Genomic DNA, 57,671 nt, shown 5'->3' on the forward strand with positions numbered 1-57,671 from the left:
ACCGCGATCGGCGCCGATCTGGCGGCTAAACAGGCTCAACGCAACGAATTCTTTATCGTTGGCGTGGATGGCAGCCCGGACGGTGAAGAAGCCCTGAAGCGCGAAAACTCGCTGTTTGTTGCTACCCCGGCGCAGGATCCGCAGGTGATGGCGGCGAAGGCGGTGGAGATCGGCTATGACATTCTTCAGGGCAAACCTGCGCCGAAAGAGCCTGTGCTGATCCCGGTGACGATGATCGATAAAAAGAACGTCGGCACGTATAAGGGGTGGACGGTTAAGTAAGCCCCTCACCCCCGGCCCTCTCCCCAAAGGAGAGAGGGTGTTCAAGTTCCCTCTCCCCTTTGGGGAGAGGGTTAGGGTAAGGGGGCGGCAAAAACTCAAGGAGTCCCCATGAAACGCTCCGACATAAATGAAATCCTCGGCCACACGCGGCAGTTCTTCTCCATGCACGGCGTGCATCTCCCGCCGTTTGCCAGCTTTCCGCCGACAAAATGGCAGCAGCTTGACCAGGCAGCATGGCAGGAGGTGTTCGACCTCAGGCTCGGCTGGGACGTGACGGCGTTCGGCGGCAACAGCTTTGCCACCCAGGGCCTGACGCTTTTCACCCTGCGCAACGGCTCCCCCAACGGCGTGCCCTATGAAAAGTGCTATGCCGAAAAAATCATGCATGTCCGCGACGGCCAGGTGACGCCGATGCATTTTCACTGGCGCAAGCGGGAGGACATTATTAACCGCGGCGGCGGGAATCTGATTATTGAGTTATGGAATGCGGGCGCGCATGAAGAGACCGAAAACACCGACGTGACCGTAACGATAGACGGCTGTCGGCAGACGCACGCGCCCGGCAGCCAGCTGCGCCTCACGCCTGGGGAGAGCATCTGCCTGACGCCCGGCCTGTACCACAGTTTCTGGGGTGAACGCGGCTTTGGTGACGTGCTGGTGGGCGAAGTGTCGTCGGTCAATGACGATGAACACGACAACCACTTTTTACAGCCCATTGACCGCTACAACACCATTGAAGAAGACGAACCGGCGGTGCTGGTGCTGTGCAACGAGTACACCCTCTTTCGGATATAAGGAGTGAATGATGCCATTGATTTCTCTTGCCGACGGTCTGGCCCACGCCAGGGAACACCGCTACGCCCTGGGCGCGTTCAACGTGCTCGACTCCCATTTCCTGCGCGCGCTGTTTGCCGCCGCGAAGCAGGAACGCTCGCCGTTTATCATCAACATCGCCGAAGTGCATTTTAAGTACGTGTCTCTGGAGTCGCTGGTGGAAGCGGTGAAATTCGAAGCTGCCCGCCACGATATTCCCGTGGTGCTTAACCTCGACCACGGACTGCATTTTGAGGCGGTGGTGCGCGCCCTGCGTTTAGGGTTCAGCTCGGTGATGTTCGACGGCTCCACGCTGAGCTATGAGGAAAATATCCGCCAGACCCGGGAAGTGGTGAAGATGTGCCACGCGGTGGGCGTCTCGGTAGAGGCGGAGCTGGGCGCGGTAGGCGGGGATGAAGGTGGCGCGCTGTACGGTCATGCGGATGAAGCCTTCTTTACCGACCCGCAGCTGGCGCGCGAATTTGTTGATTCAACCGGCATCGATGCGCTGGCGGTTGCCATTGGCAACGCGCACGGCAAATACAAGGGCGAGCCGAAGCTTGATTTTCCGCGTCTGGACGCCATTCGCCAGCAGACGGGCCTGCCGCTGGTTTTACACGGTGGCTCTGGCATAAGCGACACTGATTTCCGCCGCGCCATTGAACTCGGTATTCATAAAATCAATTTCTATACCGGCATGTCGCAGGCAGCACTTGCCGCCGTTGAGCAACGCATGGCGAACCGACAATCGCTTTACGATGAGTTTGCCGAGCTGCTGCTGGGCATTGAAGAGGCCATTACCGATACGGTTGCGGAACAGATGCGCATCTTCGGCAGTGCGGGGCAGGCCTAATGGAACGCAAAGGGATCGTCGCCGCAGGCAATATGCTGGTGGATCACGTCCACCAGATCGTACAGTGGCCGGAGCGCGGCTGGCTGGCAGAAATCACCCACAGCGAACGCTCAACCGGCGGTGCGCCGCTCAACGTTCTGCTGACGCTGGCAAAAATGCACGTCGGCCTGCCGTTACAGGCGGTGGGGCTGATTGGGGAAGACAGCGACGGAGACTATATTCTGGCGATGCTCGACCAGTATCACGTCAATCGCCAGCGCGTGCAGCGCACGACGTTCTCCCCAACGTCGATGTCGCAGGTGATGACCGACCCCAGCGGACAGCGCACCTTTTTCCACTCGCCGGGCGCCAACCGCCTGCTGGATCTTCCCGCCTTCGATCGTTTAGACGGATCGCTGAAGATCTTCCATCTCGGCTATCTGCTGCTGCTCGACAGCCTGGATATGCCGGACGAGGAATTTGGCACCCGCAGCGCGCGGTTACTGGCACAGATGCACGATCAGGGGTATGAAACCTCGCTCGATCTGGTGTCCCGCAAGGGCGACCCGCGCTATCAGCCGCTGGTGCTCCCTGCCCTGCGCCATCTTGATTATCTGGTGATTAACGAGCTGGAAGCCGGTGAGTTTAGCGGGCTTGAGATCCGCGACAGCCATGATGCGCTGAACATGGCCCATATCGCCGACGCTGCCGCACAGCTGCTGGCGGCAGGCGTGCGGCAGCGGGTGGTGATCCACTGTCCGGAAGGGGCATGGGGTGAATCGCCGGGTGAAAAAGGGCAATGGGTTCCGTCGTGGAAGCTGACGCAGGACGAGATTATCGGCAGCGTCGGCGCGGGCGACGCGTTTTGCGCGGGCTTTTTATACGGCTGCCATGAATCCCTGCCGCTGACGGAGAGTATTTATCTGGCGCACGCCTGCGCGCGGGCCAGCCTGCTGGCGGCTAATGCAATTGACGGCGCGAAAACGCTGGCCGAGCTTCAGACGTTTATTCAGGAGAACGGTCAGGCGGCTTTCTCATGATGGGAAACGTCCGTGGCAAAAACATAGCCCAGACCGCGAATGGTTTTGATCAGCAGAGGCTGGTGCGGATTAACCTCAATTTTTCGCCGCAACCGCATGATCAACACGTCGATAGTGCGGTCAAAGACCTCGGCGCTTTCGCTGTGGGTCAGCTCCAGCAGTTGTTCACGGCTCAGTACCCGGCGGGCGTTTTGCGTTAATGCCAGCAGCAGGCCGTATTCACCCTGGGTTAACGGTACGGTATTACGCTGCGGATCGCTCAGCTCGCAGCGGGTGGTGTCCAGCCTCCAGCCGTTAAAAGCAATACCCTCAACGCGCGGCGCGGCAGGCTCCGCGGCCAGCGCGCCGGTACGACGCAGCACCGCCTTAACGCGGGCGACCACCACGCGCGGATTGAACGGTTTTCCGATGTAATCATCAGCGCCCATTTCCAGCCCAACGACCACATCTGATTCACTTCCCAGCCCCGTCAGCATCACCACCGGTAGCGACGGTCGCCGCTTTTGCATCTGCAGCAAAACCTGTAATCCGTTGATATCCGGCAGCATCATGTCCAGCAGAACCAGCGCAATGCCGGAGTCCTGCTGGACACGGTTCACCGCTTCCTGACCGGTGTGACACGTCAGCACGGTAAAGACGTGCTCGCTGAGCACATCCTGTAGCAGTTCGCAGACTGCGACATCATCATCAACCACCAGAATCGCCGGTTTCATCGCATGCTTCCGTCAGGGAATTATGTTAAGTCTGAACCATTCTGCCGCCGGCTCCAGCCGAATTGTTTTTTACGTGACGGAAATTCAATCCATGTCACATCCCCTGCCCTTTCGACACGTCAATTTTGACGATTGGCTGTTTTTCGTCAGGGTTTTGCCCCGCAAAGGGTCGTAAAGTCAGGAAATACCCATAGTAAAAACATGGCATAGAAGCTGCATATTGGGCAGGTAAGAACTGTTTAACTGGAGCAAAGTGATGAAAAAAGTCGTCACGGTTTGCCCTTATTGTGCCTCAGGTTGCAAAATCCACCTGGTGGTCGATAACGGCAAAATCGTCCGGGCGGAAGCGGCGCAGGGTAAAACCAATCAGGGCACGCTGTGCCTGAAAGGGTACTACGGCTGGGATTTTATTAACGATACCCAAATCCTCACCCCGCGCCTGAAAACCCCTATGATCCGCCGCGAGCGCGGCGGCAAGCTGGAAGCCATCTCCTGGAATGAAGCGCTGGATTATGTTGCCACGCGCCTTAGCGCCATCAAGGCCAAGTATGGCCCGGATGCGATTCAGACCACCGGCTCCTCACGCGGAACCGGGAATGAAACCAACTATGTGATGCAAAAATTCGCGCGCGCCGTTATTGGTACCAATAACGTCGACTGCTGCGCTCGCGTCTGACACGGCCCATCGGTTGCAGGTCTGCACCAGTCGGTCGGTAACGGCGCAATGAGTAATGCCATCAATGAGATAGATAACACCGATCTGGTGTTCATCTTCGGCTATAACCCGGCGGATTCTCACCCTATCGTCGCGAATCACGTGATTCGCGCCAAACAGAACGGGGCGAAAATCATCGTCTGCGATCCGCGCAAAATTGAAACCGCGCGCATTGCCGATATGCACATCGCACTGAAAAACGGCTCGAACATCGCGCTGTTAAATGCAATGGGGCACGTCATTATTGAGGAGAACCTCTACGACCAGGCGTTTGTCGCGAGCCGTACGGAAGGGTTTGAAGAGTATCGCAAGATTGTCGAAGGCTATACGCCGGAGTCCGTAGAGGCGATAACCGGCGTCAGCGCACAGGAGATCCGCCAGGCGGCGCGGATGTACGCCGGAGCGAAAACCGCCGCCATTCTGTGGGGTATGGGCGTGACCCAGTTCTACCAGGGCGTGGAAACCGTGCGCTCGCTCACCAGCCTCGCCATGTTGACCGGCAATCTGGGTAAAGCGCATGTGGGCGTGAACCCGGTACGTGGTCAGAATAACGTGCAGGGCGCGTGCGACATGGGCGCGCTGCCGGACACCTATCCGGGCTACCAGTACGTCAAATTCCCGGAAAATCGCGAGAAATTCGCGAAGGCCTGGGGCGTGGAGAGCCTGCCTGAGCACACGGGGTATCGCATCAGCGAGCTGCCGCACCGCGCGGCGCACGGTGAAGTGCGTGCGGCCTACATCATGGGTGAAGATCCGCTCCAGACCGACGCCGAGTTGTCTGCGGTGCGTAAAGGGTTTGAGGATCTGGAGCTGGTGATTGTTCAGGATATCTTTATGACCAAAACCGCGGCGGCGGCGGATGTGATTTTACCGTCGACCTCCTGGGGAGAGCATGAAGGTGTCTATACGGCGGCAGACCGCGGCTTCCAGCGCTTCTTCAAGGCTGTCGAGCCGAAGTGGGATCTGAAAACGGACTGGCAGATCATCAGCGAAATCGCCACCCGCATGGGCTACCCCATGCACTACAACAACACCCAGGAGATCTGGGACGAGTTGCGGCATCTGTGCCCGGACTTTTATGGGGCAACCTATGAAAAAATGGGTGAGCTAGGCTACATCCAGTGGCCGTGCCGGGATGAGTCAGAGGCGGATCAGGGAACGTCGTACCTCTTTAAAGAAAAATTCGACACCCCGAACGGGCTGGCGCAATTCTTCACCTGCGACTGGGTCGCGCCGATCGATAAACTCACCGACGAGTATCCGATGGTGCTCTCCACCGTGCGTGAAGTGGGCCATTACTCCTGCCGTTCCATGACCGGCAACTGCGCCGCGCTGGCGGCGCTGGCGGATGAACCGGGCTACGCGCAGATCAACACCGCCGATGCCGAACGGCTCGGTATTGAAGATGAAGCGCTGGTGTGGGTGAACTCGCGTAAAGGCCGCATCATTACCCGCGCGCAGGTCAGCGACCGTCCGAACAAAGGCGCGGTCTATATGACCTACCAGTGGTGGATTGGCGCCTGTAACGAGCTGGTGACGGAGAACTTAAGCCCGATAACCAAAACGCCGGAGTATAAATACTGCGCCGTAAACGTGGAGCCCATAGCGGATCAGCGCGCAGCGGAACAGTACGTGATCGACGAATATAACAAGCTGAAAGCCCGCCTGCGTGAAAGCGCAATGGGATGAAGCTGTTAATTAATCGCTGACTAAATGGGGTGAGATATTCACCCCATTATTATTTCTGGCATCGCTATTAATAATATCAATATATTTCTCTGAAGACGTCTCGCAGAAAAATGTAATTTGCGCGAAATTTAATTACATCTTTGCATTTTAATTCAGAGGGATAAGATATGCGGCGGGTGCTTAAGACTTTCTGTCTTGAGCATTGTTGAGGGACAGAAAGTGGAAAGCCCCGGGAAATTTGCATTTACCTGTACTGCACCCATTTTGTTGGACGATGAAATGGAATAGTCCCTGATATGTCAAAGCCAAAATACCCCTTCGAAAAGCGCCTTGAAGTCGTGAATCACTACTTCACAACTGATGATGGTTACAGGATCATCTCTGCACGTTTTGGTGTGCCTCGAACCCAGGTCAGGACGTGGGTTGCCCTCTATGAAAAACATGGAGAAAAAGGTTTAATTCCCAAACCTAAAGGCGTTAGTGCTGATCCAGAGTTGCGCATTAAGGTCGTGAAAGCCGTGACCGAGCAGCAGATGTCCCTCAATCAGGCTGCTGCTCACTTTATGCTTGCTGGTAGTGGTTCTGTAGCCAAGTGGCTGAAAGTCTATGAGGAGCACGGAGAAGCTGGTTTACGCGCACTCAAGATCGGCACCAAAAGAAACATTACAATGTCAGTTGATCCAGAAAAAGCGGCGTTAGCATTGGAGCTGTCGAAAGACCGACGTATTGAGGATCTTGAAAGACAAGTTCGATTCCTTGAAATGCGGCTTACGTATCTAAAAAAGCTGAAAGCCTTAGCTCATCCCGCGAAAAAGTGAAAGTACTCAACGAGCTAAGGCAGTTTTACCCTCTTGATGAGCTTCTCAAGGCAGCGGAGATACCGCGCAGTACGTTTTATTACCATCTAAAGGCTCTCAGCAAGCCTGATAAGTATGCGGATGTTAAAAAGCGTATTGGTGAGATTTATCACGAGAATAAAGGTCGTTACGGATACCGTAGGGTAACGTTGTCTCTCCATCGAGACGGGGAACGGATTAACCATAAAGCCGTTCAGCGCCTGATGGGAACCCTCTCGCTTAAGGCAGCGATTAAGGTCAAGCGATACAGCTCCTACAGAGGAGAGGTAGGGCAAACCGCCCCCAATGTTCTCCAAAGGGATTTCAAGGCTACACGGCCAAACGAGAAGTGGGTTACCGACGTTACTGAATTTGCAGTCAATGGGCGAAAGCTGTATTTGTCTCCAGTAATAGATCTCTTCAACAACGAAGTTATTTCTTACAGCCTGTCGGAAAGACCTGTGATGAACATGGTCGAGAATATGCTCGATCAGGCATTCAAAAAGCTTAAGCCTCACGAGCATCCTATTCTGCACTCTGACCAGGGATGGCAGTATCGTATGAGAAGGTATCAAAACATCCTTAAAGAACAAGGCATTACACAGAGCATGTCCAGAAAAGGCAATTGTCTGGATAATGCAGTCGTGGAATGTTTCTTTGGAACCTTAAAGTCGGAGTGTTTTTATCTTGACGAGTTCAGTAATATAAGCGAACTGAAGGATGCTGTTACGGAATATATTGACTACTACAACAGCAGAAGAATTAGCCTGAAATTAAAAGGTCTGAGTCCAATTGAATATCGAACCCAGACCTATGTGCCTCGTGTTTAACTGTCCAACTTTTTGGGGTCAGTACAACCCGAGGCTACCCCTCAACCCCAACAAGTTGAGAGTAGCCTCTTATTCTTTTTTTCACAAGGAGTAAAAGGCATGACGCTATTAAAAACTGCGTTAGGCATCGTTTTTATTATTTGCCTGACGATAGTGATCTTTACCTTTATTACTCGCGGTAAGTTATGTGAGTTTTCAATAAAGAGTGAACATCAGGAGGTGGCGGCGAAATTAGCCTGTAACGCAGGCTAACCTCTTCGGGTGGAACGCGTGTTCCGCCCGGCTTGTGGGATACTGAGGTCTTAACGCACCCGTTTTTTTCTTCTGTCGCCGCGATTATACTGCGCGGCATGTACCCCGATGATAAGAATCCATGAAAGCCATTTTTCTGTTGTTGTTATTTTTAACCGCCTTTGCCCGTGCCGATGAGATAGGCAGCCAGTATCGAAAACAGGCGGAAGCCGGTGATGCGCGCGCCCAGTATTATCTTGCCGATACGTACTTCAGCTCCGGCGACAGCAAGCAGGCCGCGCTGTGGGCCGAGAAAGCGGCGAAAGGCGGCAATATCGACGCCATGGCGCTGCTGTCGCAAATCCTCTTTACGCAGGGCGACTACGCACAGGCCAAAGCTCTGGCCCAACAGGCAAACATTGCGGGCAGCAAACGCGGCGCGATCATGCTGGCGCGGGTGCTGGTGAACACGCAAGCAGGCAAGACCGACTACCCGCAGGCCATTAAACTGCTGCAAACGTCGACCGAAGACATCGATAGCGACTCGGCGGTAGACGCGCAACAGCTGCTGGGGCTGATCTATGCCAACGGCGTTGAAGTCCCTCAGGATGACGTGCAGGCTGCGGCGTGGTTCAAGCGGAGTTCGGCTCTGTCCCGGACGGGCTATGCGGAGTACTGGGCAGGCATGCTGTTCAGGCAGGGTGAGAAAGGCTTTATCACACCGAATAAACAGAAAGCGCTTTACTGGTTAAACCTGAGCTGTACGGAAGGGTTTGATACCGGGTGTGAAGAGTTTGATGCGTTGAGCGGGGAGTAAATTATTGCCCGGTGGCGCTGCTGTATGACCGGATACATAGGTAACAGATCAGACCGGGAACATAGGTAACACTTTTCAGTCTATCCGGAGCACACTCTGGGTTTTTCGGTCGTAGTACGCAAGCGTTATTCCATTAAAGATGATGGCCTCCAGGCCATCATCTTGTTCTTCCAGCATGATGTACTCATCAGTCAGCGCTTCACTCAGGAACACCGTCCCCTTTTTCCCCATATAGAGTGTCCCCCTTGATTTCACCCTGTAGACCGTACCTCCTTCCGGATAAGCATATTCAGGAACCCTGCCATCCCAGTGCCGGCCTGAGGGTTGCCATACCGTTCCGGGCGTTGCACCCGCCAGGGCTTCATGCGGCCTTTCGTAGTTAAACTCTTCCCGGTAGCCACTGAACCACCGCTGTTGTTCTTCCATTGTCATAAATATGTTGCCCTGTTTTACTGCACTTTTCAGCGAACGATGCATTCGCTCATGACGGCCGTTTTCTTCCGGATGCCCCTTTCTGATGCGTTCCGGTCTGATGCCCAGCTTTATCAGCCAGACTGCAAGGCGACTTAACCCGGCGATACCTGTTCCTGCGAAAGGCTGACCATTATCCGTTCTCAGGACTTCCGGCAGACCGTACTCCAGGAACGCATCCGTCAGGCACTGCCTGACGAAGGGCTCGCTCTCCCGGTCTGCTCCCCGGCAGCTCAGAAGATACCGGCTGTGATTGTCGGTGAGGGTGAAGGGATGACAGTATTTCCGGCTCAGCAGCCTGAACTTGCCTTTAAAATCAGCGCTCCAGACCTGATTGTTCTCACTGATGATGGTCAGGGGCTGGCGATTGCCCGGGGTTCTGCGTTTTCGCTTTTTATCCGGAACCAGGCCTTCACGCTTGAGGATATCGCCGATAGTACTGGCAGCGGGGACGGTAAAATCGACGTGATGATTGAGCAGCCACATCCGCAGTTTTTTGGGGCCCCAGTCAGGGTGTTTTTGCCTCAGGGCCGTAAGCTGCCCGGCGATATCATCAGGAACTGTCCGGGAGTGGGAGTGCGGAGCACGCGACCGGTCAGAGAGAGATGACAGGTCAGAGGGGTCAAAACGCTGAAGCCATTTGTAACCGGTTTTTCGACTGATGCCGAAGAGACGGCAGAGGGCAGAAAAAGAATCCGTACCTGCATGGCAGGCACGGATAAAATCAAGGCGTTGCATAGGTCGGGTCTCAGTCCAGGGCATAGCGAGTCTCCTCTTCTATGCCAGTTATAACTGTTACCCATGTATCCGGTCTAAAGTGTTACCCATGTTTCCGGTTCATACCCTGCGCTTACCGGGCCTACGGTTATGTAGGCCGGGTAAGGCGAAGCCGCCACCCGGCATTTTTACATCACTGGTCAGCCGTTTTATCAAAACGACCCAGCACCTCGCGTTCATACGCCAGCGCTTTTTTACGGTCGAACTTGTGTTCCCACTTGGAGATTACCAGCACCGCCAGCGCATTACCCACCACGTTCAGCGCGGTACGCGCCATGTCGAGGATACGGTCCACACCGGCGATAAACGCCAGGCCTTCCAGCGGAATACCGACGCTGCCCAGCGTCGCCAGCAGCACCACGAAGGAGACGCCCGGCACGCCTGCGATACCCTTTGAGGTCACCATCAGGGTCAACACCAGCACGATTTCCTGCCACAGCGACAGGTCAATGCCGTACAGCTGAGCGATAAAGATTGCCGCAATACTCTGATACAGCGTTGAACCATCCAGGTTGAAGGAGTAACCGGTCGGTACAACGAAGCTGGTAATGGACGCCGGTGCACCGTAGGCCTCCATCTTCTCAATGATACGCGGCAGCACGCTCTCGGAGCTTGCCGTGGAGTACGCCAGAATCAGCTCATCTTTCAGAATGCGGATCAGGATCCAGATACTCAGCCCGCACAGGCGCGCCACAATCCCCAGCACCACCAGCGCGAAGAACAGGATCGCGAAGTGCACCAGAATCACCAGCTTCGCCAACGGCCACAGGGAAGCAAAGCCGAAGTTCGCCACGGTTACGGCGATCAGCGCAAAAACACCCACCGGCGCATAGCGCATCACCATGTGGGTAACTTTGAACATGGTTTCAGAGATAGAGCGGAACACCGTTACCAGCGGTTCACGGTGCGTCGCGGGCAGGGAAGAAAGCCCCAGACCAAAGAGCACCGAGAAGAAGATGATCGGCAGCATCTCGCCCTTCGCCATTGACGCGATAATGTTGGTCGGCACCAGTGACAGAATTGTGCCCATCAGACCGTGCGAATGGCTCTGCACGTCGGCGGTGGTGCTTTGATATTTCGAAATATCCACCGTCGCCAGCTGCGACATATCAATCCCGGAACCTGGCTGGAACACGTTCGCCAGGGTGATACCAAGAATGATGGCAACCGTGGTGATCACTTCGAAATAGAGAATGGTTTTAACGCCGATGCGGCCTAACTGTTTCGCATCACCTACCCCGGCAATACCGACCACCAGCGTCGAGATCACAATCGGCACAACAATCATCTTGATCAGATGAATAAAGATATCGCCCGCTGGCGAGAGAAGGTTCGCAATCAGCCACTCGCGGCTGTCGCTATGGTAATGGAGGTAACTGCCCAGCAAGATGCCCAGCACAAGGGCCAGCAGGATCTGCCAGGCCAGGCTGACTTTCAAATTTTTCATAGAAACTGACTTCCTCAATGAAATCTCCGCACCAGCAAAACTGCATGAATATGGAGACATACTGAAAGGGTATGAATTGTGTTGCGTTGGTTTATGGGATTTTTTAACGCGCCGTATGAGTATCATTTGCACGGCATGCTGCGCAAGCCTTAAAGAACAAGGCATTTCACTGCAAAAAGCGTCATTGACGGTAATTAATAGCAATCCACATCAATAACCGATTGTTATGAAAAAACTTTTACAAACAAAAAAGTGAATAATTCTTCAGATGAATTATTTCCCTTCAAAGTTTCATTCGCTCAATTTTCATACTCTTCAGACATTGCGTGATCTGTCGCCCAAATACTAAACAAAGCTTGTAAAGCCCCTACTATTAACGTTTTTGCGACATATTATTAACATCTTACAAGGAGAAAAAAAGCCATGAGCCAAATACACAAACACGACATTCCCGCAAACATTGCGGACCGTTGCCTGATAAGCCCGGAGCAGTACCAGGAGAAATACCAGCAGTCCATTTCCAGCCCTGACGCATTCTGGGGTGAACAGGGCCACATCCTCGACTGGATCAAACCTTATCAGAAGGTAAAGAACACCTCTTTCGCGCCGGGCAACGTCTCCATTAAATGGTATGAAGACGGCACGCTGAACCTGGCGGCGAACTGCCTGGACCGCCATCTTGCCGAACGCGGCAACGAAACGGCCATTATCTGGGAAGGCGACGATGCCTCTCAGAGCAAACACATCTCATATAAAGAGCTTCATCGCGACGTCTGCCGCTTCGCCAACGTGCTGCTGGCCCAGGGCATTAAAAAAGGCGATGTGGTGGCGATCTATATGCCGATGGTGCCGGAAGCCGCGGTGGCTATGCTGGCCTGCGCGCGCATCGGCGCGATCCACTCCGTTATTTTTGGTGGCTTCTCGCCGGAGGCGGTTGCCGGACGTATCGTCGACTCGAACTCAAAGCTGGTGATCACCGCTGACGAGGGCGTGCGTGCCGGGCGCGGCATTCCGCTGAAGAAAAACGTCGATGAAGCGCTGAAAAACCCGAACGTGAAATCCATCCATAACGTCATTGTCTTCAAACGCACGGGCGGCAACATTGACTGGCACGAGGGCCGAGACCTGTGGTGGAGCGATCTGATTGAAAACGCAAGCGACCAGCATCAGCCGGAAGAGATGAACGCGGAAGATCCGCTGTTTATCCTTTATACCTCCGGATCCACTGGTAAGCCGAAAGGCGTGCTGCATACCACCGGCGGCTATCTGGTTTACGCGGCCACCACCTTTAAATACGTTTTCGACTACCATCCGGGCGACATCTACTGGTGTACCGCCGACGTGGGCTGGGTCACCGGTCACAGCTACCTGCTGTACGGCCCGCTGGCCTGCGGCGCAACGACGCTGATGTTTGAAGGCGTACCTAACTGGCCAACGCCGGCACGTATGTGCCAGGTGGTTGATAAGCATCAGGTCAACATTCTCTACACCGCGCCAACGGCGATCCGTGCGCTGATGGCGGAAGGCGATAAAGCCATCGAAGGGACCGACCGCTCTTCCCTGCGCATCCTCGGTTCCGTGGGCGAGCCGATCAACCCGGAAGCCTGGGAGTGGTACTGGAAGAAGATCGGCAACGAGAAGTGCCCGGTGATGGACACCTGGTGGCAGACCGAAACCGGCGGCTTCATGATCACCCCGATGCCGGGCGCCACGCAGTTGAAAGCCGGTTCGGCCACCCGTCCGTTCTTCGGCGTGCAGCCCGCGCTGGTGGACAACGAAGGCAATCCGCAGGAAGGGGCCACCGAAGGCAACCTGGTAATCGTCGATTCCTGGCCTGGCCAGGCGCGTACCCTGTTCGGCGACCATGAGCGCTTCGAACAGACCTACTTCTCAACCTTTAAAAACATGTACTTCAGCGGCGACGGCGCGCGCCGGGACGAAGACGGTTATTACTGGATCACCGGACGCGTGGACGATGTGCTGAATGTTTCCGGCCACCGTCTGGGCACGGCGGAGATTGAGTCTGCGCTGGTGTCGCATCCGAAGATTGCCGAAGCGGCAGTTGTCGGCATTCCTCACAACATCAAAGGCCAGGCGATCTACGCCTACGTCACCCTGAACCACGGCGAGGAGCCGTCGCCAGAGCTGTATACCGAGGTGCGTAACTGGGTGCGTAAAGAGATCGGCCCGCTGGCCACGCCGGACGTGCTGCACTGGACCGACTCACTGCCGAAAACCCGTTCCGGCAAGATTATGCGTCGTATTCTGCGCAAAATCGCAGCAGGCGACACCAGCAACCTCGGTGATACCTCAACGCTTGCCGATCCTGGCGTGGTGGACAAACTGCTCGAAGAGAAGCAGGCCATCGCAATGCCTTCCTAGTGTTTCTCCCTCTCCCCGTGGGAGAGGGCCGGGGTGAGGGCATCAGACCGCACCTTCCTTCCATCACCCTAACCCTCTCCCCATAGGGGAGAGGGGATAAAAACAAACCAACCTTACCTTTGGAGACTCTGTGATGAATAACGATATTTGTCAGCAGATAGAGAATAGTGCGCACTACAGGGAGCTCGTCGAAAAACGGCAACGGTTTGCCTTTATCCTTTCCATCATCATGCTGGTTATTTACGTCGGCTTTATTCTGCTGATCGCCTTTGCGCCGCAGTGGCTCGGTACGCCGCTGCACGCCGGAACCAGCGTTACGCGCGGCATCCCAATTGGCATTGGCGTTATCGTTATTTCGTTTGTGCTGACAGGTGTGTATGTCTGGCGTGCGAACGGTGAATTCGATCGTCTTAACAGAGAAGTTCTGCGCGAGGTAAAAGCATCATGAAGCGAGTCCTGACGGCGCTTGCCGCCACACTTCCCTTTGCTGCCCATGCGGCAGATGCCCTTACCGGCGAGGTCCAGCGCCAGCCAACCAACTGGCAGGCGATTATCATGTTCCTGATTTTCGTGGTGCTAACGCTTTACATCACCTACTGGGCGTCGAAACGCGTGCGCTCCCGTAACGATTACTACACCGCGGGCGGCAACATTACCGGCTTCCAGAACGGGCTGGCGATTGCGGGAGACTTTATGTCTGCCGCCTCGTTCCTCGGGATCTCCGCGCTGGTTTATACCTCGGGGTATGACGGCCTGATCTACTCCCTCGGCTTCCTCGTCGGCTGGCCGATCATTCTGTTCCTGATTGCCGAGCGCCTGCGTAACCTTGGCCGCTACACCTTTGCAGACGTAGCTTCATACCGCCTCAAACAAGGCCCCATCCGCATGCTCTCCGCCTGCGGTTCGCTGGTGGTGGTGGCGCTGTACCTGATTGCCCAGATGGTCGGCGCGGGCAAACTGATCGAGCTGCTGTTCGGTCTGAACTACCACGTCGCGGTGGTGCTGGTAGGCGTGCTGATGGTGATGTACGTCCTGTTCGGCGGCATGCTGGCCACCACCTGGGTACAGATCATCAAAGCGGTACTGCTGCTGTTCGGCGCCAGCTTTATGGCCTTTATGGTAATGAAGCACGTCGGGTTCAGCTTCAATAATCTGTTTACCGAAGCCATGTCAGTGCACCCGAAAGGGGAAGCGATCATGAGCCCGGGCGGGCTGGTGAAAGATCCGATATCCGCGCTCTCGCTCGGTCTCGGCCTGATGTTCGGTACCGCTGGCCTGCCGCATATCCTGATGCGTTTCTTCACGGTGTCTGATGCACGTGAAGCGCGTAAAAGCGTGTTCTACGCCACCGGGTTTATGGGCTACTTCTACATACTGACCTTTATCATCGGCTTTGGCGCGATCATGCTGGTGGGGGCAAACCCGGCGTTTAAAGACGCGGCGGGCGCGCTTATCGGCGGTAACAACATGGCGGCGGTGCATCTGGCCGACGCGGTAGGCGGTAACCTGTTCCTCGGCTTTATCTCTGCCGTGGCCTTCGCCACCATCCTCGCGGTGGTTGCCGGGCTGACGTTGGCTGGTGCGTCTGCGGTATCGCACGATCTCTACGCCAACGTTTTCCGCAAAGGCGCAAGCGAGCGCGATGAGCTGAAAGTCTCCAAAATCACCGTACTGGTGCTGGGCGTCGTCGCCATCCTGCTGGGGATTTTGTTCGAGAAGCAGAACATCGCCTTTATGGTGGGGCTGGCCTTCTCGATTGCGGCAAGCTGTAACTTCCCGATCATTCTGCTCTCCATGTACTGGTCAAAACTGACCACCCGTGGGGCGATGATTGGCGGCTGGCTGGGGCTGCTGACGGCGGTGATTCTGATGATCCTCGGCCCGACCATCTGGGTGCAGATCCTCGGTCACGAAAGCGCTATCTTCCCGTATGAATACCCGGCGCTGTTCTCCATTGCCGTGGCGTTTATCGGGATCTGGTTCTTCTCAGCGACCGACAACTCGCCGGAGGGTAACCTGGAGCGTGAGAAATTCCGCGCCCAGTTTATCCGCTCGCAAACCGGCCTGGGTGTTGAGCAGGGCCGCGCGCACTAAACCTTTTCTCCCCGGTCGCTCTGGCCGGGGAACTTAAAACATCACCCACGCCACCAGCGGCGCGATTAATACCATTGTCACGCCCGAGAGCATCATCACCAGGCTTGCAACAACGCCTTCCTGCTGACCCAGCTCATACGAACGTGCCGTCCCCGCCCCGTGCGACGCCGCGCCAAACCCCGCCCCTTTCGCCATCCCTTCGCGAATGGAAAGGCGCAGAAACAGCACATCCCCCACTGCCATGCCGAACACGCCGGTCACCACCACAAACAGCGCCACCAGATCCGGCTGTCCGCCGAGCGGTTTAGCCGCCGCCAGCGCGAACGGTGTGGTCACCGAGCGTACCGCCAGGCTGCGCTGGATTTCATCAGACAGGGTAAACAGCCGCGCCAGCCAGACCGAGCTGCACACCGCCACTACCGTCGCGGTGACGACACCCGCGCTGAGCGACATCCAGTGGCGTTTAATAATTGCCAGGTTGTCATACACCGGCACCGCAAAGGCGATAGTCGCCGGGCCGAGCAGCCACAGCAGCCAGTGGGATTCACCAATGTAGTTCTGCCAGGAGATATGGCCGAAGACCAGCATCAGCACCAGCAGGATCGGCGTAAAGACCAGCGGCATCAGCGGCAGCGTGCGAAAGCGGCTATACAGGCGCTTGTTGGCAAAGTAAATGACGACTGTCGCAATCAGGCATAGCACGCTTATCTGAAAGTTAGTCATGCTTCTGCCTGCTGATTTCAAAGCGATACACTTTATCCACCACCCAGGCGGTGGCGCCCAGCACCATCAGCGTGCTCAGGGCGATAACCGCAAAGATGCGCCAGCCGTCGACCATCAGCAGTTGCGCATAATTCACCACCGCCACCACGGCCGGAACGAAGAACAGCAGCATCTCCGCCAGCAGCCAGCGCGCACCGGCCCGCACCCAGCTAAGGGGCAACGCGCGACAGAGGATCAGCGTCAGCATCAGCACCATTCCCACCAGGTTGGCGGGTAAAGGCAGGTTCAGCCAGTCGACAAGATATTCAGCAAAAACAAACAGTCCCGCGTAGAGCAGTACCTGAACCGGTACCTGGAGTCGTTGAACAACGGCAGGCGTAACACGGCTTAACGCCACGGCCATGGGGGTTTTCCTCAGAAATGAGACGAGGCGCCAGTATAGTGAGCGTACGGTATCGACTGAAATGAATTAAAATCATCGAAGGTATAGTTTCGAGGAATAATCATGGACATAAGAACGCTGCGCTATTTTGTCGAGGTGGTTCGCCAGCAAAGTTTTACCCGCGCAGCGGAGAAGTTATTCGTAACCCAGCCTACCATCAGTAAGATGCTGAAAAACCTCGAAGATGAGCTGAACTGTACCCTGCTGATCCGCGACGGGCGCAAGCTGCTGCTGACCGATACCGGTCGCGTGGTGTTCGAGCGCGGGCTGGCAATTCTGGCGGAGTTCCGCCAGCTGGAGGCCGAGCTTGGGGACATCAACCACCTGACAAAAGGGCTGCTGCGGCTCGGCATTCCGCCGATGGTCGGCATGATGATGGCCGGGCCGATTAGCCTGTTTCGCCAGCGCTATCCCGGCGTTGAGCTAAAAATTTCTGAATTTGGCGGCCTGACCGTGCAGCAGGCGGTGATGAACGGTGAACTGGACGTGGCCATGACGGCCCTTCCCGTGGAAGAAGAGAGCGGGCTGGCAACGCTGCCGCTGTTCAGCCACCCGCTGTGCGTGCTGGTGCCGCGCTCCGGCGACTGGCTGAAGATTGAATCAGTAAAACCCGAGCTGCTCGGCGAACACCCGCTGCTGATTTACAACGAAGATTTCGCCTTAAGCCGCCAGCTGATGGCGCTGTTTAACCAGCACAACGTAAAGCCGCGCATTACGGTGCGCAGCGGCCAGTGGGATTTTCTGGCAGCGATGGTACAGGCGGGCGTGGGGATAGCCATTCTGCCGCAGCCGATCTGCGAGCGGCTGGATAAAAACACGCTGCGCTGGATCCCGCTGGAGAGCGATCTGCACTGGCAGTTAGGGATGATCTGGCGTGAAGGGGTGTATCTGTCGCACAGCGCACAGGCGTGGTTGCAATGCTGTGAGGGGTTTTGGGTACCCTCACCCTAACCCTCTCCCATAGGGCTGAGGGATCCCCAGTAATTTTTTTATGCAGAAGCAATAAAGTTGCTTTCTAAATGACTGAGGGCTGTCAGCGATGCCCTGGTCCGGCTGTAAATCGCTGAGGCGTTTGCCTTCCGGCCGGGGCGAGGCGCAGGGATGCGCCGAGAGGGCGGCTTTACAGGGACGTTGCCTCCGCCCGTACCCGATAAGCCGGAAGGAATAAGCCGAGGGCACCGCGAAGCGGCGATTTTCCGCCGGGAGCCCGGGTCGCCAGGGGGGTGGCGACTGAGCCACCCTGGCACGTTCACCGGTCATGTCGTTACAGAGTAGCAAGGAACATAAAGTGAACGGAATGACCACCACCGCCGTATGTTCCCCTCACCCTAACCCTCTCCCCGGAGGGGCGAGGGGATTGCTCAGTGCTCGCATTAATTTGTGGGGAACCCTCAGCCCATAGGGAGAGGGAACCGATCGAGCACGTAGGCCCGGTAAGCGCAGCGCCACCGGGCAATTACAGCGCTACTGATTCTCTATCAACAACGCTTCCAGCAGATCCAGATCGTGCAGCAGCTTTTGCAGCGTCTCGTTGCTGATCTGCCGCGTCGCGCGCAGGTGATACAGCTCGGCACGCTCGGAGCGCAGCGCCGCCAGGCGGAAACGGCGCTCGAGGTTCTCTTCCTGCAACGAACTTTCCACGTCGTTACGTCCGTCAGCACGGCGACGCAAATTACCGATCACGCGTGAACTGACTTCCTTCAGCAGCTGGTTATCAATGTTCTCTTCGGCATCGGCGGCCAGACGCTCCTCCATCTTCTCGATGGCGACAATCGCCACTTCCGCCGTCGCCGCACGGGCAATCCGCTCTTCCTTATGCTGCTGCGAGGTGTCACCCGCATCAATATGCTGCAGCAGAATCGGCAGCATAATTACGCCGACAAACAGGGAGAAGAGGATCACGCCCGCCGCCAGGAACACCAGCTCGTAGCGCGCCGGGAAGACGTCGCCCGTCGGCAGAAGCAGAGGAATGGAGAGCACACCAGCAAGGGTAATCGCCCCGCGAACGCCCGCGAAAGAGGCAATCAGCAGCTCGCGCGTGGTCCAGGAGCCGAACTCCATCGGCTTTTTGGTCAGGAAGCGAACGCTGAACTTCTTCATCGTCCACAGCCAGCCGAAACGCACCAGCATTAGCGAAAGGTAGATGAGTACGATATCGGTAAACAGCATCCAGACTTCAACGTTTGGATCCGCTTCGGCCGCGATCAGCGAAGATTCCATAATGCCCGGCAGTTGCAGGCCCAACAGCAGGAACACCATGCCGTTAAAGACAAACTCGAGCATCGCCCAGGTACTGTTCGCGCGCAGACGCATCGCCAGCGGCGCCCGGCGCATCACGCCGGAACGGGTGATGGTCATCCCCGCGGCTACCGCCGCCAGAATGCCCGACACGCCGATATGTTCGGCAATCAGGTAAGAGGCGAACGGCAGCAGGAACAGCAGGACGATCTGCGTCGCCGGTTCATCGCCGCCCCAGCGGCTGAGGAAGCGCAGCGAACGACCGTACAGCCAGCTTACAACAAAGCCTGCGAGGATACCGCCAATCGCCACCTTGAAGAATTCGAGGGTTGCACCGCCGACGGTAAAGACCAGGGTGCCCATGGCTACCGCCACGGCAAACTTCAGGGCGACCAGGCCGGAAGCGTCGTTCATCAGCGCCTCGCCCTGCAAAATGCCCATGATTTTCTTAGGAATGCGCCCTTCGCCCACAATGCCGGACAGCGCCACGGCGTCGGTCGGCGACAGCACGGCAGCCAGCGCAAAGGCGGGTATAAGCGGGATCCCCGGTACGGCCCAGTAGATCAGGAAACCAATCCCGACCACGGTAACGACCACCAGCGCCAGCGCCAGACCGAAGATCTCTCGCCCGTGCTCAAGAAATTCGCGCGTCGGCGTTTTCCAGCCATCGGCAAACAGCAGCGGCGGGATAAACAGCACGAGGAACAGTTCCGGATCGAACTCCACGTGCAGACCGAACGTCGGCCACGCCAGCAGCGCGCCGATAGCTATTTGCATTAAAGGCAGGGGGACCTGGAAGGGCAGTACGCGTGTAACCACCCCGGATAATGAGACCACAAGGGTCATGATGAGTATTGTGAAGAAAATTTCCATGCGTTCCCTGTTTGCTGTGTTTCTTTTTAAGCCAAACCTGAGGCGTCGTGCCTCTTATTCTATCCTCTCCAGAGTAACGTAAAAGACAACGGGATGAGTCCTGAAAATAAAAACGGGCGGCCTGAGCCACCCGTTTTCGCATCAATGGATAACTTAAATTGCCCAGCCGCCCGCGTAGAACGCCACCAGCGCAACGGCGATGACAACGGTACCGATGTTCAGCTTGCGCCACTCACCGGAGACCAGACGCCCAATCACCAGCGAGGCGAAACCGATCATAATGCCGGTCACGATGTTACAGGTCAGCACGATAAATACCGCGGTGATCAGACCGGACATGGCATCAACAAAGTCAGCAAAGTCGATTTTCGCCACGTTGCTCAGCATCAGCAGGCCGACGTACATCAGCGCAGGTGCGGTCGCGTAAGCTGGCACCAGATAAGAGAGCGGAGAGAGGAACAGGATCAGCAGGAACAGTACGCCAACGGTAATAGCCGTCAGGCCGGTTTTGCCGCCTGCCGCCGTACCCGCTGCGGACTCAATGTACACTGCCGCTGGCGCTGCACCCACCAGACCAGAGAAAACGCTGCTCAGGGAGTCGGTGGTCAGCGCTTTGCCGCCGTCAATGATCTGGCCGTCTTTGTCCAGCAGGTTAGCCTGACCGGCCACCGCGCGGATGGTCCCGGTGGCGTCAAACACCGCGGTCATTACCAGCGCCAGCACGCTTGGCAGGATCACCGGATTCAGCGCGCCCACAATATCCAGGCTACCAATCAGGGAGTTACCGTTGTCATCGCTCAGCGACGGCATGGCGAAAATCCCGGAGAAATGAACGGACGGGTCGAAGATCAGACCGACGATGGACACGCCGATAATGGTCAGCAGAATGCCGCCCGGCACTTTCAGTTTTTCCAGGCCAATGATCACCGCCAGACCCACCAGCGACATAATTACCGGGAAGCTCGCGAAGTTACCCAGCGCAACCGGCAGGCCGTCCAGCGGGTTCTTGATGACCAGACCCACGCCGTTGGCGGCAATCAGCAGCAGGAACAGGCCGATGCCGATACCGGTGCCGTGCGCCACGCCCTGCGGCAGGTTGCGCAAAATCCAGCTACGGATGCCGGTAGCAGAGATCACGGTGAACAGAACACCCATCAGGAACACCGCGCCGAGCGCTACGGGGACGCTGATATGCTGGCCCAGCACCAGGCTGAAGGCGGTAAACGCGGTCAGGGAGATGGCGCACCCGATCGCCAGCGGCAGGTTCGCCCACAGGCCCATCACAATCGAACCCACACCCGCAACCAGGCAGGTGGCAACGAAGACCGCCGCTGGCGGGAAACCGGCTTTGCCGAGCATGCCCGGCACCACGATGACGGAGTACACCATCGCCAGAAACGTCGTCAGACCGGCAACAACTTCCTGGCGCACGGTGCTGCCGCGAGCAGAAATTTTAAACATGGCGTCAAGTGAACCGCCGGTACGCGCAGATGGCGTAGACATAGAAAACATCCCCTGAAAATTTTTATTGAAAGTCCGTAAGCGTGGTGGAGACTCCACTGCCAGCGAAACGTCAAATCCTTGTGCTGCGTTTGCGACGAAAGGGGCGTCACAAAAAAAGCAAACGTTTAGCTCCGCGCTTACAAAACGGGTGGTCAAATGTAGGCAAACGATTATCTAGCCTAATACCCGCCCTTTTCAACTGAACTTTCTCGTTTTTCGCTAAAATTGCCTCATGACGATGAAGAATTAAGCAGAGGATGCGCAAACGTTATCGTCCATGCGCAATTTCGTTACATTTCATCCCCCGCCGGGTATCGTCAGCGGGCCGCCTTTCGCAAGTGTTGTCTGCCAGCCCGGACGTGCCTCCACTCTCTGTTTCCACGCCGCTATGTGGTCGAGATTGTCGATGCCACCTCTCGCCAGCAGGGCGAAGAGGGGAAAACTCATCTGGATGTCCGCCATGGTCAGCGTGTCGCCGGCAAACCAGCTGTTTTCGGCAAGATGATCGTTAATAAAGCGCGCATGCGTTTCCAGCTGGCGGTTGAGATACGCTTTTTGCACCCCCTGCCCTAGCGCCTTACCCAGCGTGCGCAGGCCAAACGGGACGGGGGGTTTGCCGAGGCTGTTAAATACCAGCTTCATTAACAGCAGCGGCATCAAAGATCCTTCGGCGTAATGCAGCCAGAAGCGATACTGCACTTTATGGGCGGGATCTAACGGTTTGAATCGTGACGCCGAATCGTACGTTTCCTGAAGATATTCCAGAATCGCGCCTGATTCAGCCAGAACCAGTCCGTTATCTTCCAGTACCGGGGATTTTCCCAGCGGATGCACTTTTTTGAGCGCGTCTGGTGCGAGCATGGTTTTTTCGCGCTGGTAGCGCACAATCTCATATGTCAGACCCAGTTCTTCCAGCGCCCAGAGGACACGATGGGAACGAGACTGGTTAAGGTGGTGGACCGTTAGCATGATGTTCTCCGGTGATTCATACTTTTTAACTATAGAAAACTGAACAACTTCACGAAAAAAATTCGGCTAAAATCTCATCATCTCCGGTGGCAAAAACGGCGGCCGGGCATAGAATTAAAGTGTCAGTACAAACCGGAACCTCCTCCATAAGCTCGACACGAGGAGTACTGATGTCGGGGGAAACCCTCCCGTGAGCCAGCGGGATAGAGAGAAAGACAAAGACCGGAAAAAACTAAAGCGCCCTTAGTGGCGCTTTAGTTCTTTATGCTTGTTGCCGGGTGCTGCGCCTTACCCGGCCTACAAAACCGAGAGCGTAGGCCGGGTAAGCGAAGCACCCGGCAAACACCTTTCAATCCTCCTCCAGCAACCGCGCCCCTGTTCCCTGCTCGCCCAGCCTGTCACCCGGGTTACGCAGCGGACAATCACTACGTGATAAACACCCGCAACCAATACAGCCATCCAGTTCATCGCGCAGGGCCACCAGCGTGTGAATACGACGATCCAGTTCTTCTCGCCACTGGGACGACAGCTGCTTCCACTCTTTCGCGCTCAGCGAGTGTCCTTCCGGCAATACGCCGAACGCGTCGCCGATGGTAGCCAGGGGGATGCCGATACGTTGCGCAATTTTGATAATCGCCACGTAGCGGAGCACATCGCGGGTATAGCGCCGCTGGTTTCCGGCGTTACGGATACTTTTTATTAACCCTTTGCTTTCATAGAAGTGGAGCGCCGACACCGCCACGCCGCTTCGTTTCGCCACTTCACCGGGGGTTAACAGCGCTTTGATGCGCGGTAATCTCTTTTCCATAAAACCTCTTTACCTCAAGTTAACTTGAGGAATTATACTCCCCCGCAGAGAAAACGACGAATCAACCAGGACAGATGTCTCCACAGAGGGGTAACCTTATGTCGCATCAGCAAATTATTCAGACGCTTATTGAATGGATTGATGAACATATCGACCAGCCGTTGAACATTGATGTGGTCGCTAAGAAGTCGGGCTATTCGAAATGGTATTTACAGAGAATGTTCCGCACCGTAATGCATCAAACGCTGGGTGACTACATTCGCCAGCGCAGGCTCCTGCTGGCGGCGCAGGCGTTACGCTCAACGCAGCGGCCCATTTTTGATATCGCAATGGATCTGGGCTATGTGTCGCAGCAGACCTTTTCCCGCGTCTTCCGCCGCGAGTTTGACCGTACGCCGAGCGACTACCGCCATCAGCTCAATTAATGCGTGTTAACGCAAGGGTTGCTGCTGCCAGGCCATAAATGCCTGGGGCGGCATCGCTTTCGCGAAGTGCCATCCCTGACAATACTGCACGCCACGCTTCAGCAGCCAGCTCACCTGCTCCCCCGTCTCGACCCCTTCCGCAATGGTTTTCAGCCGCAGGCTTTGCGCCATCTCAATGATGTGCTCGGCAATCAGGTGGCTGGTGCTGTTGGTGGTTAAGGTATCGATAAAAGATTTGTCGATTTTCAGGATATCGACGTTCAGCGAATAGAGGTTATGCAGGTTAGAGTAGCCGGTTCCGAAATCATCAATCGCCACTTCATACCCCGCCTGGCGAAACGCCTGAATGACCGGCGTGGTTTTCGGCACGTCAATAAACCCCCGCTCCGTCACCTCAATTTTTATTTGCTGCGCGCGAACCGAGTAAAAGCGGGCTTTGTCGGAGATCAGGGCGATAAGACGCGAAGAGTGAAAATCCGACGCCGACAGGTTAATCGAGACATACAGATCGGGGTGAGCGGCAAGAAAATGGCCCAGATCGGTGAACACCTCCTCCACGACGTAATCCGTAATGCGCTCAATCATCCCCTCTTTTTCGGCCAGGGGAATAAATTCCGCCGGGCTCATAACCTGACCGTTGAATCCTGGCCAACGCAACAACGCCTCTGCTCCCACGCACTGGTTATTTTTTATATCAATAATGGGCTGATAATGGACGCACAGCTGGCGTTTATTCAGCGCCCGGTGCAGAAGTCGGCCAGGCGAATTGAATTCACGGTGTGTTCGCGACCACACCAGCAAAATAATAATGCTGCAAATCATCCCCAGCGGTAGCGTCAGAGTAGCCTGATGATAAAGCGTTTTATAAAAACGGGCATTGGAGGTTGAAACGATGGCCGCAATGGGCCTCTGCTCTGATTTTACGATCCTATAAAAACGGTCATCTTTCTGAAAAGTCGTTTCCTGATGTCGGAGCATCGAATGCAATAAAGAAATATTGGCTTTCTGACTCACAGAAAAGAATGCATTGCTGACGGTGTCATACACTCCCCACGACAGGGAACGATCGTCTGACATCACCTCACTGTACGAAAGCGGGTTGACCACTGCGACATAATTTCCGCGCTGCATATATATCATTTTATAACCATTAAAAAATGGCGTATCGCGAAAATAATAGATAGCAACGTCGGGTTTACGTGTGTAATTGGCAGCGGGGATGATGTAAGGATGATCCGGCGTAATAAGGGTCGAGCAGAGAAAGTCCTGGCCTTCAGCATAAATTAAATCGGCAACAAAAAGGCGACCGCGGGAAACGTTCAACATATATTGACGATGCTCCGGCGTACACACTTTACCCTGATATTTTTCCGCGTCTTCCCGGGCCATATCAACCTGTTGAATAACCCGTTCAGTTTTGTTTAAAGCAAGTTCAGCAAACGTGCGCAGCTGAGCGCTGATTTCCGACACGGCTCTAAGCTGGGCAAACCATAGCGCAAGCATCACCGGCAGCATAACTACCATGATAATCCCGACCGCTTTGAGCATTTTGCGCCGCGCGCTACGATTCATTTCCCGCTCTGTATCCCTGCATGTTGTACGCCTGTAGCAATGAAGACCGGCTGCTTTGATAAACAGGTGATTACGTTGCATGAATCATGGGAAGTTAGCAACTGACTTTTGGTATTAAAAATCCTAAAATTCGTGATGCCGATAATATTTTCCCGTAAGCCAAACTAAAAGTATTCATTTCGTTTCTGATAAGGATAATAATTACCCGCGACAGGTGTGGAAAATTTGTTGGCTGAAATAGCCTGCTCTTTGTTCTTATGCTGATTTATAAATAATCAGACGCCAGAACCGTTTTTCCTCTTCCCGTACGCTTGGCGTCATATAATGCCTGATCGGCACGCATCAGTATGGCAGAAGTATCCCGTTGCCCCTGACAGACTTCAACCACCCCGGCGCTGAAAGAGAGTACCAGCGTTTTATCGCCCACACGCAGCGGTTTTGAGATCAGCGCGGCACGCAGCCGGGAAGAGAGCAACGTAGCGGCCATACCATCCGTACGCGCCAGCAGAAGAACAAACTCTTCGCCCCCTACCCGTCCCAGTGCCGACCCGGCCGGGCTCACTTCGCGAATACGGTCGCAAAAGTGAATCAATGCCGCATCGCCAACCTGATGTCCCCACCGATCGTTGATCTGCTTGAAATAATCGAGATCGAACATCAGGAGACAGAAATGGCTACTGACATCCTGCGGCGAACTGGCTGCCAGCGCCATTTTGAGCCGCTGTAAAATTGTCGAGCGATTCATACAGCCCGTCAGATCGTCCGTGGTGGCTTTGACGGTCAGCTGCTGTTCTGCTTTTTTACGTTCGGTGATATCGAGGCCAATATTGAGAATGGAGTTATCCGGTAAAAGGATGTTTGACCAGAGGATGGTTAACGGCGTCCCGTCTTTACGCACCGGGTGCCATTCGTACATATCCTTAAGTGGTGCGAAACGAACCGACTCCTGCACGCGCTGTCGCTCCTCGGGATCCGGGTAAAACAGGGCCAGCGGATCGGGGTGCTCGCCGATTTCAGTCATACTCCAGCCAAAGACTTTTTCGCATTCGGCGTTCCACAATACACACCGGTTATGTCTGTCAAAGGCGTTCATCAATACCGGAGCACGTTCAAATAAAGTTTTATATTGCGTGACGACGCGCTGCATCTCTTGCGCTGTTTTTTCCCGCACGATGATGTCATCAAAATAATCTTTTAGCTTCTCGACCAATACCACCACGATATTTTTCAATATCGGCAACGAGGTCAGTTTTTCATTAAAAGCCAAAAAGAAATAACCACTGCACTGTCTGCCATGCGCTGAGAGTTTACACAGCACGCCGCTTTGCAGCCGCGCATAGCCCGGGTGCTGAGGGGAAAATACCGCCCGGCCAATATGCTCTTTCCAGTAGATAACGCGCCAGGCGCGGTGATGCCGTTGCAACAGGGTGCTGGCAAGAAAATCCGCCACGTTGAAGGCGTGACACGTCACGTCGCCGGCACAAACCACGCGCGGCCCGTCTGCGGATTCGACACTGACCCACGAGAGATTTGCCCCCAGTGCGCTGTTGATGATTTCCAGCATTTCAACCGGCGAACACTGCGCGTTGAGTTGTGGCATCAGCTTCGCCAGGGCGTGCAGAGCCTGCATGCTGTCGTTAATAATCTCGCGTCTTTTTTCTTTCATTATCTTTTCGCAGGTCATTAATCGAGAGAGCAACCGCAATAACTCATATCTGAATAAAAGAATAAGACCACGAAATCAAAGAGTATGCTGAGTGCTGAGAGATCCCCTCATAATTTCCCCAAAGCGTAACCATGTGTGAATAAATTTTGAGCTAGTAGGGTTGCAGCCACGAGTAAGTCTTCCCTTGTTATTGTGTAGCCAGAATGCCGCAAAACTTCCATGCCTAAGCGAACTGTTGAGAGTACGTTTCGATTTCTGACTGTGTTAGCCTGGAAGTGCTTGTCCCAACCTTGTTTCTGAGCATGAACGCCCGCAAGCCAACATGTTAGTTGAAGCATCAGGGCGATTAGCAGCATGATATCAAAACGCTCTGAGCTGCTCGTTCGGCTATGGCGTAGGCCTAGTCCGTAGGCAGGACTTTTCAAGTCTCGGAAGGTTTCTTCAATCTGCATTCGCTTCGAATAGATATTAACAAGTTGTTTGGGTGTTCGAATTTCAACAGGTAAGTTAGTTGCTAGAACCCATGGCTCCTTTGCCGACGCTGAGTAGATTTTAGGTGACGGGTGGTGACAATGAGTCCGTGTCGAGCGCTGATTTTTTCGGCCTTTAGAGCGAGATTTATACAATAGAATTTGGCATGAGATTGGATTGCTTTTAGTCAGCCTCTTATAGCCTAAAGTCTTTGAGTGACTAGATGACATATCATGTAAGTTGCTGATAGGTTTCCAGTTTTCCGCTCCTAGGTCTGCATATTGTACTTTTCCTCTTACTCGACTTAACCAGTACCAACCCAGCTTCTCAACGGATTTATACCATGGCACTTTAAAGCCAGCATCACTGACAATGAGCGGTGTGGTGTTACTCGGTAGAATGCTCGCAAGGTCGGCTAGAAATTGGTCATGAGCTTTCTTTGAACATTGCTCTGAAAGCGGGAACGCTTTCTCATAAAGAGTAACAGAACGACCGTGTAGTGCGACTGAAGCTCGCAATACCATAAGTCGTTTTTGCTCACGAATATCAGACCAGTCAACAAGTACAATGGGCATCGTATTGCCCGAACAGATAAAGCTAGCATGCCAACGGTATACAGCGAGTCGCTCTTTGTGGAGGTGACGATTACCTAACAATCGGTCGATTCGTTTGATGTTATGTTTTGTTCTCGCTTTGGTTGGCAGGTTACGGCCAAGTTCGGTAAGAGTGAGAGTTTTACAGTCAAGTAATGCGTGGCAAGCCAACGTTAAGCTGTTGAGTCGTTTTAAGTGTAATTCGGGGCAGAATTGGTAAAGAGAGTCGTGTAAAATATCGAGTTCGCACATCTTGTTGTCTGATTATTGATTTTTCGCGAAACCATTTGATCATATGACAAGATGTGTATCCACCTTAACTTAATGATTTTTACCAAAATCATTAGGGGATTCATCAGTGCTGAGTGTTAAAAAAGAATAAAAATCCAAATAATTCAATGTGATGAATTATTTTTGCGGGTACATTTATTGTTCCACACAAGCATAATCCATAGACATACTGCTGTAAACGCTATACAGCCGAGGGTGTTTTGCAAAGGTTTTGCTATCTGAATGAATTAAAAATAAAAATTCCGGCTAAGCGCCGATCTGAGCGAGTACGATATATTTTCCCCGGTTATAAACCCACTTTTACCTCATACGATACTGGCGAATAAAGCAGCAAATGTGATATAGTTCACACATCTTATGTAACGAGAAACATTGTTTCATTCCAGTTCGTCTGTTTTGTCGAGGATGGGTTTTATGGCAACCATTACCACCAGCATGGTGCTCCTGCGCTGGCCGTTGTTGAGCGCGGTTTTGATGTTCCTGGCCAGCACGTTAAACATTCAGTTCCGAAAGTCCGACTACGCAGGTCTTGCTGTGATTAGCACCCTGTTAGGGTTGGGTGCCGCATGCTGGTTCGCGACAGGTTTACTCGGCATTACGCTGGTGGATATGGCCGCCGTCTGGGAAAACATTAAAGTGGTGATGGTTGAAGCCATGAGCCACACTCCGCCAGACTGGCCGATGGTGATTACCTGATAGCCTGTTATAAAAAACCCAGACATTGTCTGGGTTTTTTGTGTTTCACGCGTCTGGATATCAGAACGGGATATCGTCGTCGAAGTCCATTGGCGGTTCGTTAGACGGTGCCGGAGCAGACTGCTGCTGAGGACGAGACTGCGCGCCGCCGCTGAACTGATTGCCGCCCTGAGGCTGTTGAGGCTGACCCCAACCGCCCTGCTGCTGGCCGCCACCTGCCGGTGCGCCACCGCCCTGACGACCACCCAGCATCTGCATGGTGCCGCCTACGTTGACCACCACTTCCGTGGTGTATTTTTCCTGACCGGATTGATCGGTCCATTTGCGGGTACGCAGCTGGCCTTCGATATAGACCTGAGAACCCTTACGCAGATACTCACCGGCCACTTCAGCCAGTTTGCCAAACAGCACAACGCGGTGCCATTCGGTCTGCTCTTTCATTTCACCGGTCGCTTTATCACGCCAGGATTCGGAAGTAGCCAGCGTAATGTTGGCAACTGCGCCACCACTCGGCATGTAGCGTACTTCCGGGTCCTGGCCCAGATTACCGACGAGAATCACCTTGTTTACGCCTCTGCTGGCCATGTTCGTGTCTCCTGAATACGTTTCTTAATAGTGTAAACGCGCGAGTGTACCATTTCCATGCGACACTTTGATAGTTGCGTAGCATGTTCCAGAGTTCTCTCGCGGACTCGACATTGTTACACAGTGAATCAGAAAATGCATTCCAATACTGTATATTCAAACAGGTCATTTTGTGTCATAATTAGCCGTTTCTGACAGCCGTTTGTCCTTCAAACAAATCAGGCAATCCGTGTTCCAACCGGGAAAGGTGAATGGATAAGATCGAAGTTCGGGGCGCCCGCACCCACAATCTCAAGAATATCAACCTCATAATCCCTCGCGACAAACTCATCGTCGTGACCGGGCTTTCGGGGTCTGGCAAATCCTCACTGGCTTTCGACACTTTGTATGCCGAAGGACAGCGTCGTTACGTTGAATCGCTCTCGGCGTACGCGCGTCAGTTCCTGTCGCTGATGGAAAAACCGGATGTCGACCACATTGAAGGGTTGTCTCCTGCTATCTCCATTGAGCAGAAATCCACATCGCATAACCCGCGTTCTACGGTCGGTACCATTACCGAAATCCATGACTACCTGCGTCTGCTGTATGCGCGCGTGGGCGAGCCGCGTTGTCCGGATCATGACGTTCCGCTGGCGGCCCAGACCGTCAGCCAGATGGTGGATAACGTGCTGTCTCAGCCGGAAGGCAAACGCCTGATGCTGCTGGCGCCAATCATTAAAGAGCGTAAGGGTGAACACACCAAAACGCTGGAAAACCTGGCAAGCCAGGGCTATATCCGCGCCCGTATCGATGGCGAAGTGTGTGACTTGTCAGATCCACCAAAGCTGGAGCTGCAAAAGAAACACACCATCGAAGTGGTGATTGACCGCTTTAAGGTACGTGAAGATCTGGCGACGCGTCTGGCGGAATCCTTTGAAACGGCGCTGGAACTGTCGGGCGGCACGGCGGTGGTGTCAGACATGGACGATGCGAAAGCGGAAGAGCTGCTCTTCTCCGCCAACTTCGCCTGCCCGATTTGCGGCTACAGCATGCGCGAGCTGGAACCGCGCCTGTTCTCGTTTAACAACCCAGCGGGCGCGTGCCCGACCTGTGACGGCCTCGGCGTTCAGCAATATTTCGACCCGGACCGCGTGATCCAGAACCCGGAGCTGTCGCTGGCGGGTGGCGCCATTCGCGGCTGGGATAAGCGTAATTTTTACTACTTCCAGATGCTGAAATCGCTGGCAGAGCACTATAAGTTCGACGTTGAAGCCCCGTGGGCCAGCCTGAGCGCGAACGTACATAAAGTGATCCTGTTCGGTTCCGGCAAAGAGAACATCGAGTTCAAGTACATGAACGATCGCGGTGACACTTCCGTGCGTCGCCACCCGTTCGAAGGGGTGCTGCACAACATGGAGCGCCGCTACAAAGAGACCGAATCCAGCGCGGTGCGTGAGGAGCTGGCGAAGTTCATCAGCAACCGCTCCTGCGCCACCTGCGAGGGTACACGTCTGCGTCGCGAAGCGCGTCACGTGTTTGTTGAAAACACGGCGCTGCCGACCATCTCAGACATGAGCATCGGCCACGCGATGGACTTCTTCAACAACCTGAAGCTCTCCGGCCAGCGCGCGAAAATCGCCGAAAAAGTGCTGAAAGAGATCGGCGATCGCCTCAAGTTCCTCGTGAACGTCGGCCTGAACTACCTGACGCTTTCCCGATCGGCTGAAACGCTCTCCGGCGGTGAAGCCCAGCGTATCCGCCTGGCGAGCCAGATTGGCGCGGGCTTAGTCGGCGTGATGTACGTGCTGGATGAGCCGTCTATCGGCCTGCACCAGCGCGACAACGAACGCCTGCTCGGCACGCTGGTTCACCTGCGTAACCTTGGCAACACGGTGATTGTGGTTGAGCACGACGAAGACGCCATTCGCGCCGCAGACCACGTGATCGACATCGGCCCGGGCGCTGGCGTGCACGGCGGACAGGTGGTGGCAGAAGGGACGCTGAAAGACATTATGGCGGTGCCCGAGTCGCTGACCGGCCAGTACATGAGCGGCAAGCGCAAAATTGAAGTGCCAAAACAGCGCGTGGCGGCGAACCCGGAAAAAGTGCTGAAGCTAACCGGGGCGCGCGGCAACAACCTGAAAGACGTGACCCTGACGCTGCCTGTCGGGCTGTTTACCTGCATCACCGGCGTGTCCGGTTCCGGTAAATCGACGCTGATCAACGATACGCTGTTCCCGATTGCACAGACGGCGCTGAACGGCGCGACGCTGGCCGAGCCTGCACCGTACCGCGACATTCAGGGGCTGGAGCATTTCGACAAGGTTATCGATATCGATCAGAGCCCGATTGGCCGCACCCCACGTTCCAACCCGGCGACCTATACTGGCGTCTTTACGCCCGTCCGTGAACTCTTCGCGGGTGTACCGGAAGCGCGTTCGCGTGGGTATACACCAGGACGTTTCAGCTTTAACGTGCGCGGCGGCCGCTGTGAAGCGTGCCAGGGCGACGGCGTAATCAAGGTTGAGATGCACTTCCTGCCGGATATCTACGTGCCGTGCGACCAGTGCAAAGGCAAGCGCTATAACCGCGAAACGCTGGAGATTAAGTACAAAGGCAAGACCATCCACGAAGTGCTGGATATGACCATCGAAGAGGCGCGCGAGTTCTTTGACGCCGTCCCTGCGCTGGCGCGTAAGCTGCAAACCCTGATGGATGTGGGTCTGACCTATATTCGTCTGGGGCAGTCAGCGACAACGCTGTCCGGCGGTGAAGCGCAGCGCGTGAAGCTGGCGCGTGAGCTGTCCAAACGCGGTACCGGTCAGACGCTGTACATTCTGGACGAGCCGACCACCGGCCTGCATTTTGCGGATATCCAGCAGCTGCTGGACGTGCTGCACCAGCTGCGCGATCAGGGCAACACCATCGTGGTGATTGAGCACAACCTGGACGTGATTAAAACCGCGGACTGGATTGTCGATCTCGGCCCGGAAGGCGGCAGCGGCGGCGGTGAAATCCTCGTCTCCGGTACGCCAGAGACCGTTGCAGAGTGCGAAGCCTCGCACACCGCGCGCTTCCTTAAACCGTTGCTGTAATCGTTACACGGAGAGCTGCTGTCGGATCGTTTCCGGCAGCAGTTCTACCGCCTGTTGATACGACGCATCTACCAGGTAGTAAATTTGCGAATCTGGCAGCGAGCCGTCGAGAAACACCGTACTCCAGTGTGCTTTATTCAGATGCTTGCTTGGCCTGACATCATCGTGCTGCTGGCGCAGTAAGTCGGCCAGTTCAGGACTGGTTTTCAGCGATGCCGCAGGACGTCCCTCAACCTCTTTTACCATCGCGAACAACACATCACCCACTTTGATCTGCGTGGCTTTCCAGTCGCTGTGAACGCTCTGTTCTGCGCCCGGCTTGCTCATGCAGTACTGAAGTATCTCCGAAATTGTCATCTTTATTCCCCTTGTAGCGTTGCGATAATTTTACGCGAACCACCGTGAATGCGATGTTCTCCCAGCCAGATCCCCTGCCACGTTCCCAGCAGTAGCCGTCCGTTGTGGACCGGCAGCATCAACGAGACCCCCAGCAAAGAGGATTTGATGTGCGAAGGCATATCATCCGCCCCCTCGTAATCATGGTCATACGGGGCGTTATCCGGGACGGTTTTCAGAAAATGCCGCTCCATGTCAGACCGGACGGTGGGATCGCAATTTTCATTGAGCGTGAGAGAAGCAGACGTGTGCTGAAGCAGCAGATGCAGCAAACCCGTTTTGACGCGCGACAGGTCGCGGATTTGCCCGATGACTTCGTCCGTCACCAGGTGAAATCCGCGTGGTTTTGCGCTTAAGGTCAGGGTCTGTTGATACCACATGTGCTGCTCCGTGTTGAAAGATGAATCTTTCTAAGTGTGCAGCAAGAAAGCGAAAGGTAAAACCCGCGCGGAGAGATTTGCTTAAAAAAGCATTCACCCCGCCGTTAATGCATCAGTATTCGGAGTTAACGATCACCTCTTCACCAAATTTACCGGCCATTGGCAGCGGCCGGTAGGTGGAGTTCGAGGCGCGTAACACCCGGATGCCTCTGGCTCCCACATCGTGCGCCGCGGTGATGTCGTTATCTGAATCACCGTAGAACACCTTGATATTTTTCTTTTCCAGCCACTGGGTTTTGGTGTTTTGCCCTTCCTGGTCCCCGGCAAAAATGACCGGATTCATGCTGGCAGCCGGGATCAGAAAATCATCCTGTAGCGTTTTCGAGACGGTTTCGGTTTTGGTCTGGCTACGTCAGGTCACGAAGTAAATGCTGTCGCCGCGCTTTACGTGCATGGCGATCAGCGCGCGGGCAACCTCTTTCGGGATACTGAACTCATCCCAGCCGTTGTTCATCTTTTCCCAGAATTCCGGGTTTTTCAGATAGGCTTCGCTGTCCGGGGAGTACGTTTTTTTGCCGCGCCAGAAACCGGGGCTGGAGAAGAGAACGGTATCGTCAATATCGAAGCCCACGGCCATCGGCGGGCGACCCGTCAGGCTGTTTTCGATTTGTGCCACTGAAACCCAGTGAATGGGGGCCTGTTCGGCAAGAATGGCGGCGGTGGTGCCGGTGTAAAGCGGCGTGGGTGCAGAAGCCCGCGCAACAACGGTACTATTAAGCGAGAACAATAAGCAGGCGGCGCTGAGCGCCAGTGTGATCTTGCGCATGTTTTCCCCTGAATATTCAGTTTGTTATCTTTTTATTTTGAGCGAATGGTCAAAAACTATCCGACCATAACCCCAGCGGGAGGGGAAGAAAAGGAGTTTTTGCTTATGAAGCTGAATAAAAAGAAGACGATCACAAAGCGCAGAAGAAACATGTAGACCCGGTAAGCGAAGCGCCGCCGGACAATGACTGGCACCGGCGCGAACAAAAAAGCCGGGTGGCGGCTGCGCCTTACCCGGCCTACATATAGCATGCAAGTAAGTGAATACTTACATTACGGATGCAAACGCCTGCGCCACGCGCTGGACGTTGCCAGCATTCAGCCCCGCCACGCACATACGGCCGCTGGCGATCAGGTAGACGCCGAACTCTTCCCGCAGGCGATCGACCTGCGCCGCGCTCAGTCCGGTATAGCTGAACATCCCGCGCTGCTTGAGAAGATAATCAAAGTTATGTCCAGGCACGGCCTCTTTCAGAACGTTAACCAGCTCCTGACGCATCGACAGGATGCGCTTACGCATGCCTTCCACTTCCGCAAGCCAGGTGGCTTTCAGCTGATCATCGCCCAGTACGGTCGCGACCACCTGCGCACCAAAATTCGGCGGGCTGGAGTAAATACGGCGGACCGTCGCTTTCAGCTGACCGAGTACGCGTCCCGCGGCTTCGGCGTCTTCACACACCACGGACAGACCGCCGACGCGCTCGCCGTAGAGGGAGAAGATTTTTGAGAAAGAGTTGCTGACCAGCGCAGGCAGACCCGCGCTGGCAATCGCACGAATGGCGTAGGCGTCCTCCTCCATGCCCGCCCCAAAGCCCTGATAGGCGATGTCGAGGAACGGGATCAGGTTACGCGCCTTCAGTACCTCGATCACCGCATCCCACTGGGCATTGGTGAGGTCCGCACCGGTCGGGTTGTGGCAGCACGGATGCAGCAATACGATACTGCGCTCCGGCAGGGTGTTCAGTTTTTCCAGCAGCGCATCAACGCGTACGCCGTTGGTTTCGCTGTCGAACCATGGATAGGTCGCAACCTTAAAGCCCGCGCCTTCAAAGATGGCCACGTGGTTTTCCCACGTCGGGTCGCTGACCCACACGCCGGAATCCGGGAAGTACTTTTTCAGGAAATCTGCGCCTACCTTCAGCGCACCCGAGCCACCCAGCGTCTGGATAGTCGCCACGCGCTTTTGCGCGAGCACCGCGTGATCCGCACCAAACAGCAGCGGCGCAATGGTATTACGGTAGGTATTTAACCCTTCCATCGGCAGATAAAGCGAAGCCCCGTGCGGGGTTGCGTTAAGACGCGCTTCGGCTTCGGCAACGGCTTTCAGTTGAGGAATGATGCCGTCCTCGTTGTAATAAAGACCGATGCTGAGGTTCACTTTGTCGCTGCGAGGATCTTCTTTGAAACGCTCCATCAAGGAGAGGATAGGGTCGCCGGCGTAGGCGTCTACTTTCTGAAACACGCGATGTTCTCCGGATTGTTATGAGGCAGGATTTTCAACAATAAACCGGAAGCAGGAGAAGATCGAGGGGATGTTAACAGAAGCGGGATGCACCGCATCCCGCTCATGTTTAGTCGACGTATTTCATCGCGACCCTTGAGGTAAGGCGCGTGATAAGTTCGTAAGCACTCACTTTTGTTATTTCAGCAATACGCTCTACCGGCAGGCCTTCGCCCCACATCACCGCATCGTCCCCCGCTTTATCCTGCGCGTCGGGTCCCAGATCGACACAAATCATGTCCATCGCCACACGGCCGACAATCTTTACTTCGCGACCATTGACCAGCACCGGCGTGCCCGTTGGCGCGGCGCGTGGATAGCCGTCGCCGTAGCCCATCGCTACCACGCCAAGCCGCGTGTCGCGCTCACTCGTCCAGGTGCCGCCGTAACCTACCGGCTCGCCTGCTTTGTGCTCACGCACGGCAATCAGCTTTGAAACCAGCGACATCACCGGCTTAAAGCCGAAGTCCGGTCCCCAGGGTTTGTTCTCAAGCGGGGAAACGCCATACAGGATAATCCCCGGACGCGCCCAGTCGAAGTGCGACTGCGGCCACAGCAGAAGGCCGCCGGACGCCGCAATGGAGCGCATCCCCGGTTTGCCTTCGCAGAAGGTGGTGAAGATATCAAGCTGCTGTTCCGTTGCGCCGCATTCAGGCTCATCGGCGCGGGCAAAGTGGCTGACGATATTCACCGGTTGACGCACGTTCTGGCACTGGCACAGCCGTTGATAAAACGCTTCGGCATTCTCCGGGCGCACGCCCAGGCGGTGCATGCCCGTGTCGAGCTTCATCCACACGGTGACCGGCTCGCTCAGTTCGGCCGTTTCCAGCGCGGCCAGCTGTTCTTCGTTATGCACCGCCGTGTGCAGGTGCTGATCGGCAATGGTCGGCAGGTCCGAGGCTTCAAAAAAGCCTTCGAGGAGCAGAATCGGTTGCGTAATTCCACCTGCGCGCAGGCGGAGAGCTTCTTCGAGACGGGCGACGCCAAAAGCGTCGGCATCGGGGAGCGTTCGCGCGGTCTCAAGAAGACCGTGTCCGTAAGCGTTCGCTTTCACGACTGCAACGAGCTTACTGGCGGGCGCCAGTTCTCGCAGACGTTGCAGGTTGTGTCGCAGAGCGCGGCGGTTAATCACAACAGTTGCCGCTTGCATTTGAATTCCTTAGAAATTACTCATCATCATATTGAGGACCGGCATAGTTGTCGAAACGCGACCACTGGCCGTTAAAGGTCAGACGTACCGTACCGATGGGGCCGTTACGTTGCTTACCAATAATAATTTCGGCGATCCCTTTCAGATCGCTGTTCTCGTGATAAACCTCATCACGGTAGATGAACATGATTAAGTCGGCATCCTGCTCGATGGAGCCGGATTCACGCAGGTCGGAGTTGACCGGGCGCTTGTCTGCACGTTGTTCCAGAGAACGGTTTAGCTGCGACAGCGCCACCACCGGCACGTGCAGCTCTTTGGCTAACGCTTTGAGTGAGCGGGAAATTTCGGCAATCTCCAGCGTACGGTTGTCGGAAAGCGACGGAACACGCATCAGCTGGAGGTAGTCAATCATGATAAGGCCGATGCCACCGTGTTCACGGGCGATACGGCGCGCGCGGGAGCGCACTTCCGTCGGCGTCAGGCCGGAGGAGTCATCAATATAGATGTTCCGTTTTTCCAGCAAAATCCCCATGGTGCCGGAGATCCGCGCCCAGTCCTCATCGTCGAGCTGACCGGTACGGATGCGGGTCTGATCCACGCGCGACAGGGATGCCAGAGAACGCATCATGATCTGTTCTGAGGGCATCTCAAGACTGAAGATAAGAACCGGTTTATCCTGCAACATCGCTGCGTTTTCGACGAGGTTCATCGCAAATGTCGTTTTACCCATCGACGGACGCGCCGCGACGATAATCAAATCCGATGGCTGAAGACCTGCCGTTTTCTTGTTGAGATCGTCATAACCGGTGTTCACCCCCGTCACGCCATCGTGCGGCTGCTGGAAAAGCTGCTCAATACGCGCAACGGTGGCGTCGAGCACATCGGCGATGTTTTTCGGGCCTTCGTCTTTGTTCGCACGGCTTTCGGCGATTTTAAAGACCCGGGACTCGGCAAGATCAAGTAGATCTTCGCTGGTGCGCCCCTGGGGATCGAAACCGGCCTCGGCGATCTCATTCGCCACCGAGATCATCTCGCGGACAACGGCACGTTCACGGACGATATCAGCGTAAGCGCTGATGTTCGCGGCACTTGGCGTGTTTTTTGACAGTTCTGCCAGATAGGCAAATCCGCCGACGCTGTCGAGCTGTCCCAGACGCTCCAGCGATTCTGCGAGCGTAATCAGGTCGATTGGGCTGCCCGACTCCTGCAAACGCGCCATTTCAGTAAAGATGTGGCGGTGCGGGCGGGTATAGAAGTCTTCCGCAACAACGCGCTCGGCGACGTCGTCCCAACGTTCGTTATCCAGCATTAAACCGCCCAACACCGACTGTTCCGCTTCAATCGAGTGCGGCGGGACTTTTAACCCGGCGACCTGATAATCACGTTCACGGGGTTCAGTCTGTTTGTTGAAGGGTTTGTTTCCTGCCATAGTGAATGGAGTTACCGAGATAAAGAGTGGGTCGAAAGATTACCATAATTTTCTAACGGAGGGAGCATGGCAACACGCATTGAGTTCCAGAAACATGGCGGGCCAGACGTACTGCAAGCCGTGGAGTTTACCCCCACGGCACCTGGCGAGAACGAAATCCAGGTTGAAAACAAAGCGATCGGCATTAACTACATCGATACCTATATTCGCGGCGGTCTCTATCCGCCTCCGTCGATGCCGAGCGGACTGGGCACCGAGGCGGCCGGTATCGTCAGCAAAGTGGGCAGCGCGGTTAAGCACATTAAGGAAGGCGATCGCGTGGTGTACGCGCAGTCGGCGCTGGGCGCTTACAGCTCCATCCATAACGTTCCGGCCGAGAAAGCGGCGCTTCTGCCAAATGCGATCGGCTTCGAGCAGGCTGCCGCCTCATTCCTGAAAGGGCTGACGGTCTATTATCTGCTGCGCAAAACCTACGAAATTAAGCCTGACGAGCAATTCCTGTTTCACGCAGCCGCAGGTGGCGTAGGGCTGATTGCCTGCCAGTGGGCGAAAGCCCTGGGGGCGAAGCTGATCGGCACCACAGGCAGCGCGCAAAAAGCGCAGCGCGCGCTGGACGCGGGCGCATGGCAGGTGATCAACTACCGGGAAGAGAGCATCGTTGAGCGGCTGAAAGAGATCACTGGCGGCAAAAAGGTACGCGTGGTGTATGACTCGGTGGGGAAAGACACCTGGGAATCTTCGCTGGACTGCCTGCAACGTCGCGGGCTGATGGTGAGCTTCGGTAACGCCTCCGGGGCTGTCACCGGCGTGAACCTGGGCATTCTGAATCAGAAAGGGTCGCTGTATGTCACCCGCCCTTCCCTGCAAGGTTACATCACCAACCGGGAAGAACTTGAGGAAGCCAGCAACGAGCTGTTCTCGCTGATCGCCAGCGGGGTGATCAAAGTGGATGTGGCAGAAGCGCAGAAATATCCGCTGACCGATGCGCAACGTGCGCATGAGGTGCTGGAGAGCCGGGCAACCCAGGGCTCAAGTCTGTTAATTCCCTGAGCCATAAAAAGAAATTGGGCTTCCCATGGGAAGCCCTTTCTTTTTTTTAGTTCGGCTGTATGTAGGGTACAGCTCGATGAATTCTTTAGCGGCAGCCATAGTGACAGATTCGATAAGTAAATCCTATTCTGTTCTAAAGATTGCTGCCGGAAAAGTTGCAGGTATGTGACGTACCCCTCAATACCTTAGTAACGGAAGCGGTTATTACGCTGATAAGTCGGCAGTTTTGGTGATTTAATCGCCCGTATGGCCCATACCACCGCAATCGCCAGAAGTAACCACGGCAAGAGTTTAATCGTCAGGGCAAATAATCCGCCGACAAACATCACCACCGTGGCCACAACGAGCGCGGCCAGAATACCGAGCAGCGACACGCCCGTGACCATCAGCATGATAAAGAAGCCAATCACAAAAAGTAGTTCCAGCATGGTGCTCTCCCACGAGTTCCCGAATGATGCTGCGATCATTACAAGAATCATGCCAAAAATAAGTTGTTGTTCTGAAAGCAAAACGCCCCGCAATGTGTTGCAGGGCGTGGCGTATTTGACCATCTTTTAGCGAAATTTAACGTTTATCCGCAACCAGACGCAGCGCGTGTTCCAGTACCTCAATATCCGCACCGGCTTTATGCGCGTTCTCGCTGAGATAACGACGCCACTGGCGCGCACCAGGAATGCCCTGGAACAGGCCAAGCATATGGCGGGTAATGTGGCCCAGATACGTACCATGAATCAGCTCGCGCTCAATGTACGGATACATGGCGCGCACTACGGCCACGGGATCGGTGTCAGCACCCTCAACGCCAAAGATTTCCCGGTCAACCGTCGCCAGAATGCCCGGATTCTGATACGCCTCGCGTCCGACCATCACGCCATCCATATGTTCGAGGTGCGCTTTGGCCTCGTCCAGCGACTTAATACCGCCATTGATCGACATGGTCAGGTGTGGGAAGTCGCGTTTCAGCTGGTACACGCGCGGGTAGTCCAGCGGCGGGATCTCGCGGTTTTCTTTCGGGCTGAGGCCTGAGAGCCAGGCTTTACGGGCGTGGATGATAAACATCTCGCATTCACCCTTCCCTGATACCGTGTTGATGAAATCACACAGAAACTCATAGCTGTCCTGGTCGTCTATGCCGATACGGGTTTTGACCGTGACCGGGATAGAGACGACGTCGCGCATCGCTTTGATGCAGTCCGCCACCAGGTGCGCATTTCCCATCAGACACGCGCCGAACATGCCGTTTTGCACACGGTCGGACGGACAACCGACGTTGAGGTTAATCTCGTCATAGCCGCGTTCTTCGGCCAGCTTCGCGCACTGCGCCAGCGCAGCCGGATCGCTGCCACCGAGTTGCAGCGCAACCGGATGCTCCTCTTCGCTGTACGCCAGATAGTCGCCTTTGCCGTGAATAATTGCGCCGGTAGTGACCATTTCGGTGTATAGCAGCGTATGGCGGGAGAGCTGACGCAGGAAATAGCGGCAATGTCTGTCCGTCCAGTCGAGCATTGGCGCAATGGAAAAACGATGTGCAGGGAAAGCGGTCTGAAATTCTGACGACATGGCGAACTTTTAAGCATCTGGTGGAAAAGGGGCGCTACTATAGCACAAAGAAAAGCCGGAGGCGCAGCGCCTCCGGTGTACTTTAGAACGTCATGCTCAACTGTGCCCCTGCGCCCCAGGTCTCGTCTTCGCCATAAAGCCCCATCAGGTCAACATGGACGGAGTTGAACGGCGCAAAACCGACACCGCCGGTAAAGACGTTGCTGTCGTTCCCTTTCATATCCGCACGATAACCGGCGCGTACTGCCAGCCAGCTCAGCGGCGTGACTTCGGCACCGACGCCAACGTACTGGGAGGTGTCTTCGCTTTTAAAGCCCTTGGTTTCGGTCAGATCGCCATCTGCGGTCAGCGTGACCAGATCGTTGTGCCAGGCGGCCCCGGCAGTGACCAGCGGACGGATCTGATAGGTGTCTTTATAACTCACCACCTCTCCTGTGCGCCCGTTGCGAATGCGGATATCTTTGGTATCGATATCGCGCGACATCAGGTTTTGCCCGCTCACGCCGACCGTCCAGTTTTCACCGAAATCAGCAGCAATACCGGCATCGACGTTGAAGCCAGTGTCGTCGGTACGGTAGCGGCTGTCGTTCCACTTATTACTGTCGTAATCGTAGATTGAGGTAGTGTAGTTATAGAGCCAGGTTTTTTGCAGCTTCGGCGTGACGCCAACGGAAACCGGAACGCCGCCAAGATCGAACTGACGGGCTACCGCAATACCGTAGTCGGACACAATCGCCGCCCGGCCAGACGCCGTAGAGTTAAGGTTTTTGGTGATCTGATCGGAACCGTTTAGCGCGGCATCCAGCGCCACACCGGCAGCCACCGCATCGCTTCGTTGTATGCCGCGCAGATAATCAATGTCCTGCTGATCGATTGAAGAGCTGACGCGGCCATGTGCATAGCCTTTGGCCATAAAGGCCACGGAAAGGACATCGTTAGGGATACTGACGGCAATCCCCGCCCCTGCGGTGGCGTGTGCGGTTTTGCCTTTCAGGTAGTCCAGCTCATCAGCGAGATCTTTCGCTGCGCCCTGGAACTGATTGATCGAACCTAATGGATCCGTGATGATATCAATGGGGGTCAGACTATCAACCACGTCCTTGTAATGATTGATTTTATCGTTAATGGTATCAATCTCGTCCTGAAGATTGTCTTCATCGGTCACCTGCACGCCAACGGACGGCAAAATGACCGTCACATCATCCTCGGGCTTAGATTTTGCCAGTAACGCGGGGTTGATTAACGCCCCGCTGCCATAGCTCCCTGCCGCGACACCCGTTCCGCCCATTGCGTCGCTACGCGCTTCCGTCCAGGTATTGGCTGCTCCCGCCTGATTTGCCATAAAAAAGGAGACAGCAATGCTAACCATCGAAAATTTAAAATGTTTTTTCACAGTGTGCTCGTAAATAGTTTGTTATTAGTTAACCCTGTCTGTTATCACCCAAACAGGAACGAACTATTGCTGTGAATAAGTACAAAAAGACCCGCTATTTCCCTAAGTTAAATTCCATCCCGGCCTGTTCTAATGTGTGACGACCATCAATATTTATAGAAGAGGAAATTATTTTCGCCCAAGTTTTCCATCGTGCGGGCCAAAAAACTGAGGCGGATGGTCTACCCAGTGGTCTTCGCGCGTCACGGCATACACCGGATTGAGGGGATAGTAGATGCGGTTATGTTTTTTATTAGCCTCACCCACCACCAGTAAGCGCACCTCTTCATCGGTGTTGTTGATAAAGGTATGGCACACCCCCGTGCCGGCAGGAAATCCCACGCTGTCTCCGGGTTCAAGCTTCCACAGATAACCATTGATCCAGGCCTCAGGGTAACCCTCCAGAACGTAAACAAACTCCTCTTCGTCGCTTTCCGCATGCGGATAAGAAGTACGGCGTCCGGGCGGCAGCCGTTCATGGTGAATACCAATGCGGCCGAGACCCAGCTTGCGGGCCAGCGGCGCGCCAATAGAAAACCGTTCATTGCTGTCCGGATACGTTGCGTCATCGGCGCCTTCCACGTCCCGCCAGTGCCGAATACAGTCAGGTCTTTTCATCATGCGATCTCCCGATTTGCGATGCGTCAGGTATAGCACAGCCCGGCGGATCTCGGTGTTTTTAGCAGAACATGATAAAGTGAGGGTTTTCACCCCTTACCACATCCGAGGTGCCCGATGGACAAGTCCACAAAAGAGCTGTTAGCGCAAGCTGAAAAGCTCTGTGCGCAACGCAATGTGCGCCTGACCCCGCAGCGCCTTGAGGTACTGCGTCTGATGAGCCTGCAACAGGGTGCCATCAGCGCTTACGATCTGCTCGACCTGCTGCGTGAAAGCGAGCCGCAGGCAAAACCGCCGACCGTCTATCGGGCGCTGGATTTTCTGCTGGAGCAAGGGTTTGTGCATAAAGTGGAATCAACAAACAGCTATGTGCTGTGCCATCTTTTTGACCAGCCTACTCACACGTCCGCCATGTTTATCTGCGATCGCTGTGGCGTGGTGAAGGAAGAGTGTGCGGAAGGTGTGGAAGATATTATGCATACGCTGGCAGCCAGAATGGGCTTTGCGCTGCGTCATAATGTGATCGAAGCCCACGGCTTATGTTCTGCCTGCGTGGAGGTGGAGTCATGCCGTCATCAGGATGCCTGTCAGCACGATCACTCTATCCTGGTGAAGAAAAAGCCGCGTTAAGGCCAAAGAAAAAGGCGGCTCAGAGCCGCCCTTGGGGATAGTGCCGGTTACCAGCGGTAGTCGTTACGGGTTTCCCAGTCTTTGACTTCGTTTTCCGCCTGATCTTTTTCATAACCGTAGCGCTCCTGGATTTTACCTACCAGCTGATCGCGCTTACCTTCAATGACGGTCATATCGTCATCTGTCAGCTTACCCCACTGTTCTTTCGCTTTACCTTTGAATTGCTTCCAGTTGCCGCCGATTTCGTCTTTATTCATAATCGTGTCCTCGTGTTAAGCGTCTATGAGTGTCGTCCGCTTCGTTCTATTCTGCTGGACGTGATTATTATTGTAGTTAAGGATTCGGCATTTATTTTTATATTCGGAATCTTTAACCGTTACGATATATCGTGCGGGGCTGGAAACCAGGTATTGTTTCGCCAGTGACGACGCCAGATAACGGCCAGCGAAAGGCCACGCAGTGAGAGAAACACCGCCAGCGCGAGCCACAGACCATGATTGCCGAGATACGGCAAGGTCAGCAGCGTCAGGCCGAACCCCGCCGCAGCGACGGCCATACTGTTGCGCATCTCCGCCCCTCGCGTCGCACCAATAAACATGCCGTCCAGCAAATAGCACCACACGCCCACCACCGGTAATACTACCTGCCAGAGGATGTAGCGATCGGCCAGCTCACGTAGCGCGGGCAACGAGGTGAGAAGCGCGACAATATGCCCACCAAAACAGGCGTAAACCAGAGCAAAGACCAGCGCCACCAGACCCGCCTGACGACAGGCTGCACGCCAGACTTCGCGTAACTGGCCGCTTTCACGCGCGCCATAAGCCTGCCCTGAATGCGCCTCGACGGCGTAAGCAAAACCATCCAGCGCGTAAGCGGTAAAGGTCAGTAACGTCATGAGCACTGCGTTGACGGCGACGATCTCAGGCCCAAGACGCGCACCAAAAACGGTTAATGCGCCGAAGCAGAGTTGCAGCAGGAGCGAACGGAGCATGATGTCGCGATTAAGCGCCAGCAGCTTACGCATATTGCCGCGCCAGGCCGATTTCAGCAGATCCAGGGTGATACCGCGCATCGCCAGCACGCGCCAGACCATCCCCAAACCGATCAGCAGCGTCCCGTACTCGGCAATTGCCGTAGCCAGCGCCGCGCCCCGGACGTTCATGTGCAGTCCCATCACCAGCCAGAGATCGAGCACAATGTTAAGCAGGTTGCCCACCACCAGCAGGATCACTGGCGCGCGGGCGTACTGCACGCCCAGCAGCCAGCCCAGAAGGACCAGGTTTGCTAGTGAAGCGGGCGCGCTGAGCCAGCGAATTTCGAGGAACCGCCGGGCTTGTTCCAGTACGGCATCGCTGCCGCCTACAATATGGAGCGCAAGATCAATCAGCGGCGTACGCAACAGAACGATTAACGCGCCAGCACCGAACGCCAGAATGAGCGGCTGAACCAGCGCACGCGCCAGACGCAGGGGATCTTTTGCACCATACGCCTGGGCCGTAAGGCCTGTCGTACTCATGCGCAGAAAAAGTAGCAGCATAAAGAGGAAGCTGGTCGCCGTTGCGCCAATCGCGACGCCGCCCAGGTAAATCGGCGAATCCAGATGCCCGATTACCGCCGTATCCACCAGCCCCAGCAGAGGAACGGTAATATTGGAAAAAATCATCGGTAGCGCAAGACGCCACAACGCCTTATCGGCAGAAGTTAGCAATGCCATGGAAATTACCGGAATCAGAAAACAGGCCAGGCTGTAGAGGAACTACAGCCTGTCAGGAAGAGATTACAGCCATTCACCGTTGCGGATAACGCCGACCGCCAGCCCTTCAATAGAGAAGCTCTGCTCGCGGAGATCCACCACAATCGGGGAGAATTCATTGTTTTCAGGCAGAAGCTGCACGGTATTGCCTTGTTTTTTCAGGCGCTTAACCGTCACTTCATCATCAATGCGCGCCACGACCACTTGTCCGTTACGCACGTCCTGGGTTTTGTGTACCGCCAGCAGATCGCCATCCAGAATACCGATATCTTTCATGGACATTCCGCTAACGCGCAGCAGGAAATCGGCGCTCGGCTTGAACATGCCTGGGTCAACCTGATAGTGCCCTTCGATGTGCTGCTGCGCCAGCAGAGGTTCACCTGCGGCTACGCGACCCACCAGCGGAATACCGCTCTCTTCTTCCACCAGCAGACGGATGCCGCGTGAGGCGCCGGAAACAATCTCAATCACGCCCTTACGCGCAAGCGCCTTAAGGTGCTCTTCGGCAGCATTAGGAGAACGGAAGCCCAGACGCTGCGCAATTTCTGCACGCGTGGGTGGCATACCCGTCTGGCCGATATGATCCCGAATGAGATCAAACACCTCTTGCTGCCTGGTCGTTAACGCTTTCATACCGCCCCCTGGGTGTATATACAGTTATGCTGTGAGTATATACAGTCAAAGGCGATTTTGGAACCAAAAACTGCACAAAAAACCAGGGACTTAATTATTCCTCGAGGCTCATCGGAAATGCGACCAAAGTAGCGTGACCCAGGTGATCGCCGCCGTGATAATCGACAGCAGTACGGCAGCGGAACCCATGTCTTTCGCCCGGCCAGACAGTTCATGGAATTCCGACCCGATTCGGTCAACAACGGCCTCAATAGCGCTATTCAGAATTTCCACTATCATCACCAGAAGGACAGATCCGATGAGCAGTACGCGGGTGATAGCATCAACATCAAGGAAGCAGGCGATGACAACGGCAACGATTGCGGCAACCGCTTCCTGGCGGAAAGCGGCTTCATTAACCCATGCGGCGCGGAAACCTTTCCATGAATAACCGGCAGCTTTAATGATTCGAGTTAACCCAGTGGTATTATTGGCCATTAAAAGAACCTTTTATGATAAATAGCGTCAGTAACTAAAGCCGCAGCGCGTTTTGCTGCGACCTGAAGTATGACGGGTAACAACAGAAATTTTGCGCGCTTTCTGTTATCCTTGCGCCGCAATTGCATTATTAACCAGAGGCTTTACATCGTTTATGTCCGGCTGGCCACGAATTTACTACAAATTACTTAATTTACCATTAAGCGTACTGGTAAAAAGTAAGTCTATCCCAGCAGAACCTGCGCTGGAATTAGGGCTCGATACGTCGCGCCCTATTATGTACGTTTTGCCTTATAACTCGAAGGCAGACCTGCTAACGCTTCGCGCTCAATGTCTGGCGCACGATTTACCTGACCCGCTTGAACCGCTGGAAGTCGACGGTACGCTGCTGCCGCGCTACGTGTTCATCCATGGCGGACCGCGCGTGTTCACCTATTACACGCCGAAAGAAGAGTCCATTAAGCTGTTCCATGATTACCTCGATCTGCACCGCAGCAACCCCGATCTGGACGTGCAGATGGTGCCGGTGTCGGTGATGTTTGGCCGTCGTCCGGGGCGTGAAAAAGGGGAAGAGAACCCGCCGCTGCGTATGCTCAACGGCATTCAGAAATTCTTCGCCGTCTCATGGCTGGGACGCGACAGCTTTGTTCGCTTCTCGCCTTCCGTTTCACTGCGCCGCATGGCGGATGAACACGGTACTGACAAAATCATTGCGCAAAAGCTGGCGCGCGTTGCGCGTATGCACTTTGCACGTCAGCGTCTGGCGGCCGTTGGGCCACGTCTCCCGGCGCGTCAGGATCTGTTCAACAAGCTGCTGGCTTCCAAAGCGATTGCCCGTGCCGTAGAAGACGAAGCGCGCAGCAAGAAGATTTCGCACGAGAAAGCGCAGCAGAACGCAATCGCGCTGATGGAAGAGATCGCCGCGAACTTCTCCTACGAGATGATTCGTCTCTCCGACCGTATTCTCGGTTTCACGTGGAACCGCCTCTATCAGGGGATTAACGTCCACAACGCCGAGCGCGTGCGTCAGTTAGCACACGACGGCCACGAGATTGTCTATGTGCCCTGCCACCGCAGCCACATGGACTACCTGCTGCTCTCTTACGTGCTCTATCACCAGGGCCTGGTGCCGCCGCATATTGCTGCCGGTATCAACCTGAACTTCTGGCCAGCAGGTCCGATTTTCCGCCGTCTGGGTGCGTTCTTCATTCGTCGTACCTTCAAGGGTAACAAGCTCTACTCCACCGTCTTCAGGGAGTATCTGGGCGAGCTGTTCAGCCGCGGTTATTCCGTGGAGTACTTTGTTGAAGGCGGTCGCTCCCGTACCGGTCGTCTGCTCGATCCGAAGACCGGCACGCTGTCGATGACCATTCAGGCCATGCTGCGTGGCGGTACGCGTCCTATCACGCTGGTGCCTATTTACATCGGTTATGAACACGTGATGGAAGTGGGCACCTACGCGAAAGAGCTGCGCGGTGCGACCAAAGAGAAAGAGAGTCTGCCGCAGATGCTGCGTGGTCTGAGTAAATTGCGCAACCTCGGTCAGGGCTACGTGAACTTTGGCGAGCCCCTGCCCCTGATGACATATCTGAACCATCATGTTCCGGAGTGGCGCGAGTCTATTGATCCTATCGAAGCGGTACGTCCGGCCTGGCTGACGCCAACGGTCAACGGCATTGCATCCGAGCTGATGGTACGCATCAACAATGCTGGTGCGGCAAACGCCATGAACCTGTGTTGTACCGCGCTTCTGGCCTCTCGCCAGCGTTCACTGACTCGCGAGCAGTTGACCGAGCAGATTGATTGCTATCTGGATATCATGCGCAACGTGCCGTATTCCGTGGATTCGACCGTGCCGTCTGCCACCGCCAGCGAACTGATCGATCACGCGTTGCAGATGAACAAGTTCGAAGTCGAGAAAGATACGATTGGTGACATCATCATTCTGCCGCGCGAGCAGGCCGTGCTGATGACCTACTACCGTAATAACATCACGCACATGCTGATGCTGCCGTCACTGATGGCAGCCATTATTACCCAGCACCGCCGTATTTCGAGTCAGGAGCTGCTGCGCCATATTCAGGCCATCTATCCGATGCTGAAAGCGGAGCTGTTCCTGCGCTGGAGTAACGATGAGCTGGCGGCAGAGCTCGATAAAATGTCCGCAGAGATGCGTCGTCAGGGGCTGATTACCATCAGTGATGACGAACTGCATATCAATCCGTCACGTTCCCGAACCTTGCAGCTCCTGGCTTCCGGTGCGCGTGAGACGTTGCAGCGCTACGCCATTACCTTCTGGTTATTGAGTGCTAACCCGTCAATCAACCGCGGTACGCTGGAAAAAGAGAGTCGGACGCTGGCCCAGCGCCTGTCCGTTCTGCATGGCATTAACGCCCCGGAATTCTTCGACAAAGCGGTATTCAGCTCCCTGGTGCTGACGCTGCGCGACGAAGGTTACATTAGCGATACGGGCGATGCTGAGCCGGAAGAGACGATGAAGGTTTACCAGATGCTGGCAGAGCTGATTACCGCGGATGTGCGTTTAACGATTGAGAGTTCGACGCAGGGCGAGTGATGTTAAAGCCGGGTGGCGCTAACGCTTACCCGGCCTACATGTTCTGCTAAATCGTAGGCCGGGTAAGGCGAAGCCGCCACCCGGTTTTTTTATGACCAGTAACTCATCGCCAGCCCCATAAACAGCACCAGCCCGACGTAGTTATTATTCAGAAACGCTTTAAAGCAGGCTTCACGCTCGCGCTTCGCGATCAGCTTCTGCTGATACGCAAACAGCAGACCCGCCACCAGCACGGACCAGTAAAACTCCCAGTTCAGCCCGTTCAGGCGACCAATCGCCACCATCAACGCCAGCACCGCCACCTGCAATATGCCGATGATCAGTTTGTCGTGACGGCCAAACAGGATCGCCGTCGATTTGATGCCAATCTTGAGATCGTCATCGCGATCGACCATCGCGTATTGGGTATCGTACGCAACGGCCCAGAGAATATTCGCCAGGAACATCAGCCAGCAGCTGAGCGGAACGGACTCGCTGACCGCGGCAAACGCCATGGGAATCGACCAGCCAAATGCCGCACCCAATACCACCTGCGGCAGATGGGTGTATCGCTTCATAAATGGGTAGACCCAGGCCAGCGCCAGAGCAGCGACGGACAGCAGAATGGTCATGGTGTTAAGGGTTAACACCAGCATGAAAGAGAGAAGCACCAGCACCACAAACAGGATGCGCGCCTCTTTCCCGGTCACCTGACCGCTCGGCAAAGGACGATTCGCGGTGCGCTTAACATGTCCATCAAATTTCCGGTCAGCATAGTCGTTGACCACACAGCCCGCAGCGCGCATCAGCCAGACACCCGCCACAAACACCGCCAGGATCCACAGCGGCGGTACGCCCGGCGTGGCAACCCACAGCGCCCATAAGGTCGGCCACAGCAGCAGCAGCGCGCCAATGGGTTTATCAGTACGCATCAGGCGGTGATAGGCTAGCAGCTTATTCTGCGTCAGACTCCACTCCATTTTTTCTCCCTCTTAATACAACGGCGATGCAGGCAAAAAGAGTTCCGTCAGTATTAACGGCTTGCCACTCAAACGAAGGCGGGAACGGCGCCCCCACAAATCGGCATCGCAACCAATTTCAATAAAATCACGGGTCAGTTCAGACGAGGTGAACAGATATCGCCCCAGCGGCGTTTTGCCGAGGCGTTGCAGTGCCAGCTCCGGCCCGGAAAGTGTAGACTCAGGAACCACCGTTCGCCCGGCAAGCCACGGCTCGCCATCCGCACAGAGTAAAATTTCACGCAGCCAGTAGCGTTCTTCCTGCGGCAGCAGCGGCAGCTCGCTGGCAATCTCCGCAGGCGAGACAAACCCTTCCTGAATCATCGTCACCGTGACCGTTTTACCCTGTTGCTCAAAACGTTTTGTCATGGAATCTTCCAGCAGCAGCCAGTCCAGCTGTTCCGGGTCAAGCGCAGGGATGTGGTCGAAATAGCGTAGCGCACGCAGCTGCGTTAGCGCGGGGTGTGACATGCCAGACTCTCCGATACATAACGTAAAAGCATTGTATCGCAGATTGGCAAAATGAGGACGGACAAACAGAATTTAACGATCACTATCGCAACAAAGGTGCAACTTAGCCAAAAAAAGTGCGCCCGCGAAGGCGCACCAAACGACTAACAAAATCAGCACTGTGGGGAGACGGTTACCCCTTGCCTTTTACACTGCTGATAAAGGTGGAACGGGCAGTGGTTGAACCTAAACGCTCGGCTTCATCAAGCAGTTTCAGCGCCTTATCGACATCGCCGTTTTTAACTGCCTGCTTGATGGCGTTGTTAAAGTAAGTTTCAGTATCGTTAAGCACCGGCTCGGCTTTTTTCGCCGGGGCTGCGGCTGGTGCTGCGGCTGGCGCGGCATACACAGGCGCGGCAGTATTACCCACCGTTACCGGACCCGGGCCAGATGAGCCAAACAGTGGGCCTACGAGTACGCTGGAGCTGCTGTTGGTTTTCACCTTCAGCTTAAGCAGGCCATCGGTGGTATGGCGCGCAATCGGATCGGGAATATCGGGAATGGCGTTACCAACCCCTTTGGCATAGGCTTTTGCCGGATCGAGCAGAGTGGTGGTTTGCTGCAAATCTTTTTCAGTGGTGAAGACCAGTACGTAGAGCTTTTGCTGCCCGAGCGCCGGGGTCAGACGCATTACCCCTTCCAGGCGGTCCGCGCTCATTACACCCGGCTCTTGATAGGTAAAATAGCTGCTGGGGAAATAGGCGGAAGGCGTCATGTTCTGATCGAGGATCAGAACGTTCGGCGCAAAAACGCTGGTCTGTTTGTTAACTTCACTGGATAAAGTCAACGTTAGCTCACCGATATTAGCCGGTACGCTATAGGCGGCTACCGGCCCGGTAATGCCAGCCACATTGAGCTGTTGGCCACCCGTCGCAAGCTGTGTGCTCTGCGTTTTGGACTGATCCACCGGCGTCCAGGTTAATTGCTGTAGAGCGGCTGTCGGAATGGCAGGCGCTGCGCTGGTATTCTGCGGGACATAATTGACGTCAGCGAGCGTAACGCCAGGCACACAGGCCAGCAGACCCGCTGACAGGCACAGCGCGACGAGATTTTTCTTCATTTTCATTGTTATCACCTCAGAAAGCGTAAGCACTGCGGTGGCCAGGCAATAGCGCGCAGTACCTCAGGGATTGAGGGGCTTTCGCCCCCCAGATTACATCGTCAGATCAGGATGCGGTTACCACCAGATTTCCATCTGGGCGCCGAAGGAGAACTCATCGTCATCGCCGCGGCTGGTAGAGAATCGACCGTTACCGGTGGAGTCAGAGATCGCGTAACGGGTGGCATCGCCGTTACCGTTCTTCGCGTAGCCCCATTTCTCATCCCACTTCGCGTAGGTTGCGAAGACACGGATGGCCGGACGAGACCAGATGCTGTCGCCAGCCTGCCACTGTTGCGCCAGGGTGATTTTGTACTGGCTGTTGCGATCGCCGGTTTCCTGGGATTTGACGTTGTCGTAGCCCACTTCCAGCAGGGTGCTCATGATTGGCGTCCATTTGTACATCGGACGTACACCCACGGTCCACCAGTCACTCCCCTGGTTATCATCCATGTCGAGTTTCTGGTACATACCGACATACATCAGGTCCCACTTGTCGGCCAGGGTGATTGCACCGTGGTCCAGGATGCGCCAGAGGCTGCCGTTGTTGTTAATCACATCGTTGGCGTAATTGGTCGTCGTGCCATCAGGATTCGTGATGGTAAAGCTGGAAGAACCATAGGAACCCTGGCTCAGACCTTTACCCTGCGTGGTCATTGAGTCCATCGCATACTGCAGCACAAACTTGTTGTAGCCTTTCAGCATGCTCTGGGTATGTTCAGCGGTGAACATCCAGCCATCTTTCGACGCGCCGTCGGCAAGATCATAGCCGTCGGTCGTGTTCGCGCGGCCATAATCCACACCCAGTTCCAGCACGCCGTCCGGGTTAGTTTCCAGGCCCGCTAAACGCACGTCAAATACGTCGTTCGCGGTATCTTTGGTACGGTCATAGATGTTCTGGCTGCTGAAGGCATAAGAACCGCCAGCTTCCTGGGAACGCGTCGCTGCCAGAGACAGTTTACCGAAGCCCAGATCGATGTTTTCAATACCGGCACCAGGACCAGAGATATCCCAGTAGTAGAAGTCGATCATGTGTACGTCATGACGCTGATAGAAGCGCTTACCGGCCCAGATGGTAGAGCCAGGCAGCCATTCAATCAGGTTTTTACCCTGCACGTTAGCTTCACGGAACGCCGGATCGGTACCTTCCCAGTCATTCTGCTGTGCCACGGAGTACGCTACGTTGGTGTCGAAATAGAAGCTCTTGTCGCCTTCTTTCCACACTTCCTGGCCCAGTTTCAGTTCGGCGTAGGTTTCACATTCGTTACCGAGACGGTATTTACTTTGTGCGCCTGTTGCCTGGAAACATTGTTGTTCACCGCCACTACCCGTCCAGCCGATACCAGAACGAGCATAACCATGGAAATCCACTGCCAGTGCCTGAGCAGACATTACGCCCGCTGCGACGGCAACTGCCAAAGGAAGTTTGCGCAGAGTAATCATTATTCTATCTCCTGAGATCATTGCTTTTCTTTGTAATTGGAATGCTTAAACGCCTGGCTCTTTGTGCAACCGACGACATGCAGTGCCATCCTCACGGAACAGATGGCAACGCTCTGGCGGCAAACCGATAGCGAATGTGGCACCCTCTTCTACCAACACCACGTCATTCTGGCGGTAGACCAGGTTCTGACGGATGGCGGGGATCTGGATATGAATCTGTGTTTCGTGACCAAGCTGTTCGACGACCTGAACTTCACCTTCCAGCGTCACATCAGCGATGTGGCTCGGCAGTAAATGCTCAGGGCGGATACCGAGGGACATATTGGCCCCCACCTGTACGTTGGCGCTGTCGACCGGCAGCCAGACTTGCTGACGGTTTGGCAGCTCCACCTGTACCTGTTCGATTGCCGTCGCGGTCACTTTTACGGGCAGGAAGTTCATCTTTGGCGAGCCAATGAAGCCCGCAACAAAGCGGTCTGCCGGGTAGTGATACAGCTCCAGCGGTTTGCCCACCTGCGCCACGCGACCGGCGTCCAGTACCACGATTTTGTCGGCCAGCGTCATCGCTTCGACCTGATCGTGGGTGACGTAAATCATCGTGCGCCCCAGGCGCTTGTGCAGACGGGAGATTTCGATACGCATCTGGACGCGCAGGGCGGCATCCAGGTTAGAGAGAGGTTCATCGAGCAGGAACACGCGCGGCTCGGCCACCAGCGTACGGCCGATCGCCACACGCTGACGCTGACCACCGGAGAGCGCCTTCGGTTTACGCTCCAGCAGATGTGCCAGCTGGAGCACTTCCGCCACCTGGGTGACGCGCTGGTTAATGGTCTCTTTTTTCGCGCCGGCCAGCTTCAGGCCAAAGGACATGTTCTCGGCAACGGAAAGATGCGGATAAAGCGCATAAGACTGGAACACCATGCCCACGCCGCGTTCAGCTGGCGGGATGTCGTTCATTCGGGTATCACCAATAAATAAATCGCCACTGGTGATGGTTTCAAGACCGGCAATCATACGCAGCAGAGTAGATTTACCACAGCCTGATGGACCAACGAACACCACAAACTCACCTTCGTGGATGTCCAGATTGATGTCTTTTGACACCACAACGTCGCCCCAGGCTTTCGTTACATTACGCAGCTGTACGCTCGCCATGCCCTTCTCCCTTCGTTACAACCTGTCACCGACAGAAACATTCAAGATAAGTTCACTATGCGTGTTCCATTACTTTCGTGAATCCTCCACCCCCCGGCTTTTTTATGGGGGAGGAGGCGGGAGGATGAGAGAGCAGGCTCTGCGACCGCAGCGGAGGGGCTGAGGCGAAAATCGTGAAGCGGCCTGCAAAATTCAGTGGGTTTTTATGTGCGCCAGCACTCATAACTTAAATTTATGTTACAGGGATCACACAAACAGGGGGTGGGGCGTAGGGACTGGGAGGATGGAAAGAGGATGTCAAATAAGGAGACTGAGTCACGTTGAACCACCTTATGTATCCACGAGCACATCACCAATAAAGGATGGCAGATATGAAGATCAAGACTGGCGCACGCGTTTTCGCATTGTCCGCCCTCGCAGCAATGATGATTTCCGCACCGGCTCTCGCCAAAATTGAAGAAGGTAAGCTGGTTATCTGGATTAACGGCGACAAGGGCTATAACGGTCTGGCCGAAGTGGGCAAAAAATTCGAGAAAGACACCGGTATCAAAGTCACCGTAGAACACCCGGACAAACTGGAAGAGAAGTTCCCGCAGGTTGCGGCAACCGGCGATGGTCCGGACATTATCTTCTGGGCGCATGACCGTTTCGGGGGCTACGCGCAGTCTGGCCTGCTGGCAGAAGTCACGCCAGACAAAGCCTTCCAGGACAAACTGTTCCCGTTCACCTGGGACGCCGTTCGCTATAACGGCAAGCTGATCGCTTACCCAATCGCGGTTGAAGCCCTGTCACTGATTTACAACAAAGACCTGGTGCCAAATCCACCGAAAACCTGGGAAGAGATCCCTGCTCTGGATAAAGAGCTGAAGGCGAAAGGTAAATCCGCTCTGATGTTCAACCTGCAAGAGCCGTACTTCACCTGGCCGCTGATTGCTGCCGACGGCGGCTACGCGTTCAAGTTTGAAAACGGCAAATATGACGTGAAAGACGTGGGCGTGGACAACGCGGGCGCGAAAAAAGGCCTGACCTTCCTGGTTGACCTGATTAAGAACAAACACATGAACGCGGATACCGACTACTCCATCGCGGAAGCGGCGTTCAACAAAGGCGAAACCGCGATGACCATCAACGGTCCGTGGGCCTGGACCAACATCGACAAGAGCAAAGTCAACTACGGCGTGACCCTGCTGCCAACCTTCAACGGCAAGCCGTCTAAACCGTTTGTTGGCGTGCTGAGCGCGGGTATCAACGCCGCCAGCCCGAACAAAGAGCTGGCGAAAGAGTTCCTCGAAAACTACCTGCTGACCGATCAGGGTCTGGATGAAGTGAACAAGGACAAACCGCTGGGCGCCGTTGCGCTGAAATCCTTCCAGGATCAATTAGCGAAAGATCCACGCATTGCGGCCACCATGGATAACGCCCAGAAAGGCGAAATCATGCCGAACATCCCACAGATGGCTGCGTTCTGGTACGCCACCCGTACCGCCGTCATCAACGCTGCAAGCGGTCGCCAGACTGTTGATGCCGCGCTGAAAGATGCTCAGGGTCGTATTACTAAGTAAGTCTGAAAAACGGCGGGTGGCGCGTGCGCTTACCCGCCCTACGACTACGGCACGATCCGTAGGTCAGGTAAGCGCAGCGCCACCTGACGATAAGTTTCCACCGTTGTAGAGGAAGAACCCCATGGATGTCATTAAAAAGAAACGCTGGTGGCAAAGCGACGCACTGAAGTGGTCAGTGATAGGTCTGCTGTGTCTGCTGGTGGGTTACCTTGTTGTTTTAATGTACGTGCAAGGGGAATACCTTTTTGCCATCATGACGCTGATTTTAAGCTCGGTTGGCCTGTATATTTTCGCCAACCGTAAAGCGTATGCCTGGCGCTATGTCTACCCCGGTGTTGCCGGGATGGGGCTGTTTGTCCTCTTTCCGCTGATCTGCACCATCGCGATTGCCTTTACTAACTACAGCAGCACCAACCAGCTCGCGCAGGAGCGTGCCACCCAGGTGCTTCTGGATCGTTCTTATCAGGCGGGTAAAACCTTTAACTTCGGCCTGTATCCTGCGGGAGATGAGTGGAAGTTAGCGCTCACTGACGGTGAGAGCGGCAAAAACTATCTTTCCGACGCGTTCAAATTTGGCGGCGAGCAGAAGCTGGTCTTAAAAGAGGCCGCGGCCCTGCCGGAAGGTGAACGTGCCAACCTGCGTATCATCACTCAAAATCGCCAGGCGCTGACCCAGCTCACCGCTGTGCTGCCCGATGACAGCAAAGTAACCATGAGCTCGCTGCGCCAGTTTTCCGGCACGCAGCCGCTTTATACTCTGGCGGATGACGGCACGCTGACCAACAACCAGAGCGGCGTAAAATACCGCCCGAACAACGATATCGGTTTCTATCAGTCGGTGAATGCCGACGGCAGCTGGGGCGACGACAAGCTCAGCCCGGGCTATACCGTTACCATCGGCTGGGATAACTTTACCCGCGTGTTTACCGACGAAGGCATCCAGAAACCGTTCTTCGCCATCTTCGTCTGGACGGTAGTCTTCTCCATCCTGACCGTGATCCTGACCGTGGCCGTGGGCATGGTGCTGGCCTGTCTCGTTCAGTGGGAGTCCCTGAAAGGGAAAGCGATTTACCGCGTGCTGCTGATTCTGCCGTACGCCGTGCCATCGTTCATCTCGATTCTGATTTTCAAAGGGTTGTTTAACCAGAGCTTCGGTGAAATCAACATGATGCTGAGCGCGCTGTTCGGCATCAAACCGGCCTGGTTCAGCGACCCGACCACCGCTCGCTCGATGATTATCATCGTGAACACCTGGCTCGGTTATCCGTACATGATGATCCTGTGCATGGGGCTGCTGAAGGCCATCCCGGACGACCTGTACGAAGCCTCAGCGATGGACGGCGCGGGTCCGTTCCAGAACTTCTTCAAAATTACCCTGCCGCTGCTCATTAAGCCGCTGACGCCGCTGATGATTGCCAGCTTCGCCTTTAACTTTAACAACTTTGTGCTGATTCAGCTGTTGACCAACGGCGGTCCGGACCGTCTCGGCACCACCACGCCGGCAGGTTATACCGACCTGCTCGTGAGCTACACCTACCGTATCGCCTTCGAAGGCGGCGGTGGCCAGGACTTCGGACTGGCGGCGGCGATTGCCACC

At 55.2% G+C, this 57,671-nt stretch carries 51 protein-coding genes and 1 pseudogene (2 of these 52 running past the window's edge); 20 read left to right on the top strand and 32 right to left on the bottom strand.

The features are described from left to right. From SK51_RS02380 to SK51_RS02395, 4 genes are all read left to right on the top strand, one after another. Nucleotides 1-282, top strand: partial view of an ABC transporter substrate-binding protein gene (locus tag SK51_RS02380; RefSeq protein ID WP_003860240.1) — the end only. 660 nt of this gene lie to the left of the window's left edge; the window shows 282 of its 942 coding nt (coding positions 661-942); the start codon falls outside the window, past its left edge; the stop codon is at nucleotides 280-282. A gap of 108 nt (nucleotides 283-390) precedes the next feature. Further along, nucleotides 391-1,077 carry a D-lyxose/D-mannose isomerase gene (locus tag SK51_RS02385; protein WP_023299106.1) on the top strand — a complete coding sequence of 229 codons (687 nt, stop codon included), beginning with the start codon at nucleotides 391-393 and terminating at the stop codon, nucleotides 1,075-1,077. Between the two features lie 10 nt (nucleotides 1,078-1,087). Further along, nucleotides 1,088-1,948, top strand: coding sequence for a ketose 1,6-bisphosphate aldolase (locus SK51_RS02390; RefSeq protein ID WP_022646771.1), 861 nt, complete (start codon nucleotides 1,088-1,090; stop codon nucleotides 1,946-1,948). Then, nucleotides 1,948-2,967, top strand: coding sequence for a carbohydrate kinase family protein (locus SK51_RS02395; protein ID WP_022646770.1), 1,020 nt, complete (start codon nucleotides 1,948-1,950; stop codon nucleotides 2,965-2,967). Before SK51_RS02390 ends, SK51_RS02395 begins: the two co-directional genes overlap by 1 nt. Here SK51_RS02395 and SK51_RS02400 read toward each other — a convergent pair. Beyond that, entirely contained in the window at nucleotides 2,949-3,680 is a 732-nt protein-coding gene (locus SK51_RS02400; protein WP_023305271.1) for a response regulator, read from the bottom strand. The genes SK51_RS02395 and SK51_RS02400 overlap by 19 nt on opposite strands. Nucleotides 3,681-3,936: 256 nt before the next feature. Here SK51_RS02400 and fdhF point away from each other — a divergent pair, with 256 nt between their 5' ends. From fdhF to SK51_RS02430, 4 genes are all read left to right on the top strand, one after another. Further along, the gene (gene fdhF, locus SK51_RS02410) at nucleotides 3,937-6,084 is read left to right on the top strand and encodes a formate dehydrogenase subunit alpha (protein ID WP_080346806.1); all 2,148 of its coding nucleotides are present in this window, start codon (nucleotides 3,937-3,939) and stop codon (nucleotides 6,082-6,084) included. Nucleotides 6,085-6,380: 296 nt separating this feature from the next. Continuing rightward, nucleotides 6,381-7,750, top strand: a protein-coding gene (locus tag SK51_RS24895) for an IS3-like element ISKpn8 family transposase (RefSeq protein ID WP_085949440.1) whose coding sequence is annotated in 2 segments (ribosomal slippage) — nucleotides 6,381-6,861 and nucleotides 6,861-7,750 — 1,371 coding nt in all. Because the reading frame shifts where the segments join, the coding sequence is not laid out codon by codon here. A gap of 99 nt (nucleotides 7,751-7,849) precedes the next feature. Beyond that, nucleotides 7,850-8,002, top strand: a complete 153-nt coding sequence (locus tag SK51_RS02425; protein ID WP_023305269.1) for a Hok/Gef family protein — start codon at nucleotides 7,850-7,852, stop codon at nucleotides 8,000-8,002. 121 nt (nucleotides 8,003-8,123) lie between these two features. Continuing rightward, on the top strand, nucleotides 8,124-8,798 hold the full coding sequence (locus SK51_RS02430) for a tetratricopeptide repeat protein (RefSeq protein ID WP_023305268.1): 675 nt from the start codon (nucleotides 8,124-8,126) through the stop codon (nucleotides 8,796-8,798). A gap of 75 nt (nucleotides 8,799-8,873) precedes the next feature. Here the strand turns inward: SK51_RS02430 and SK51_RS02435 are convergent, their stop codons facing one another. Both SK51_RS02435 and gltP read right to left on the bottom strand, forming a co-directional pair. Beyond that, nucleotides 8,874-10,031 (bottom strand): DDE-type integrase/transposase/recombinase, encoded by a 1,158-nt coding sequence (locus SK51_RS02435; protein WP_023305267.1) that lies wholly within the window; start codon nucleotides 10,029-10,031, stop codon nucleotides 8,874-8,876. A gap of 148 nt (nucleotides 10,032-10,179) precedes the next feature. Next, nucleotides 10,180-11,493: a glutamate/aspartate:proton symporter GltP gene (gene gltP / locus SK51_RS02440; RefSeq protein ID WP_022646765.1), complete on the bottom strand. Its 1,314-nt coding sequence runs from the start codon at nucleotides 11,491-11,493 to the stop codon at nucleotides 10,180-10,182. A gap of 423 nt (nucleotides 11,494-11,916) precedes the next feature. Between gltP and acs the strand changes: the two genes are divergently transcribed. The 3 genes from acs (at nucleotide 11,917) to actP (ending at nucleotide 15,969) form a co-directional block, all read left to right on the top strand. Beyond that, nucleotides 11,917-13,875, top strand: coding sequence for an acetate--CoA ligase (acs, locus tag SK51_RS02445; protein ID WP_023299100.1), 1,959 nt, complete (start codon nucleotides 11,917-11,919; stop codon nucleotides 13,873-13,875). 133 nt (nucleotides 13,876-14,008) lie between these two features. After that, nucleotides 14,009-14,323 carry a DUF485 domain-containing protein gene (locus SK51_RS02450; protein ID WP_022646763.1) on the top strand — a complete coding sequence of 105 codons (315 nt, stop codon included), beginning with the start codon at nucleotides 14,009-14,011 and terminating at the stop codon, nucleotides 14,321-14,323. Beyond that, nucleotides 14,320-15,969 (top strand): cation/acetate symporter ActP, encoded by a 1,650-nt coding sequence (gene actP, locus SK51_RS02455; RefSeq protein ID WP_023299099.1) that lies wholly within the window; start codon nucleotides 14,320-14,322, stop codon nucleotides 15,967-15,969. Before SK51_RS02450 ends, actP begins: the two co-directional genes overlap by 4 nt. Before the next feature lie 33 nt (nucleotides 15,970-16,002). Here the strand turns inward: actP and SK51_RS02460 are convergent, their stop codons facing one another. Together SK51_RS02460 and SK51_RS02465 are read right to left on the bottom strand one after the other, a co-directional pair. Beyond that, nucleotides 16,003-16,692 carry an LrgB family protein gene (locus SK51_RS02460; protein WP_048206579.1) on the bottom strand — a complete coding sequence of 230 codons (690 nt, stop codon included), beginning with the start codon at nucleotides 16,690-16,692 and terminating at the stop codon, nucleotides 16,003-16,005. Then, nucleotides 16,685-17,095 carry a CidA/LrgA family protein gene (locus SK51_RS02465; RefSeq protein WP_022646760.1) on the bottom strand — a complete coding sequence of 137 codons (411 nt, stop codon included), beginning with the start codon at nucleotides 17,093-17,095 and terminating at the stop codon, nucleotides 16,685-16,687. The genes SK51_RS02460 and SK51_RS02465 overlap by 8 nt, the downstream gene beginning before the upstream one ends. A 102-nt stretch (nucleotides 17,096-17,197) precedes the next feature. Here SK51_RS02465 and SK51_RS02470 point away from each other — a divergent pair, with 102 nt between their 5' ends. Continuing rightward, on the top strand, nucleotides 17,198-18,085 hold the full coding sequence (locus SK51_RS02470; RefSeq protein ID WP_023305266.1) for a LysR family transcriptional regulator: 888 nt from the start codon (nucleotides 17,198-17,200) through the stop codon (nucleotides 18,083-18,085). Between the two features lie 513 nt (nucleotides 18,086-18,598). Here SK51_RS02470 and SK51_RS02475 read toward each other — a convergent pair. The 4 genes from SK51_RS02475 to soxR form a co-directional block, all read right to left on the bottom strand. Beyond that, nucleotides 18,599-20,245, bottom strand: a complete 1,647-nt coding sequence (locus tag SK51_RS02475) for a Na+/H+ antiporter (protein ID WP_048206580.1) — start codon at nucleotides 20,243-20,245, stop codon at nucleotides 18,599-18,601. Between the two features lie 153 nt (nucleotides 20,246-20,398). After that, on the bottom strand, nucleotides 20,399-21,748 hold the full coding sequence (gene ghxP / locus SK51_RS02480; protein WP_022646757.1) for a guanine/hypoxanthine transporter GhxP: 1,350 nt from the start codon (nucleotides 21,746-21,748) through the stop codon (nucleotides 20,399-20,401). 297 nt (nucleotides 21,749-22,045) lie between these two features. After that, nucleotides 22,046-22,717: a glutathione S-transferase family protein gene (locus SK51_RS02485; RefSeq protein WP_022646756.1), complete on the bottom strand. Its 672-nt coding sequence runs from the start codon at nucleotides 22,715-22,717 to the stop codon at nucleotides 22,046-22,048. Between the two features lie 349 nt (nucleotides 22,718-23,066). Next, nucleotides 23,067-23,525, bottom strand: a complete 459-nt coding sequence (gene soxR / locus SK51_RS02490) for a redox-sensitive transcriptional activator SoxR (protein WP_003860275.1) — start codon at nucleotides 23,523-23,525, stop codon at nucleotides 23,067-23,069. A gap of 98 nt (nucleotides 23,526-23,623) precedes the next feature. On the opposite strand from soxR, the gene soxS reads away from it, so the two are divergent. Beyond that, complete coding sequence (soxS, locus tag SK51_RS02495; protein WP_003860277.1) at nucleotides 23,624-23,950, top strand: superoxide response transcriptional regulator SoxS; 327 nt, start codon at nucleotides 23,624-23,626, stop codon at nucleotides 23,948-23,950. Between the two features lie 6 nt (nucleotides 23,951-23,956). Here soxS and SK51_RS02500 read toward each other — a convergent pair whose 3' ends face one another. The 3 genes from SK51_RS02500 to SK51_RS23785 all read right to left on the bottom strand — a co-directional run bounded on the left by SK51_RS02500 (nucleotide 23,957) and on the right by SK51_RS23785 (nucleotide 28,504). Then, entirely contained in the window at nucleotides 23,957-25,522 is a 1,566-nt protein-coding gene (locus SK51_RS02500) for an EAL domain-containing protein (protein ID WP_023305265.1), read from the bottom strand. Nucleotides 25,523-25,787: 265 nt separating this feature from the next. Beyond that, nucleotides 25,788-27,188 carry a sensor domain-containing diguanylate cyclase gene (locus SK51_RS02505; RefSeq protein WP_032676709.1) on the bottom strand — a complete coding sequence of 467 codons (1,401 nt, stop codon included), beginning with the start codon at nucleotides 27,186-27,188 and terminating at the stop codon, nucleotides 25,788-25,790. A gap of 107 nt (nucleotides 27,189-27,295) precedes the next feature. Further along, nucleotides 27,296-28,504, bottom strand: coding sequence for an IS4-like element ISVsa5 family transposase (locus SK51_RS23785; protein WP_001339197.1), 1,209 nt, complete (start codon nucleotides 28,502-28,504; stop codon nucleotides 27,296-27,298). A gap of 453 nt (nucleotides 28,505-28,957) precedes the next feature. Between SK51_RS23785 and SK51_RS02510 the strand changes: the two genes are divergently transcribed. Beyond that, entirely contained in the window at nucleotides 28,958-29,239 is a 282-nt protein-coding gene (locus SK51_RS02510; protein ID WP_022646751.1) for a YjcB family protein, read from the top strand. 60 nt (nucleotides 29,240-29,299) lie between these two features. Here SK51_RS02510 and ssb1 read toward each other — a convergent pair whose 3' ends face one another. Continuing rightward, a complete protein-coding gene (gene ssb1 / locus SK51_RS02515; protein ID WP_003860284.1) occupies nucleotides 29,300-29,824 on the bottom strand; it encodes a single-stranded DNA-binding protein SSB1 in 525 nt (174 codons plus the stop codon). Nucleotides 29,825-30,075: 251 nt separating this feature from the next. Between ssb1 and uvrA the strand changes: the two genes are divergently transcribed. Next, on the top strand, nucleotides 30,076-32,898 hold the full coding sequence (gene uvrA / locus SK51_RS02520) for an excinuclease ABC subunit UvrA (protein WP_003860287.1): 2,823 nt from the start codon (nucleotides 30,076-30,078) through the stop codon (nucleotides 32,896-32,898). Between the two features lie 3 nt (nucleotides 32,899-32,901). Here the strand turns inward: uvrA and SK51_RS02525 are convergent, their stop codons facing one another. The 6 genes and pseudogenes from SK51_RS02525 to dnaB all read right to left on the bottom strand — a co-directional run bounded on the left by SK51_RS02525 (nucleotide 32,902) and on the right by dnaB (nucleotide 38,579). Next, nucleotides 32,902-33,255 carry an MmcQ/YjbR family DNA-binding protein gene (locus tag SK51_RS02525; RefSeq protein WP_006810472.1) on the bottom strand — a complete coding sequence of 118 codons (354 nt, stop codon included), beginning with the start codon at nucleotides 33,253-33,255 and terminating at the stop codon, nucleotides 32,902-32,904. A 2-nt stretch (nucleotides 33,256-33,257) separates the two neighbouring features. Further along, nucleotides 33,258-33,674 carry a secondary thiamine-phosphate synthase enzyme YjbQ gene (locus tag SK51_RS02530; protein WP_023305263.1) on the bottom strand — a complete coding sequence of 139 codons (417 nt, stop codon included), beginning with the start codon at nucleotides 33,672-33,674 and terminating at the stop codon, nucleotides 33,258-33,260. Nucleotides 33,675-33,786: 112 nt separating this feature from the next. After that, a pseudogene (gene aphA / locus SK51_RS02535) lies at nucleotides 33,787-34,500 on the bottom strand (acid phosphatase AphA). A 267-nt stretch (nucleotides 34,501-34,767) separates the two neighbouring features. Further along, on the bottom strand, nucleotides 34,768-35,961 hold the full coding sequence (gene tyrB / locus SK51_RS02540) for an aromatic amino acid transaminase (protein ID WP_023305262.1): 1,194 nt from the start codon (nucleotides 35,959-35,961) through the stop codon (nucleotides 34,768-34,770). Nucleotides 35,962-36,070: 109 nt separating this feature from the next. Continuing rightward, nucleotides 36,071-37,150, bottom strand: a complete 1,080-nt coding sequence (gene alr, locus SK51_RS02545) for an alanine racemase (protein ID WP_023305261.1) — start codon at nucleotides 37,148-37,150, stop codon at nucleotides 36,071-36,073. A gap of 16 nt (nucleotides 37,151-37,166) precedes the next feature. Beyond that, a complete protein-coding gene (dnaB, locus tag SK51_RS02550) occupies nucleotides 37,167-38,579 on the bottom strand; it encodes a replicative DNA helicase (protein ID WP_003860298.1) in 1,413 nt (470 codons plus the stop codon). A gap of 66 nt (nucleotides 38,580-38,645) precedes the next feature. Here dnaB and SK51_RS02555 point away from each other — a divergent pair, with 66 nt between their 5' ends. Next, complete coding sequence (locus SK51_RS02555) at nucleotides 38,646-39,629, top strand: quinone oxidoreductase (RefSeq protein WP_022646744.1); 984 nt, start codon at nucleotides 38,646-38,648, stop codon at nucleotides 39,627-39,629. A gap of 185 nt (nucleotides 39,630-39,814) precedes the next feature. On the opposite strand, the gene pspG is transcribed toward SK51_RS02555, so the two are convergent. The 4 genes from pspG to SK51_RS02575 all read right to left on the bottom strand — a co-directional run bounded on the left by pspG (nucleotide 39,815) and on the right by SK51_RS02575 (nucleotide 43,239). Continuing rightward, the gene (gene pspG / locus SK51_RS02560) at nucleotides 39,815-40,057 is read right to left on the bottom strand and encodes an envelope stress response protein PspG (RefSeq protein ID WP_017382623.1); all 243 of its coding nucleotides are present in this window, start codon (nucleotides 40,055-40,057) and stop codon (nucleotides 39,815-39,817) included. 136 nt (nucleotides 40,058-40,193) lie between these two features. Next, a complete protein-coding gene (gene dusA / locus SK51_RS02565) occupies nucleotides 40,194-41,189 on the bottom strand; it encodes a tRNA dihydrouridine(20/20a) synthase DusA (RefSeq protein WP_032670901.1) in 996 nt (331 codons plus the stop codon). Between the two features lie 82 nt (nucleotides 41,190-41,271). After that, nucleotides 41,272-42,558 (bottom strand): conjugal transfer protein TraF, encoded by a 1,287-nt coding sequence (gene traF / locus SK51_RS02570; protein ID WP_152811457.1) that lies wholly within the window; start codon nucleotides 42,556-42,558, stop codon nucleotides 41,272-41,274. 192 nt (nucleotides 42,559-42,750) lie between these two features. After that, nucleotides 42,751-43,239, bottom strand: coding sequence for a cupin domain-containing protein (locus tag SK51_RS02575; RefSeq protein WP_048207167.1), 489 nt, complete (start codon nucleotides 43,237-43,239; stop codon nucleotides 42,751-42,753). 117 nt (nucleotides 43,240-43,356) lie between these two features. Here SK51_RS02575 and zur point away from each other — a divergent pair, with 117 nt between their 5' ends. Further along, on the top strand, nucleotides 43,357-43,869 hold the full coding sequence (gene zur / locus SK51_RS02580) for a zinc uptake transcriptional repressor Zur (RefSeq protein WP_006810484.1): 513 nt from the start codon (nucleotides 43,357-43,359) through the stop codon (nucleotides 43,867-43,869). A gap of 47 nt (nucleotides 43,870-43,916) precedes the next feature. On the opposite strand, the gene SK51_RS02585 is transcribed toward zur, so the two are convergent. The 4 genes from SK51_RS02585 to SK51_RS02600 all read right to left on the bottom strand — a co-directional run bounded on the left by SK51_RS02585 (nucleotide 43,917) and on the right by SK51_RS02600 (nucleotide 46,732). Continuing rightward, nucleotides 43,917-44,126 carry a CsbD family protein gene (locus SK51_RS02585; protein ID WP_003860314.1) on the bottom strand — a complete coding sequence of 70 codons (210 nt, stop codon included), beginning with the start codon at nucleotides 44,124-44,126 and terminating at the stop codon, nucleotides 43,917-43,919. 119 nt (nucleotides 44,127-44,245) lie between these two features. Then, nucleotides 44,246-45,583, bottom strand: a complete 1,338-nt coding sequence (gene dinF / locus SK51_RS02590; protein ID WP_022646740.1) for an MATE family efflux transporter DinF — start codon at nucleotides 45,581-45,583, stop codon at nucleotides 44,246-44,248. 63 nt (nucleotides 45,584-45,646) lie between these two features. Continuing rightward, the gene (gene lexA / locus SK51_RS02595) at nucleotides 45,647-46,255 is read right to left on the bottom strand and encodes a transcriptional repressor LexA (protein ID WP_003860318.1); all 609 of its coding nucleotides are present in this window, start codon (nucleotides 46,253-46,255) and stop codon (nucleotides 45,647-45,649) included. 108 nt (nucleotides 46,256-46,363) lie between these two features. Beyond that, nucleotides 46,364-46,732: a diacylglycerol kinase gene (locus SK51_RS02600; RefSeq protein WP_006810487.1), complete on the bottom strand. Its 369-nt coding sequence runs from the start codon at nucleotides 46,730-46,732 to the stop codon at nucleotides 46,364-46,366. Between the two features lie 154 nt (nucleotides 46,733-46,886). Here SK51_RS02600 and plsB point away from each other — a divergent pair, with 154 nt between their 5' ends. Further along, a complete protein-coding gene (plsB, locus tag SK51_RS02605) occupies nucleotides 46,887-49,307 on the top strand; it encodes a glycerol-3-phosphate 1-O-acyltransferase PlsB (protein WP_023305258.1) in 2,421 nt (806 codons plus the stop codon). 89 nt (nucleotides 49,308-49,396) lie between these two features. Here plsB and ubiA read toward each other — a convergent pair whose 3' ends face one another. The 5 genes from ubiA to malK form a co-directional block, all read right to left on the bottom strand. Next, nucleotides 49,397-50,266, bottom strand: coding sequence for a 4-hydroxybenzoate octaprenyltransferase (gene ubiA, locus SK51_RS02610; RefSeq protein WP_023305257.1), 870 nt, complete (start codon nucleotides 50,264-50,266; stop codon nucleotides 49,397-49,399). A 12-nt stretch (nucleotides 50,267-50,278) separates the two neighbouring features. Continuing rightward, nucleotides 50,279-50,776, bottom strand: a complete 498-nt coding sequence (ubiC, locus tag SK51_RS02615) for a chorismate lyase (protein ID WP_022646736.1) — start codon at nucleotides 50,774-50,776, stop codon at nucleotides 50,279-50,281. Nucleotides 50,777-50,948: 172 nt separating this feature from the next. Further along, a complete protein-coding gene (gene malM, locus SK51_RS02620) occupies nucleotides 50,949-51,881 on the bottom strand; it encodes a maltose operon protein MalM (protein ID WP_023305256.1) in 933 nt (310 codons plus the stop codon). Nucleotides 51,882-51,992: 111 nt separating this feature from the next. Continuing rightward, the gene (locus SK51_RS02625; protein ID WP_032621777.1) at nucleotides 51,993-53,360 is read right to left on the bottom strand and encodes a maltoporin; all 1,368 of its coding nucleotides are present in this window, start codon (nucleotides 53,358-53,360) and stop codon (nucleotides 51,993-51,995) included. 42 nt (nucleotides 53,361-53,402) lie between these two features. Beyond that, nucleotides 53,403-54,512 carry a maltose/maltodextrin ABC transporter ATP-binding protein MalK gene (malK, locus tag SK51_RS02630; RefSeq protein ID WP_003860329.1) on the bottom strand — a complete coding sequence of 370 codons (1,110 nt, stop codon included), beginning with the start codon at nucleotides 54,510-54,512 and terminating at the stop codon, nucleotides 53,403-53,405. Nucleotides 54,513-54,883: 371 nt separating this feature from the next. On the opposite strand from malK, the gene malE reads away from it, so the two are divergent. Then, nucleotides 54,884-56,074, top strand: coding sequence for a maltose/maltodextrin ABC transporter substrate-binding protein MalE (gene malE, locus SK51_RS02635; protein WP_022646733.1), 1,191 nt, complete (start codon nucleotides 54,884-54,886; stop codon nucleotides 56,072-56,074). Between the two features lie 121 nt (nucleotides 56,075-56,195). Continuing rightward, a protein-coding gene (gene malF, locus SK51_RS02640) for a maltose ABC transporter permease MalF (protein ID WP_023299085.1) crosses the window boundary here: on the top strand, nucleotides 56,196-57,671 show its 5' portion. Its footprint extends 69 nt past the window's final position; the window shows 1,476 of its 1,545 coding nt (coding positions 1-1,476); it begins with the start codon at nucleotides 56,196-56,198; its stop codon lies beyond the right edge, outside the window.

This window comes from Enterobacter sp. MGH85, assembly GCF_001037655.1.
Lineage (GTDB): Bacteria > Pseudomonadota > Gammaproteobacteria > Enterobacterales > Enterobacteriaceae > Enterobacter > Enterobacter intestinihominis.

Bases quoted from the DNA above. Each gene is read 5' to 3' on its own strand.
- SK51_RS02385 (WP_023299106.1), top strand. From the start codon at position 391: ATGAAACGCTCCGACATAAATGAAATCCTCGGCCACACGCGGCAGTTC.
- plsB (WP_023305258.1), top strand. From the start codon at position 46,887: ATGTCCGGCTGGCCACGAATTTACTACAAATTACTTAATTTACCATTA.
- traF (WP_152811457.1), bottom strand. From the start codon at position 42,558: ATGGTTAGCATTGCTGTCTCCTTTTTTATGGCAAATCAGGCGGGAGCA.
- SK51_RS02600 (WP_006810487.1), bottom strand. From the start codon at position 46,732: ATGGCCAATAATACCACTGGGTTAACTCGAATCATTAAAGCTGCCGGT.
- alr (WP_023305261.1), bottom strand. From the start codon at position 37,150: ATGCAAGCGGCAACTGTTGTGATTAACCGCCGCGCTCTGCGACACAAC.
- soxR (WP_003860275.1), bottom strand. From the start codon at position 23,525: ATGGAAAAGAGATTACCGCGCATCAAAGCGCTGTTAACCCCCGGTGAA.
- SK51_RS02450 (WP_022646763.1), top strand. From the start codon at position 14,009: ATGAATAACGATATTTGTCAGCAGATAGAGAATAGTGCGCACTACAGG.
- zur (WP_006810484.1), top strand. From the start codon at position 43,357: ATGGACAAGTCCACAAAAGAGCTGTTAGCGCAAGCTGAAAAGCTCTGT.
- acs (WP_023299100.1), top strand. From the start codon at position 11,917: ATGAGCCAAATACACAAACACGACATTCCCGCAAACATTGCGGACCGT.
- ubiA (WP_023305257.1), bottom strand. From the start codon at position 50,266: ATGGAGTGGAGTCTGACGCAGAATAAGCTGCTAGCCTATCACCGCCTG.
- uvrA (WP_003860287.1), top strand. From the start codon at position 30,076: ATGGATAAGATCGAAGTTCGGGGCGCCCGCACCCACAATCTCAAGAAT.
- SK51_RS02575 (WP_048207167.1), bottom strand. From the start codon at position 43,239: ATGAAAAGACCTGACTGTATTCGGCACTGGCGGGACGTGGAAGGCGCC.
- lexA (WP_003860318.1), bottom strand. From the start codon at position 46,255: ATGAAAGCGTTAACGACCAGGCAGCAAGAGGTGTTTGATCTCATTCGG.
- SK51_RS02530 (WP_023305263.1), bottom strand. From the start codon at position 33,674: ATGTGGTATCAACAGACCCTGACCTTAAGCGCAAAACCACGCGGATTT.
- soxS (WP_003860277.1), top strand. From the start codon at position 23,624: ATGTCGCATCAGCAAATTATTCAGACGCTTATTGAATGGATTGATGAA.
- SK51_RS02395 (WP_022646770.1), top strand. From the start codon at position 1,948: ATGGAACGCAAAGGGATCGTCGCCGCAGGCAATATGCTGGTGGATCAC.
- SK51_RS02465 (WP_022646760.1), bottom strand. From the start codon at position 17,095: ATGGCCGTGGCGTTAAGCCGTGTTACGCCTGCCGTTGTTCAACGACTC.
- SK51_RS02475 (WP_048206580.1), bottom strand. From the start codon at position 20,245: ATGGAAATTTTCTTCACAATACTCATCATGACCCTTGTGGTCTCATTA.
- SK51_RS02555 (WP_022646744.1), top strand. From the start codon at position 38,646: ATGGCAACACGCATTGAGTTCCAGAAACATGGCGGGCCAGACGTACTG.
- SK51_RS23785 (WP_001339197.1), bottom strand. From the start codon at position 28,504: ATGTGCGAACTCGATATTTTACACGACTCTCTTTACCAATTCTGCCCC.
- SK51_RS02585 (WP_003860314.1), bottom strand. From the start codon at position 44,126: ATGAATAAAGACGAAATCGGCGGCAACTGGAAGCAATTCAAAGGTAAA.
- SK51_RS02460 (WP_048206579.1), bottom strand. From the start codon at position 16,692: ATGACTAACTTTCAGATAAGCGTGCTATGCCTGATTGCGACAGTCGTC.
- gltP (WP_022646765.1), bottom strand. From the start codon at position 11,493: ATGAAAAATTTGAAAGTCAGCCTGGCCTGGCAGATCCTGCTGGCCCTT.
- SK51_RS02435 (WP_023305267.1), bottom strand. From the start codon at position 10,031: ATGCCCTGGACTGAGACCCGACCTATGCAACGCCTTGATTTTATCCGT.
- actP (WP_023299099.1), top strand. From the start codon at position 14,320: ATGAAGCGAGTCCTGACGGCGCTTGCCGCCACACTTCCCTTTGCTGCC.
- SK51_RS02500 (WP_023305265.1), bottom strand. From the start codon at position 25,522: ATGAATCGTAGCGCGCGGCGCAAAATGCTCAAAGCGGTCGGGATTATC.
- malM (WP_023305256.1), bottom strand. From the start codon at position 51,881: ATGAAAATGAAGAAAAATCTCGTCGCGCTGTGCCTGTCAGCGGGTCTG.
- SK51_RS02470 (WP_023305266.1), top strand. From the start codon at position 17,198: ATGGACATAAGAACGCTGCGCTATTTTGTCGAGGTGGTTCGCCAGCAA.
- SK51_RS02485 (WP_022646756.1), bottom strand. From the start codon at position 22,717: ATGCTAACGGTCCACCACCTTAACCAGTCTCGTTCCCATCGTGTCCTC.
- ubiC (WP_022646736.1), bottom strand. From the start codon at position 50,776: ATGTCACACCCCGCGCTAACGCAGCTGCGTGCGCTACGCTATTTCGAC.
- ghxP (WP_022646757.1), bottom strand. From the start codon at position 21,748: ATGTCTACGCCATCTGCGCGTACCGGCGGTTCACTTGACGCCATGTTT.
- SK51_RS02430 (WP_023305268.1), top strand. From the start codon at position 8,124: ATGAAAGCCATTTTTCTGTTGTTGTTATTTTTAACCGCCTTTGCCCGT.
- SK51_RS02510 (WP_022646751.1), top strand. From the start codon at position 28,958: ATGGCAACCATTACCACCAGCATGGTGCTCCTGCGCTGGCCGTTGTTG.
- SK51_RS02525 (WP_006810472.1), bottom strand. From the start codon at position 33,255: ATGACAATTTCGGAGATACTTCAGTACTGCATGAGCAAGCCGGGCGCA.
- malE (WP_022646733.1), top strand. From the start codon at position 54,884: ATGAAGATCAAGACTGGCGCACGCGTTTTCGCATTGTCCGCCCTCGCA.
- malK (WP_003860329.1), bottom strand. From the start codon at position 54,512: ATGGCGAGCGTACAGCTGCGTAATGTAACGAAAGCCTGGGGCGACGTT.
- ssb1 (WP_003860284.1), bottom strand. From the start codon at position 29,824: ATGGCCAGCAGAGGCGTAAACAAGGTGATTCTCGTCGGTAATCTGGGC.
- SK51_RS02400 (WP_023305271.1), bottom strand. From the start codon at position 3,680: ATGAAACCGGCGATTCTGGTGGTTGATGATGATGTCGCAGTCTGCGAA.
- pspG (WP_017382623.1), bottom strand. From the start codon at position 40,057: ATGCTGGAACTACTTTTTGTGATTGGCTTCTTTATCATGCTGATGGTC.
- SK51_RS02505 (WP_032676709.1), bottom strand. From the start codon at position 27,188: ATGAAAGAAAAAAGACGCGAGATTATTAACGACAGCATGCAGGCTCTG.
- dusA (WP_032670901.1), bottom strand. From the start codon at position 41,189: ATGTCGTCAGAATTTCAGACCGCTTTCCCTGCACATCGTTTTTCCATT.
- SK51_RS02390 (WP_022646771.1), top strand. From the start codon at position 1,088: ATGCCATTGATTTCTCTTGCCGACGGTCTGGCCCACGCCAGGGAACAC.
- dinF (WP_022646740.1), bottom strand. From the start codon at position 45,583: ATGGCATTGCTAACTTCTGCCGATAAGGCGTTGTGGCGTCTTGCGCTA.
- SK51_RS02425 (WP_023305269.1), top strand. From the start codon at position 7,850: ATGACGCTATTAAAAACTGCGTTAGGCATCGTTTTTATTATTTGCCTG.
- dnaB (WP_003860298.1), bottom strand. From the start codon at position 38,579: ATGGCAGGAAACAAACCCTTCAACAAACAGACTGAACCCCGTGAACGT.